Genomic DNA, 57,671 nt, shown 5'->3' with positions numbered 1-57,671 from the left:
TTGACCAACGCGCCATTGTAATGGTGGCTCACCCGAGATTCGAACTCGGGACACCCTGATTAAAAGTCAGGTGCTCTGCCAACTGAGCTAGTGAACCGTATTGCGTTGTTGTCGCTTGACAACGTAGATTATTATATAGAACTTTGAAACAAATGTCAACACTTTTTTTGAAAAAAATTAAAGTTTTTTTTATAAAGTATAAAAAAAGGGCTAAAACCCTTGTTAAATAAGGATTTTAGCCGTGCTACCTTTTTCATGATTTTTGGTGATTTGAATTTGTTTATCAATTTTTTCTTTTAATTCATCTACATGAGAGATGATACCAATTAATTTATTTCCTTGAGATAATTGAGAAAGAACTTTGATTGCTTGAGCAAGTGATTCACTATCTAAAGAGCCAAAGCCTTCATCAATAAACATAGTATCTAAATGAATGCCACCGGCAAAAGATTGAATTTCATCGGATAAACCGAGAGCTAAAGATAAGGAAGCTTTGAAGGACTCGCCACCAGATAGAGTTTTTACACTGCGAGTCGTACCGTTGTAGTGGTCGATTACATCTAATTCTAAACCAGTTTGTGAGCGAAGTTGTTCACTTGATTTAGAGCGTATTAATTCATATTGACCTTGTGTCATCATCATCAAGCGAGTATTAGCTCGAATTAAAATTCGATCGAAATAGTGCATTTGTACATAAGTTTCAAGCATAATGCGTTCTTTGCCTGCAACTGAACCTGTAGCCGTAGTGTAGAGTGCTTGTATATTGCTATAAAGAGAATGCTTAGTATCTAATAGTTCGATTTTTTTCATTAATTTTTGCTGAATTTGGTGATTAGTAGTAATTCTAGTATGCAGTTTTTGCATTTGAGACATTAAATTTTCTTTTGTTGCTAAATATTCTTGTTGAATTTTTTCTAATTCGTTTAAATCATAATTTTGAGGTGTTAGTTGCGTTTGTAATGAGGTGATTTTTGCTTTGATTTCTACAAGTGCTTGATTTAATTTATCAAATTCAGTTTGAGCAGTAGCGAGATTTTGTTGTAAATAATTTTGTGTTTGTTTATATTTTTGAAGTTGCTTTCTAGCTTCATTTTCATCAGTGAATAAAAGAGCTTTAGTTAAGGTATTGATTTCAGTCGTTAAGATTTCAATATCTGTATTTTCTTTGACGATAGAAGTATTTAATGTTAGAAGTTTTTGCTCTAAATTTTTTTGCAATAATAGATTTTTTTCTAATTGTGCATTTAAGTTTATTTGTTTTTGGCTTAATTTATTTAGCTGGATTAATCGTTTATCAAGCTGATTTTTTTCGTTTAGAAGTTCACATTGTTTTATTTCCACATCATGAAAGATAGTTTTTTGAGTGAATTTACCTAAAATATTTTCTGCTTGTGCTTTTATTTCTGTAAAGAGATTATGCAATTTACCATTTAATTCGCTGGCTAATTGGGTAATTTCATTCAATTTTTGAGCGAGAATATCACGTTTATTTTTTAATTGTTCAAGCTCTGCTTGAGTTGGTGCCAACGTAGATATTTTGGCTAATTGTGGGTGATTTGTAGAACCGCAAACAGGGCAAGGTGTGTATGGTTTTAAATCTTTGGCTAAAATACCTGCTTGTTCTGCCAAAAACAAGTGATTTTGTTGAGTATAAATTTGTTCTAATTCAGCAAGTTTTGCTTGTTGTTGTTGCCATTTTGTCTTATATTCTTTGTGTTTTAAAGACGTTTGTTTATATGCTTCAAGCAGTGTGGAGAGTTTTGTTAAATTTTGTAGTTGTTGATTATTTTCTTTTTGTGCAGAATTTGTTTGTTCAATCTGTACATTTACATCTGTTAGAGTTTTTAAATCTGTTTGTATATCATTTATAGTTTGTGTTAATTTCGCTAAAGCAGCTTCATCATTTGCCATTTGTTGCTGTTTGCTTTGCAATGCTTTTTTTGCTGTTTGTAAAAGATTTTGTTGTTTAGATATATATTGATATTTAGGCAATTCTTCTGTTAATTTGGCAATATTTATATTTAGTGAAGTGGATTTTGTTTCAAAATCTTTTTGTACTAGGGATAATTTTTCTTGAATGCTAGGGAGCATTTTTGTTTTAGCCGTTAATTCTGATTGATATTCATTGATTTTTTGCTGTATCTGCTGTTGATTAATAGCAGTATTTATAATTTTTTCATTTTCTTTGATATTTTGTTCTAAAAGAGTAAAATTTTTTTCTAATTGTTTTAAATCATTTTTATCTTGATTAATGATTTGTTCTAGATTTAAAAGACAATCTTTAGGCATCAATGGATTAAAGTCATAATTCGTATTTTCAGGAAGTATGATTGTTTCTATATATTGTTTAATACTGTTATTAATCAAGAGAAAATCTTTTTTGAGGGCATTGAAGCGTTCTTTTAATTTTTCTTGCAATTGTTGATAGGGTTTAGTATTGAAGATTTTGCGGAAAATATCACTGCGTTCTTTCGTCGAAGCATGGATTAATTTTAAAAACTCTCCTTGAGCAATCATGGCTATTTGTGTGAATTGATTTACATCAAGACCGATTAATTCATTTATGGCAGAGTTCACTTCTTTTATGCCTGTTATTGGCTGTTGATTGGGTGGATAAAATTCTGCTTGAGCTTTTTCTTTGACGAAGCCATTTCCTTTTTTTGCAGGGCGAAGATATTCAGGATTACGGCGAATAGTGTATGACTCATTGTTGTATAAAAAAGTCATTTCTACAAATGTAGGTGTGTTTTTATCGGCATATTTACTGCGAAGCATTTCATTCTCACGGATACCACCACTAGTATGACCATAGAGGGCAAAAGTAATAGCATCAAAAATTGTGGTTTTACCTGCCCCTGTATTGCCACTGATTAGATAAATACCTTTATTGCCTAATAGACTCATATCCAATTCACATTTATCAGCATAGGCCCCAAAAGCTGATATAGTTAATTTTAAAGGACGCATTATTTTCCCTCCCAGATATCTTGAATTAATTCTTGTAAAATATCTATTTGCTTATCATTTAAATTTTGATTATTTTGTTTGTAATATAATTCTTCAAAGAGATTTAATGGCGTTTTTAAATTGGCAATATCTGTAGTTTCGATATTTTGGACTGTTTTAGTGCGAAGGTTATCATAGGTCAGTTGCATGATATTAGGATAGATAGAACGCAGACGATTGATGGCATCAGGGATATCTTCTTCATCAGTGAGTGTTATGGCTAAATAATCATCTGTATGCGTTTTCTCATAATTGCTTTTTAGCGTTAATTCTGCATAAGAACCTTTTAATTTACGCATATCATGAAGAAATGAAAGTTTTTTTTCATAAATGGTCAATTTGTTTTTCTGTGGAAAATCAAGGATAGTAACAGTTTTTTCTTGATTAGCTTCGGAAAAAGAATATTTTAATAAAGTTCCACAATAACGAATTTTTTCAGTTAAAACATTTTGCGGTGTATGCAAATGACCAAGTGCTACATAATCAAAATCTTGAAATAATTGAGCATCGATATTATCTATACCGCCGACGATAATTTCTTCAGAGTCGCAAGTGTAAGCACCTGTTACGAATTGATGAGCGATTAAAATATTGCGTTCATCTGGATTTAAAGATATTTGCTTTAGAGCTATTTTTACTGCTTGATTGTAAGAGGTGATTTCTTCCTCAGGAAAATAACTTCTCACAATAGCTGGTTTGATAAATGGCAAAAGATAAAAATTGATATTGCCATGTTCATCTTTTAAAGTGATATGAGAGATTTTGCCATCATAGATTGGTGAGATAAAAATATTATTGTCTTTAAATAAATTCGCTCCAAAAGCTACACGTTGGGCACTATCATGATTACCGCTGATAATAAAAACGGGCAGATGTAACTCTGCCCAAGATGTTAAAAATTCGTCAAATAATTGTATAGCTTGATTGGTAGGAACGGATTTATCAAATACATCGCCAGCAATCATAACAGCATCAATAGATTCTTCTTTTGCTATTTGAAGTATTTGTTTATGGATATGCCTTTGGTCTTCATATAGAGAAAAACCATTGAGATTTTTACCGAGATGAAGGTCGGATAAGTGCATGATTTTCATAAAGTATCCCTTTCCTAAATTAAATATATTAAGATTTATTTTTCTAATTGTATAGTGGCAAAAGTACGACCACATTCACAAGTATGTTTATAATCAATAGAAGCTGTGAGTTTAGTTTGGAAGCGAATAATAGGCATTGCTTCAAATGTTAAAGGAGTAATGACTAATTTATTATCAACAACTTCTGGATAGAGATAATCATCTTGTACATGAACATGATTATGTTCACAAGTAAAGATAATACCTGCAAAGCCAAAATACTTAGACATATAGATCTTGGCTAATGGGTGATGGAAATGATGTTCTATTTCATCAAGTGTTGTGTCTTGAAAATTATCAATTAAAACAATGATTTTTGGCGGTAAATGATCGACATTTCGCTCAATTATAGCTTTTAAATTTTTAGCACTGATGATTAAAGAAGTAGCATTGAAAATGCCGATAACATCAATAGCAGCATCTACGCTATTACAAGGAAGTACAGTAGCACCTAATGCTTCAGCTGCATAATGTAAATCTAATAAATATTGAGAGCTATAATTACCACAGATAATCAAAGTTGATGTTTTATTGATATCATTACTAGCCAAAGGTCTGATAGCGATATCGATATTGCGTGCAATATCGTCTGCTGTAAAACCGCGATATAAACCGCTGATTGTTCGGTTGAAACGTAAAGTCTGACTAAGTGGGCCTGTTAATAAATCGAATGCAGAAGCATTAGCCAGTTCATCTCTAGTAGTCACAGGAAGTTTTCTTATATCAGATAAAGTTTTGATATCTTCAGCATGAATATCAAGACCGCTATATTTCTTTTTGTAGAAAGAGGATTTTTCTAATGCCCAACGAAGATTTTTGCGAAAGCGTTGTAAAATGAGTTCAATTTTTTCTTCAGTTGGCATCATTTCTACTTTAGGATTGATGACCATGATTTATTCTCCTTTTTGATAATGACTAAAATTACCAATGACGATATCAGGGAATTCTTCGTGTAGTTGGCGAATAAATTCTTTAGTACCGATAGCTTTAGTAAATGGTGGCATGATTTCGGCAAAAGCATCAGGATCGATATTTAAATTGCGGATTTGAATCATATTTACAGGATTTTCCTGTAAAAATTCTTTCCAGGCTTTAAATTCACTTTCACTATCATTGAAACCAGGAAAATAAAGCATATTTAAAGAAATATGCACGCCATGTTCATGAGCATAACGAATGGACTCTTTTACATTATCAAGTTCATAACTACCGCGATAATAAGCTTTGTAATTTTCAGGAATGGCACTGATAATACTTACACGCATACTATCAAGACCAGCATCAACAATGCGTTTGATACCTTCTGTATAGCCGGCATTAGTATTTATATTGATTTGACCTTTGTCTGTTTTTTTGCGGATTTTTTCAATGGCAGGCACGATATTGTCTACAGCAAGGGAAGGTTCACCTTCACAGCCTTGACCAAAACTGATGATGGCGTCCGGTGCAGTTTCTAAATGATAGATACCGATTTGAGCAATTTCTTTTGGTGTAGGACGGAATTTTATGCGACTTTGTGGAGATGGACAACATTCAGCAGGTTGAAGAGAGATACAGCCAAAACAATTAGCATTGCAAACTGGAGAAGATGGAATACCAGCTTCCCAACGGCGATAAAATAGATTTTGAGCTGTGCAACAATGCCATGTCAAAGAACAATTACCTAAATGTTCAACAAGGCGATTATCTGGTAAATCTTTTTGAACGCGTTTAACTAATTTATGCAAATTGCGAGTATTGTAATGCGCAGGGTCCCATTTATCATTTTCATCAGTGTACATAGCTGCTACATAAAGTTCATCTTTGTAGACAACGACAGCAGTATAGCCATATAGTGGAAGCATTTGAGCGTCATCTTCTTTTTTGAAAGCTGGCATATATAAACGAGTATAACCAGCAGGCAAGATGGCAGCTACGGCATTGCCCATGATAGGCATGATTTCATCACCGTATTTGGCAAGTGGTAAACGATCTGGTAAAAACATTAAATCAGCAGATTCTGGAAGTGGAATTAAATCATCTGGGGAAAGTTCGATGATATCTGTTCCAGTTCTAGCTAGAGCTTGGAAACCTTTTGGGGCATCTAGGATATTACCATCTTCATCAGCATATAATGCACGAATATCAGCCATTATTTTTATCCTCCTGTTTTACTTTATTTTTTTTTGCTTTTTTAGGATTGTATTTATTCATAGCCATATCGACAGAATCATTAACGATACATTCTACAGCAGGGATAAGATATTTGATCGCTTCATCTACAGCTGTTTTATCTTCTTGAGGAAATGGAGCAAGAACATGATTTACTACACTCCAACCAGGAAGAGGTCTACCAACACCAAGTCGTACACGTGGGAAATTTTCACTGCCTAAATGAGCGATTAAAGATTTTATACCATTGTGGCCGCCAGAACTACCTTTTTTGCGAATGCGAATAGTGCCAGCAGGGATATCCATATCATCATGAGCTACAATGATATCTTCTGGAGTTACTTTATACCAACGCATCAAAGGGCCAACGGCTTCACCGCTATTATTCATATAAGTTTGCGGTTTAACTAGTAAAATTTTTTCAGTGCCAATGCGACCTTCCGCAATTTGAGCATTGAATTTATCTTTCCAAAGATTTATATTAAGATGCTCAGCTAGTGCATCAACGAGCATAAAACCGACATTATGGCGGGTTTTGGCATATTCATTACCAGGATTGCCAAGACCTACAATTATTTTCATTAAATTACCTCCAAAATAATATATAGTAATTAATATTTTAGCATAAAAATAAAAATAAAAGCACTAGAGTTTTTCTAGTGCTTGTTTATTTATGATTTATATTGTTTTCTTTGTTGTATAAAGGTGTTTTTACAGCTGCTACGACATTATCTAATTCATCCATATTTAATTCATCGTTATCTAATATGTTTAAATTATATTTTCTATTTATTAATAATCTTTGTCGCAAACTTTCTTTCACTTTACTATGTTGGGAAAAATCTATATCTTGAAGCATTTTTTCAATATCCACTATTAAACACCTGTTTTCATTAAAAATATTTTTTATAAACTTTGTACAAATTTTTTAGTTTTCTTCATTAACCAATTAATAAAATCATCAATACCAGCAACACCACCAACTATATTATCTAATTGATAGTCATTTAATTCATTATTTTTCATATTAGACATTAAATTTGATAAATCTTTAGCAGTACATTGAATTATATTTTCTTGCTGAAGAATAAGTGCTAATTCATTATAATCTTTAGCAGAATTAAGTTTTAATCGTATATTTTCTTTGTTATAAGCAGTTTTTAGTGCGTTTAAAAGTAATTCATTGTTCATAATATCATCTCCTATTTTTTTATAGCTGCTGAAACACCTAAAGCAACGCCTCCAATAGCACCGCTAACGGCACCAGTTGCAGCAGCTGTACCAATGGCAGCACCAGTAATAGCGGCACCAACAGCACCGATAGCAGCTCCAGCAAGACCACCTGTAACAACACAAGCGGCTACTGCACCAACGCAAACTGCTACTCCTAAGGCAATTTTACCTACTTTTTTCCAAAAACTTTTCCAACTGCCGCCAACGACAATATCTAATTCATCATCATTTAGTTCTCTAGGACCGAATGTTTCTTCATAAATATTAGACATTTGGTCTGAAAGACGATTGTAAAGTTTATGAAATTCTTCAAATGTACAATTGACATATTTTTTACATGCACTGAAGAATTCTTCTAAAGATGAAGCATTGTCTAAGGCTTCTAAAGTAGAAGTATCTTCAGATAAAATTTTATTAAATGAATTAAATTTATCAGCTTGTTCTTGAGTTTCAAAATTAACGTTCCATACCATATTTTCTGTATTCATAAATGAAACCTTCTTTCTAGTATTTTAGATTATCACTTTCTATATCTTTTATACGTATGAGTTTAGAATTTATTACAGATTAAATAAAAATTTTTTTAACCTTTGTAATTCCAGTCAGGAGTGAAAGGTTTACCAGTTTTTTTATCAATTAAAGTTACTTGTGAACCATATTTTTGCATGAATAAATCCCATTTATCTTGACCAAATTGAGATGGTACATGGCAACCAGCAGCTTTGTCATCAGGAGATACTTCCATCTTTACATATGCTTGACCAGCTCGTGGTGTACCAGGTTCGGCAACAGCCATAGTGCAATAAACATTAAAACCACCAACAATAGAATCTAACATTTCATCTGATAATAAATTTTTTTCATCTAACATATTGATATCCTCCGTTAAGTTTAATTTATTAATCTTTATATCTTTTATACGTATGAGTTTGGAATTTATTACATATTTAATGAAAATTTTTATTTTTTATTTACATTTTACACAGATATATTATTAGTCATAATAAATTTCTCTTTTTAGTATTATGATTATTAACTATAGAGACTTTTTAATAAGCTTTAATAATGTCAATATCACGACTTTGTAATCTACTAATATAATCATCTAATTTACTTCCAGAAACAGTCATTTTAGAATAACTACCAGTAAATTCTATACTATCAACAGAGCCACCTTGTAATAATTGTTTCATTTTATCAATATCGCCGGTAGCTTTACATTGAATAACAGTATAAGTTCCATCGGTTTTACCTGGAAGAATAAAAGCTGTGCCATTGCCACCAGTAATCATATCAAGCTCTTGATCAGTCATCATATTTTTTGTATCAGTCATTTTTATCAATCCTCTCATAAATTTGGTTTATAAATTAAAATATTTTCTACTGTTTATACGTAATAAAAATAGATTTATTACAAAATTTATTAAAAATTTTTTATAGTTACTTAAGATAAATATTGTATAGATATAATAATTTAAGAAATATTTATAAAAATTATATTGAGTTTGTTATAAATATTTTAATATCTTTATGAGATTAAATCATATATTATAAAATAAGTTTATAAACAGGATACATTCATTTTTATGGTATAATATGTATTTATAAAGTTAATAAGTATTATCTAAAAATATAGTATACGAGGTAAATTTTTTATGAAAAAATATTTTTATATTGGGTTAGCTATTGTATTATTATTAGCTATTAGTATTATTTTTTATGGTGCATATCTTAATTCTCGTGGTGAAAATATTATAGCTAATAGAATGGATAATAGACATATTGCGTTGAAAGGACATGTAGCTACAACAAGAAATATACAACCTGTATTAAATATGGATACAATAAAATTATATTCAGACAAAATGGCAGATGCTGTAGCACTTATTGATGGTACAATTACCAATGCTTATGTAAAACGTAATAGTACAGTCCAAGCTGGAGATTTAATGTTTAGTTTAGTGAATGAAGAAATTCCTTTAAAAATTAGTCAAGCAGATAGTGATATTTCAAAAGCAAATGTTGAGTTAAAGAGAGCTAAAAATACATATGAACGTTATAATCAGTTAATGAGTATGAATGCTACCTCAGCAGAAAAGTTAGATGAAGTTGAAGCTGCATATAATGCTGCTATAGCTAACGTAGAAAATTTACAAATGCAAAAAGAACAATTATTAATTCAGCAATCAAGACAAAATATTCTTGCTCCTATTGATGGTGAAGTATTGTTATTATATCGTCAGCCTGGTTCTTATGTGACAATGGGAACACCAATTGCTTTAGTTGGTGATTTTAGTAAACTTTATTTTAGTCAAACAATTAATGATGCGGATATTAGTAGATTTTCTATTAATGATCAAATAGAACTTATTTTTCAGGAGAATGATTTACAAAAATCATACGATACTGATTATGCAGTAGGAAATTTAGGAAATCAACAAACATTTATTGCACATATTATAGATATTACACCTAGTTTAAATGAACCAGCTGCTATGAGAAAAATTTTATTTGAAATAAATAATACTGTGCATATATTAGAACCACAAAGTTATCGAAATGTAAAATTGCAAGTAAAACAAGATTTTACGTGTTTAACAATTCCTCTTACAGCTATGTTGAGTCAGGAACAAAATAGTGTATTTGTTTTAAATGCAGATAATACAATTCAACGTCGTGAAGTGGTCACTGGAGTTAATGATGGAAAATATATTGAAATAATAAGTGGGTTATCTGAAGGAGATATAGTTATTACTTCTGATACGAATGGCTTAAAAGATGGTATAAAAGTAGATATTACTATGGATAATGAGGAATAATGATGGATATTAATAAAATTTTTAGTCGTGAAGCTTTAAATAAGCTTCGTTCTCCAGAAAAATTAGATACCCTATTACCGATAACTACTCCTATAAATTGGATGGCATTAATAGCTATTGGTATATTGTTATTTTCAGTAGTTTTGTGGTCTATATTTGGAGCATTTACTGTTAAAGTAGATGGAAGAGGTATGATTATGGATTCTGCTGGTGTTGTAAATGTTTCACATATTTCTGATGGAAAAATTAAACAAATTTATGTACATTCAGGAAGTAAAATAAAAAAAGGTGATCTTATTGCTCGTATGGAACAGCCAGTACAAGACGCAGATACACGTATGTCTCAATATAATATAGCTCTTTCTCAAAGTGATCGTGATGCTATGAGTAGAGCTTCTGAGCATGATGCAAAAAAAACTCAAGAATTAGTTAATGAATATATTTATAGTGATTATGATGGTATTGTTGACGAAATTATGGTAGAAACAGGCAGCATAATTAATGTAGGTACACCTATTTGTTCAATTCGTCGTACACAAAATAGAGATGAATTGACAGGTGTACTATATATTCCAGTAGAACAGGGCAAACGAGTTGAACCAGGGATGTCTATACAATTATCTCCAAATGGAGTAGATACATCTCAATCTGGTTGGTTATTAGGTGTAGTTCGTTCAGTATCACAATATCCTATTTCAACAACGGCAATGAATAAAGTATTAGGTAACGAACAATTAGTACAATATATTTTAAATAATGAACAAGGTGCTGTTATGGAAGTGAAATTTGATTTGGTAAAAGATGAAAATTCTGAATCAGGTTATTTATGGACTTCTTTTGTAGGTAAGCATAAACCTATTACAGCAGGAAGTTTTTGTACAGGCTCAATTATTATTGATCGTGTACCACCAATAGAAAAAGTCTTTTATAAATTTAGTCAATGGTTAAGAAGTAGGTGAGCTAAATGATAAAAAAACTTTTTCAATGGAATTTAAAAAAAAGACATTTAAAAAATAAACGTGTTAAAGTTCCTACAATATTACAAATGGAAGCAACTGAATGTGGAGCTGCTTCGCTTGCTATGATATTAGCTTATTATGGGTTATGGATTCCATTAGAACAAATGAGACAAGAATGTGGTGTAGATCGTAATGGTAGTAAAGCTAGCTCTATTTTAAAGGCAGCTCGTAAACATAAATGTGATGCAAGAGGCTATCGTTGGTCTGCTGATTTATTATTAGAAAAAACTTTTCCGTTGATTATTCATTGGGAGTTTAATCATTTTGTAGTTTTAGAAGGAATAAAAAATAATATTGCATACATTAATGATCCAGCAATGGGAAGAAGAACTATTCCATGGGAAGAATTTATTACATCATATACAGGTGTATCATTACAAATTATACCAAATGAAGATTTTCAAAAAGCTGGACATCGTTATAATGTTTTTAAGGCTATTTCTGAAAAATTAATACAGGATAAATGGGCGACTATTTTTGTATTGATACTGGGTTTATTTATGATTATTCCAGGATTAGCTTCACCTGTATTTCAACAGATTTTTATAGATGATATTTTAACGCAAAAACATCCAGACTGGATGTTTAATCTTTGTTTAGCGATGACGGGAGCTTTCTTGATTGAAGGTATTATGTCTTGGCTTAGAGCACTAGTTTTGACTTATTGGCAACGCAAAATTACTCTAGCTGATTCAAGTAGCTTTTTTTGGCATGTATTAAAATTACCTATGCAATTTTTCCAACAACGATATGCAGCAGAAATTGCTTCTCGTATTTCTTTTAATGAATCTATAGCTAGTGTCTTATCTAGTTCAGCGGCTACTGTAGTTCTTGATTTATTTATTGCATTATTTTACTTATTGTTATTATTACAATATAGTATTTCATTAACCATTATAGGTATCGCTTTTAGCATGGTAAATCTTATAATGTTTTTAGTTATGAGACGTCATTTAACAGATTTATCTATGAGAATTCAGCAAGATGCTGGTAAAGAATATGGAACAGCTATGAATGGTTTGATGATGATAGAAACCATAAAAGCTAATGGAAATGAACAAGATTTTTTTGCTAAATGGGCTGGGTATAAAACAAAAGTTTTAGCAGGAACACAAGAAGCACAATTATGGTCAATGACAATATCATTATTGCCTACATTATTATCTGGAATAAATACAGCATTGATTATGACAATAGGTGGTTTTTCTATCATGGATGGATTGATGACTGCTGGTATGTTTACAGCATTTCAATCACTAATGAGTAGTTTTCAAGAACCATTTAATCGTATCATTGCATTAGGTAATACTTTGCAAACGACAGAAATGCAAATGCAAAGATTAGATGATGTTCGTCGATATAAAATAGATGATTTGAATTATCCTAAAGAAAATAACTTAGATTTTGCTAAAAAGCGACTTTCCGGAGAACTTACTTTAAAAAATATTTCTTTTGGCTATAGCCCTCTAGAGCCTGCGTTATTAAATGATTTTTCTTTGCATTTAAAACCAGGTCATTGGGTAGCTGTAATAGGTGCTTCAGGAAGTGGTAAATCGACAATAGCAAAAATAGTAACAGGTCTCTATGAAGAATGGTCCGGAGAAGTATTGTTTGACAATATGAAAAGAAGAGACATTCCACGTAATGTAATTACTAATTCATTATCTTCTGTTGACCAGGACATATTTCAATTAACAGGAACAATATATGAAAATATTACTTTATTTGATAACTCTATTCGTAGAAGTGATGTTATACAAGCGGCTAAAGATGCATGTATTCATGATGATATTATCAAATTAGAGGGTGGATATGATTATATGGTTGCTGAAGGTGGATTTAATTTTAGTGGAGGACAGCGTCAGCGTTTAGAAATTGCTAGAGCTTTAGTAAAAAATCCTTCATTATTAATCTTAGATGAAGCAACTAGTGCACTTGATCCTGTTACAGAACAGATTGTATTAAAAAATATTCGTCAACGTGGTTGTGCGTGTTTAATTGTAGCTCATAGATTATCAACAATTCGTGATTGTGATGAAATAATTGTTTTATCACATGGAAATGTTGTTGAACGTGGAACACATAAAGAAATGATGCAACATGATGGAGCCTATAAACGACTCATAAAAGAACGAGATAATGAAGGAGGTATTAATAATGAAACTTAATGCAGGGCAGAGATATTTATTAAAAGATGAGAATGTATTTGTTCAGCTAGTAGAAGGTTCATGTGAAATTTATGCTGTTACGCGTAAAAATACTGAAATTTCATATCGACAAACCTATCTTTTAGATTTATTACCTCAGCAAGCTGCATTTCCTTCATTTGATGAGTTTGAACAGATGGATGTTTTAATATATGCAGTAGAAGATTCCAAATTAGATATTATTAAATTTGATGAAGCAAAAACAGAGAAACTTTTGCCTTTAATGCAAATTTGGTTTAGAAAACTTGTGGAATTACCATGGCTTCGTTTATTAGCTGACAGAGGTGATGATGTCTTAATACATTGGCTAAGAGGCACTGTATTAAATTCATGCACAGATAAGCAAAGTTTATTAGATAATTTTTTAGAAAATGAACAAATATTTTCTATGTTATTAGGTACAAAATTTCAAGCAGAAGAAAAGAAATTATCTAATAGATTAGAAATTCAACAGCAGTATAAACGACAATTAATCGATGAAGCCATAGACAATTTATTAGGTACAAATAAATTAACATATACAGAAGTATCGCAAACAGATACTTTGGAGGAAGCCAATTTTATTGTGCATAAATTGGCAATAGCATTATCCATGTCTACAAAAAATATTCATTTATCACCAGATATTGTTCGTAAGCTTGACCAATTGCAAATAATTCGTCGCTTGATGCAAAAAGGAAATATGCAGATGCGATTGGTTAATTTTGTTGATGATTGGTATAAAAAAGATAGTGGTGTATTTTTAGGATATTATGGTGAAGATAAAGAATTAGCAGCGATTATTCCTATGAAATTAGGAAAATATTATATTTTTACTAAAAGTCATCCGGATGGAATTTTATTGAATGACGAAACAAATCAATTATTGGATAAAGATGGTTTTGCATGTTATGCGGGATTTCCTTCACGTAAATTAAAAGTTATAGATTTGATGAAATTTATGTTTAATCAATGTTGGAAAGTTGATTATAGGACGATAATTTTTAGCAGTTTTATAGCTGGCATTATACCACTAGTTACACCTATTATTACAGAAACTATTTTTCAGGATATATTACCAATTCAAGATAGACAAGGATTGGCGACAGTAACTCAAGTGATGATGGTAACGAGCTTTTCAATGGCGGCTATTAGTATAGTGCGTTCAGTAGCTGTTTTAAGAATAACTACTCATATTGATATGGCAACAGAAGCGGCTTTGTGGAATAGATTATTATCATTACCATCGACATTTTTTCGTAAGTATTCTAGTGGAGAATTAGCTCAACGTATGCAGGGAATAGATTCTATAAAATCTGTAGTCAGCGGAGAATTTGTAAGTACTGTCTTTAATTTTATATTCTCTTTTTGGAGTCTATTTTTAATGTGTTATTATAGCCTGAAATTAACAGCAGCTGCTTTATGTGTTTGGGTGATTTATTGTTTTATAAGTGCATTTATTTATCGTCGAGTAATTAATTTTCAACGTAATTTAGTATCTGCTAATAATAAAACTGCTAGTATAGTTCAACAGATATTTACAGGTTTATCTAAGTTTCGTGTTCAAGGAGCTGAAGAACAAGCTTTTTACCTTTGGAGCAAGGTTTTTGGTGAAGAATGGAAATGGAATTTAAAATTACGTTGGCAAAATAATTACAACATGATTATCAGTGCGATACAGCCGTTTATTCTTACAATGTTGTTATATTATATTACGATATATGGCATGCAAACGACAAATAGTGATGGAACGGCAACCTTAGGTATAAGTTATGCAGAGTTTATAGCTTTTTCAGCTGCTTATGCTAGTTTTAATGGAACATTAAATGCAGCTATTCCTCTTGTGGGTACTTTTTTTAGTATTCAACCACATATAGAGAATTTGCGTCCTATACTTAATGAAGAACCTGAGAGTACTGATGACAAAGTGGATGCAGAAATTTTATCAGGAGCAATAGAGGTAAATCATTTATCATTTGCTTATAATGAAGAGGGACCTAATATTTTAAATGATATTAGTTTTCGAGTTTCAGCAGGAGAAACATTAGCTATAGTTGGTAAATCTGGTTGTGGAAAATCAACTTTAATTCGTTTACTGTTAGGTTTTGAAAAGCCTAAATTGGGAGCGATATATTATGATGGGCAAGATTTAGCAGAATTAAGTCTTCCTTCTGTACGCAGTCAAATGGGTGTTGTTTTACAAAATGGGCAGTTAATGACAGGTGATATTTTTACAAATATAGTAGGAACATCATCTTTAACTCAAAAAGAAGCTTGGGCAGCAGCAGAAGCTGCAGGTATAGCAGATGATATTCGTGAAATGCCTATGGGAATGCAAACTGTCATTAGTGAAGGCAGTAGTAATATTTCAGGAGGACAACGTCAACGTTTATTGATTGCTCGTGCTTTAGCGGCACGTCCATCTATTATTATTTTTGATGAAGCAACGAGTGCTTTAGATAATCGTACACAAGCAATTGTTACAGAGAGTTTAAATAAATTGCGTGCTACACGTATTATCGTGGCACATCGTCTTTCAACAATTCGCAATGCAGATCGTATTCTTGTTTTGGATAATGGCACTATAGCAGAAGAAGGAGATTTTGAAAAATTAGTAGCACAAAATGGTATTTTCGCTAAATTAGTAAAACGTCAACTTGTTTAATTTGAAAAGGAGATAATTTTATAATATATGCAATTAACAATGGATAATAATTATTATAATGATTTAGCTATTAAGGCTGTAGACGATATAGAAGCTTTTAATGAATTATATGATTACTATTTTCCTCGTGTTTATAATTTTTTATTTGCACGTTTAAAAGACACGACAAGTACAGATGATGTCATAAGTGAAGTTTTTATTAAAGTGTTTAATAATTTATCAAAATATAATGGTCAACGAGGCTCATTCTCTACATGGCTTTTCCGAATATCTATTAATCAATCTACCGATTATTTAAGAAAAATACAAAATCGTAAAGAAAATACATGGGAAGATTTTTTTGATCCAGCTATACCGTATCATGAAGAGCCTGAAGCCAAATTATTAATAAACGAAAGAAAACAAGAATTATTAAAAGCTATGGAAAATTTAAAAGAAAGAGATAGATATATTTTAGAGTTAAAATATTGGTCTGATTTATCTAATAAAGAAATAGCCGATATTATGGATATTTCTCCTGCTAATGTAGGGATAATACTTTTTCGTGCTATTGGAAGCTTAAAAAAATTTATGAATGAAGCTTAGTTGGTGATTAAGTTGCATTTTAAATCAAAAATAAAAAAATCAATAAGTATACGTAAACGAATTCTCACTGTATTGTTATCTAGTTGTTTATTATCTATTATTTTGACTAGTTTAATTGCTTTTAAGGCTATTTATGATACAAGAGAATTGACTTTGTCTATTGGTAATGAAATTATTTTCCAAGCAGCAGAAAATAGCCAAGAGGCTTTAATACAACGAGCTAAATTAGCATTAGAACAAACAGCTTTTGATAAAGCAAATGAACTAGATGAGAATTTGGGAAAAGTAAAAAAAGATGTGATTATTTTATCAAATATGATGACAAATATAGCTTCAAATCCAGAAGAATATCATAGTCGAAATATTTTTGAGCCAAGTAAAAATGATATTGATAAAATTACAGCACAATTATTGTTTTCATCAGAGGTTGTAGATAAATCATCACCAATTTTACGACAAGAAATAGGCTTAACAGCTAATATACAAGATTTTTTAATACAAATAAATACAAATAGCAATGTAATAATTTCCTCTTATGTTGCATCTAAAAATGGTTTTACTATTATGGTTGATCGTTTTGCTGGGCGAAAATTTCAAAATTCTGATATAAAGCCAGATTTTTATAATGCAACATCAAGACCTTGGTATATACAAGCTAAAAAAGAAGATAAAACAATATTTACAGATATTGTAATTGATGCCTTGGGTGGTGGACCATGTATTATTTGTGCTACTCCTTATTATGCAAATGGACAGTTTGCTGGTGTAGTTGGTATGGGGACTTTTTTAGATAATATAAATGAGATTATTCTAAATACTAAAATAGGTGATAATGGATTTGGTTTTGTTATAAATAAACAAGGGCAAATAATAGCTTCTCCTCATACTACAGGAGATTTAATTACAGGCATAAATAATATAAAAGATTTAAGACAATCTACAAATACATCTTTAGCAGATGCTGTGCAAAAAATAATTAATGAGAAGGCTGGTCTTACAGAAGCTAATATTGATGGAAAAGACTATTATTTAGCATATGCTCCAATGAAAAATACAGATTGGTATTTTGTTACAGCTATGGAAGTAGATACGGTAATAGCTCCAGCTAAAGAAACTCATGAAAATATTATTAATATTGCTACAGAATATATGGATAATTTGTCAGAAAAAACGAAGATGACAGTAATAGGTATGATAATATCAATTAGCATATTATTATTCTTTATTACGTATATTGGATGGAGTCTAGCTGATTATTTGACAAAACCAATACGACAATTATCTAAAGGTGTACAACAAATTGCTATGGGCAATTTTAATGGAAAATTAAATATACACACTGGAGATGAAATTGAAAGTTTAGCTATTTCTTTTAATGCAATGACAACAGAATTGCAAACATATATAAAAAATTTAGAGCAAATTACAGCTGAAAAAGAGCGAATTGCTACTGAATTAAATGTTGCTACAAATATACAAAAAAATATGCTACCATGTATATTTCCACCATATCCAGATAGAAAAGACTTTGATATTTATGCTGTGATGTATCCTGCTAAAGAAGTGGGTGGAGATTTTTATGATTTTTATCTTTTAGATGAAAATCATCTTGTAATTACCATAGCAGATGTATCAGATAAAGGTATTCCAGCCGCAATGTTCATGGTTATTACTAAAACCATTCTGAAAAATTTTGCTATGAGTATGACATCACCAGATGATTTTTCGGCAGTAGTTCAATGTGCTAATAGACAATTATGCGAAAATAATGAAGAAATGATGTTTGTTACTGTTTTTATGGGAATGTTGGATTTAAAAACAGGTAAATTCATTTATGTTAATGCAGGTCATACACTACCGATGATACGTCATAAGCATAAAGATGACTCAACTTTTGAATATTTACCAGTAGAAAAAAATTGTGTATTAGGCATTAATGAAGAAGCACAATTTAAACAACAAGAAGTATATTTAAAACAAGGTGACGAATTATTTTTATATACTGATGGTGTAACAGAAGCTATAAATAAAGAAAAAAAATTGTATTCGATTGAACGCTTATATAGTAATTTAAATAAAATAAATCAAAAATCTTCTTGTCAAGATATATTGAGAGATGTAAAGCTTTCAATAGATGAGTTTGCTCAAGGTATGTATCAATCTGATGATATTACTATGTTAGCTATAAAATTAAATTATTTAGATTTAGGAGATAAACATAATGGAAAATGATAATATTCAATTTAAAGATAAAACATTTAATGACTGGCAAGTTTTAACTATTTGTGGACGTATAGATACAATAACGGCCAATATGGCGGAAAATAAGGCAAAGGAAATATTAGATAGTTGCATAAAATTAGCATTAGATTTGGAGGACTTAGAATATATTTCTAGTGCTGGGTTAAGAGTATTATTACGTTTAGCAAAAAAAGCCCAGAAAGAAAATAAAAAGTTTTGTTTAGTTAATATTAATGGTTTAGTTAAAGAAATATTGGAAGAGTCAGGCTTAGATGTTTTATTTACAATTTTAAGTAATGAAAAACAACTCATATAATAAATTTTTGATAAAATATTTTGTGAGAGTGTGATTTTAATTTGTTACAAATGCAAAAATATCCTGCCAATTTAACAAGTTTGCCTACAATGCTAAATGATATTCGTAATGAGATTAATTTATTTGTGCATGATGCTAAACAGCAACGACGGTTAGAATTATGTACAGAAGAAATTTTAGTTAATATTATTGAATATGCATATCCAAATACTACTGGCCTATTATATGTTTCTGTTGAGTATGTAATAGAAATCAAACAACTACGTTTTACTTTTTGTGATGAAGGAATACCATATAATCCTTTATTAGAATTAAATGAACATAATAAAGTAACATCATTAGAGGAACAGCCGATTGGTGGTCTAGGGATTTTTTTATATACTACAATTATGGATGGTGCGGAATATAAATATATAAATAATAAAAATCAATTAACTGTCTGGAAAAATTTGGATTAGTATATATTTTTTAGAAAATAAGAAAAGCCATTAGTTTTACTAGTGGCTTTAGTTTTTTAGTAAGGTGATGAATTTTGAAGTTACAGAAGGAAAAAAATCTTTTAACAAAAATAATATTGTTGTCAATATCCATAGGCAGTTTTATGAATTTTAATACATTAGAGGCTAAAGATATAGATGATTTTCGCACAAATGAATATAAAGCTATGGGAGAAAATGTATTAGATGTAATAAATGCTGCAAGAGCATATGCACAAGGTTATACAGGAAAGGGAGTAATATTAGGAATTTGTGATTTGCCAATAAATTTTAATAATCCAGAGTTTAAGGAAAAAAATAATTCAGGAATGTTAAATGAAGCGAATAATGGTATTTATAATTGGCAAGAATTAAGCCATGGAACAGCAGTAGCAGGTGTTGTAGCAGCGAATAAAAATAATCAAGGAATGCATGGTGTAGCTTTTGATGCGAATATACAAGGTGTAGCAAATGCTGATGAATATAAAGGTTCATATTTTTCGACTAGAAAAAATCTTTGGGATGAATTTTTAAATAAACAAGATATAAAAGTTATTAATAATTCATGGGGCACTGAAATTTATTTATCATATATAAATGATAAAGATGATTATGAGGAAATTCTTAATAATTATATTAATTTAACACCTTATAATCAAATGAAAAAAGCCATTGGTAAAGATAAATTATTAGTTTTTTCTGCTGATAATAGTGGACATACAATGCCAGGATTAGATAATGTATTATCTATATGGGATAATAGTTTAAGTAACAATATAATTAATGTAACAGCTAGTGATGCTAGTTTTTTTCAAAAAGAAAATGATATTTTTAAAGTAACATCAGGTGCTTTAGCAATATTTTCTGATTTAGCACAGTATGTTGAAGATAAGACATTAACAGCACCAGGAGTGTTTATAAATACGACTTATTCTGATGGTGGTTATATAAACGAAAATGGAACGTCTTTTTCAGCTCCAATGGTAACAGGTGTAGGTGGGTTAGTGCAAGAAGCTTTTCCATATTTAGGTGGTAAACAAATTGGTGATGTATTACTTAGTACAGCTAATAATAAGATTATAAATACAGATGGATTTTTTATAACATTTCAAGTAGACAATTTATATAATAAATATTCTTTTAATATTTTTTATACTAATGATGAATATGGAAAAAAAGCAAAAGAAAAAAGTCTAAAAGATTTAGCAGAGGTTTATTATGAACATAATACTAAAATGATAAATTATTATTTAAGTATAAGAAATAAAGATGAATTTTTGGATTTGATAATGGAATACGATAAAGAGGGACTTGTAAAAAAATTTGTAAATATGCCTATGGAAGCTTTATTTGGTCAAGGTATGGTTGATGCTGGAAAAGCAGTTAAGGGATTAGGTGCGATAAATGTACGTAGACTTACAAGTGAAGATATTAGTGATGATTATACAGTAGCAGGAAAAAAAGAAAAACAAGCATTATATAAAGTGGACACTCAAGGATATAATTCTATTTGGAGTAATGATATTAAAGAGATTAGAGCTGGATATATAGCAGAAAATCCCTTAGGTGAAAATAATAAAGATTTTAATGGTAAGGATAGTGATATTAAAGATTTGCATGATAGATATATTTATTATAAAGAAAATTGGATAGATGGAGATTTATATGATAAATATGTAGTTGAACGTTATATAGAAGATTTTAATAATAATATACAAAATTCAGGACTTTTAGGATTACATGCAGGATTAATAAAAGATGGTGAAGGAATTTTAAATCTTACAGGAAATAACACGTATCAAGGAAGTTCTATTGTTAAAGATGGAACATTGCAAATAGATGGTTCAATAAAAGGAGATGCTTATAGTATAGATAAAGGTATTCTAACAGGCAAAGGTTTAATAGAAGGCAATGTTTATAATAATAGCAAAATATTAGCAGGTAGTTATGGCAGTATAGATACATTAAAGATTAATGGAAATCTTTCAGGAGATGGGGAGATTTTAGTTAATACAGATGGAGAAAAATTTAATGTAATATCTGTAGGTAATACTGCAGATATTAGTAATATGAATGTTACAGCGGGACAAAAAGCTGCACCTAATATTACTAATAAATTTATTGATGCGAATAATTTAATCTTATCAACAGATTTAAATCAAGAACAGGAATTTTCTGGATTATTAAATGCAAAAATAGAATTGAATGGAAATGAAGGCATATTAACTACTATTACAAATAATAATACTAAAGTATATGATGAAACATTTAAAGCAGTTAATAATATGTATAATAGTTTAAATGATAATCAGCAGTCTAAAATGTATGATTTGTATGCATTAGATAGAAATCAGGCAACTACAGCATTAAAAGAAATTACAGGTGGATTTCATATGAATATGGCACATGATATAATAAAAAATCGTGATGTAGTAACTGCTGTAGAGAAACAAACAAATTTAGATAGAGCTGATAGTCTATGGATTTTAAATACTAAACATTGGCAAAATGTAGATAACGTAAATACACAAGGTTATAGTTTGACTATTGGTAAAGATTTTACTAATAATGATAAAAATTATAATGGTATTTTATTTAGTTATAGTGAAAATAGTTTAGGTGATAATTTAAATAGTGGAGAATATGATAATTATAGTTTAGGTTTATATGCAGGTACAAAAAATAGGGCAAATACATTAACTGGTTATTTAAGTTATGGAGTGCAAAATAATAATGTTACGCGAAATATTCCTATGTTAGATAAAGTAGCAAAATCCGATTATGATAGTAATGTATTAGGTTTAGGTATGAAATATGCTTATGATTTAGATTATGGTAAAGAACATCAGTGGCATATTGCACCATATGGAAAAATAGATATGGCTCATTATAAGCAGAATGATTTTCAAGAAAATAATGCAGATTTATATAATCAAAAAATAAATAATTATAGTGATAATTATTTAGCAGGAGAAGTTGGAGTAGCATTTAACCGCAAAGAAAAAAGTGGAAATTATGGAATAAAACTTGGATATAAAAAATTAGTTTCTGGAGCAAATCAAGATATGAAAGTTACATTTGTTCAAGATAAAACAAATACAGGTTATACTATTAATGGCGTGGAAGAAAGTAAAGATCATTTAGTATTAGCAGGTTATATAGATAAACAATTAAGTGATAAATGGTCAGTCGCAGGACAAATAGAACAAGATTGGTCATCAAATAGTAATGAATTAAGTACTAGTATTAATTTCAATTATCAATTTTAATAATTAAATTTGGCTAAGTTTTTAGCAACAAAAAATTATACCTCCTAGAATTGAATTTAAAACAATTTTAGGAGGTATAGTTTATTATTGAAAAAAATATTTATATTAATTAAAGTTTTTCTAGTGCTTGTTTATTTATGATTTTTACTTTTCCACGAGTGAGTTCAACATATCCTTCAGTAGAAAAATATTTGAGCATACGCGTTACTACTTCGCGAGCAGTGCCCATTAATTTGGCTATTTGTTCATGAGTCATCTTGATTTCATTTGAATTAGTAGCATTACTTTCATTAAGCAAAAATTCAGCAAGTCTTTTGTCAAAGCTAGTGAACATCATCTGTTGCATAGCCCATGTTACAGTGCATAAACGTTTAGTAGCTAGTTTATACGTAATAGCTTCAAGATAGATATTTTCATTCATGACTTTGGCAAAGGCACAAGGCAAGATTTGGATAAGTTCACAATCAGCTAATGCTTCAATGTAAATATCAAAGGTGATGTCTTTAATCACACAAGAAGCAGATAAAATACAAATATCACCTGTATTTAAACGATAAAGCGTTATTTCTTTGCCTTGCTCAGATAAGGTATAAACACGCAAAATACCTTTTTTGATTATTAAAACACCTGAACAACCAGCTTGTGTATTTTGAATTAAAGCGTTTTTATCGATAGAAATCAATGTAGCATTATCAATGATTAATTGTTGTTGTGTTTTAGTTAATTTGGTCCAAGCTGGGAAATGAGTGCTTAAAAGTTCATAGTAATTTTTATTTAGCATATGTTCACCTAGATTTCACGTCAAGATTAAATAATAAAGGTAAATTATCAGCCAATTGGCGTAATGGTAAACTATTTTTTTGTGTTACAGATAAAATAATGGCACCTTCAGTCATGATGACAGCATTCATAGCTAAAATATTAGCTGTTTCAGTATTGTAACCGTATTTAATAAAATTATCCGCATAAATTGATTGCATTTGAGAAAATATTTCTTTACAACGATTGCGAATGGGGTCATTAGAGAAAAAAGTTTCTAAAGCAATTAAACTAATGGATATATTATCTTTATCTTCGCGTGGATTGTCGATGTCTTGTTGTATTTTTTGTGCTAATTGTTGCAAATGCTGTTGTAGTCCCTGTATAGGATCATCATATTTGGCGAGAGTTTTTTTTATCTCTGCGTATATTTTTTGTGCAGTTAGTTCCAAAGATTCAATAGCTAATTGTTCTTTGCCATGAGGAAAATAATAATATAATGAACCTTTAGGAGCTTGGCTTTTTTTTAAAATTTCGTTGATACCAGTAGCATGATAACCTTTGATAGCAAATAATGTTGAGGCGGTGTGAAGAAACATTTCTTTGGTATTGTTTTTCATAGAAATAGCCTGCCTTTATTTTTAAATTAATTTAGATGCTTTTTAGTTATAAAAAGAAAGATACCGAGTGCAATTAATTCTGCTAAGGCTATGACGAGTGCAGTTGGGACAGCAGTAGTACCGCCACCGATACCCACGATTGGTGCGATTAAGCTACCAGAAATATTAGAGAAAAATCCTAATAGAGCAGAGGCACTACCAGCGACTTTCTTTTGCGATTGCATAGCGAGTGAAAAACTAGTAGAAGCTGTAATTGCAAGGGAAGTTTCAGACAATAATAACAAAGCTATTAAAAAATAGATGTTGAAGTCGAGTAAAACACCGATTAAAAATAAGATACCAAAAAATGAACCTTGACACAATCCAAAAAATAATAATTTACTATCAGGAATTCGTCCAGTTAAAATATTGGTTAATTTGCCAAAAAACATCATGCCAATGCCTACAAAGGCGAATACAAAAGAAAATTCTTGTGGGCTAAAGCCATATATTCCTTGTAAGATAAATGGCATACCAGAAATATATGCAAATAGAGAGCAAAAGATAAAAAATTGAATTGCACATAAACTAGCAAAATAAGGACGTGCACATAAACTGAAAAATATTTTTAGAACTTGTGAGAGATTACCACGGATACGTTTTTCAACAGGTAGACTTTCTTTGTATTTAAAGATGGACAAAGCAATAATTACTAAGCCGGCAAGCATTAATATAACAAATACGCTTGTCCATGGGAAAAATCTAAGTAATTGTCCGCCAGCAACAGGAGCGATGATTGGTGCAATACCTTGAATAATCATTACGGTAGATAAAAATTTAGTGAGCATAGTGCCACTATAGATATCACTGGCGATAGCACGGCTGATTACAAGAGCGGAAGAAGCGGCAAAACCACCGATAAGACGGGCAAAAATAAATAGTTCGATAGATGGAGAGAAAATGCAAGCAATGACAGAAATGGTAAAGACTACTAATCCAAGAATAAGAGGTTTTTGTCTGCCATAAATATCACTTAAAGGGCCTGCTAAAATTTGACCGACAGCAAGACCGATAAGCCAAGTAGTGATGGTCAATTGAACCATAGATGGTGTTGTAGAGAAGTATTGAGTTATTTCGGGAAAAGCAGGCAGATACATATCTGTTGCCAATGGGCCCAATGAACAAATTAAAGCTAATAACGTAATTAAAAAAACATTTTCATTGTTAGATTTTGCTGAACTATTTATAGCGTTAACCATAAAATACATCCTTTCTTTATTTAATCAATAAATTATAACAATCGGTCTATATAATATAGCAAAAAAAATAAGTAAAGTCAAAAGACTTTACTTAAAAATATTTTTAATCCATCTTCGATTATCAATTAAATGAATAATAACAAGAAGAATCATGAAATAGCCTAAATATATATGTAAGGGTTTAGTTAATGTTTTAGGTAATATTAAAATTTTAAAGTCCATACAAATACCAGTAAAAGCAATTAAAACAAAAGCAATAGTCAGAAAAATAAAAGTAAATCGCATACGTGTTTTCATAAAAATTCCCCCTTTATTATAAAATATACAGCAAAAACCTTAAAATTAGATTAAATTTAACTAAAAATTTTGATTAAAATATAGAGAGCATAACTATAAAATAAAAAATACATCTCTAAAAAATAGAGATGTATTTTTATATCTTATATTATAAATTATCTAAGAAGTTTTGAATACGAGCTAAAGCACCACTGATATTATCTACAGATGTAGCATAAGAAGCTCGAATAAATCCTTGACCACATTCACCAAATGCAGTGCCAGGTACTACAGCTACATGTTGACGGATGAGCAATTGTTCAGCGAATTCTTCGGAAGAAAGACCAGTACTAGAAATGTCAGGGAAAATATAAAAAGCTCCTTTAGGTTCAAAACATTTTAATCCCATACTAGTGAAGCCTTCATAAATTAAGCGACGACGGCGGTCATATTCAGCTACCATTTTTTTCATATGCTTTTGACCATTGCGAATTGCTTCTAGTCCTGCTATTTGAGCTGTTATTGGTGCACAAATCATAGTGTATTGATGAATTTTATTCATAGCATCAATTACAGGTTTTGGTGCTAAGGCATATCCAAGACGCCAGCCTGTCATAGCATAAGCTTTGGAAAAACCATTTAAAATGATACTGCATTCTTTCATGTCAGGTAAAGCTGAAAAACAGATATGTTTTTTATCGCCATAAGTTAAATCACCATAAATTTCATCAGAGATGACGATTAAATTATGTTTTTTGGCAAAATTTGCGATAGCGAGCAATTCGTCATATTCTAAGATTGTACCAGTTGGATTGTTAGGATAGCCGATTAATAATGCTTTTGTCTTTGGTGTAATGTGTTTTTCTAAATCTTCAGGTGTTACTTTAAATTCATTTTCTGATTTAGTAGGTACTGCAATAGCTTTTGCACCGACTAAAGTAGCACAGGCAGCATAAGATACATAGCATGGTTCTGGAATTAAGATTTCATCATTGGGATTTAAAATAGCACGCATAGCAAGGTCAACAGCTTCACTTACGCCAACAGTGATGAGAACTTCATCATTAGGATTGTATTTTACTTGGAAATCTCTTTCATACATATGTGTAATGGCATGACGTAATTCATAAAGGCCTTTATTGCTAGTATATGCTGTATATCCACGTTCTAAACCATAGATGCAGCTTTCGCGAATAGTCCAAGGTGTTACAAAATCAGGTTCACCGATACCAAGACTGATGACATCTTCCATAGTAGAGGCAATATCAAAGAAACGGCGGATACCGGATTGTTTAGTATGTTGTACAGTAGTTGCTAAACTTTTATTCCAATCAATCATGGTGATACCACCAATCTATGGTCTGTTTCTTTATCGTCAATGATAATACCATCTTTTTTATAAGGTTTGAGCATGAAATGGCTACGTGTAGAAGTTACACCTTCAATAGTAGAAAGACGACGAGCGACAAAGTCAGCTACATTATTTAGCGTTTTGCCTTCGATGATAACCAATAAATCAAAACTACCAGACATTAAATATACAGTTTTTACTTCATCAAAACGGTAAATTCTTTCGGCGATAGCATCAAAACCAAATTCACGTTGAGGAGTAACATTGACTTCAATCATAGCGGAAACTGTATTATTGCCGTATTTTTCCCAGTCAATCATTGTATTATAGCCAAGAATAATTTTTTCTTTTTCCAATTTTTTAATTTGTTCTTCTATTTCATATTCAGAGCGACCAAGCATAGTTGCAAGTTCCTTGATTGAGCGACGGCCATCATGTTCAAGTAGTTCTAATAATTCACGCATAAAATCACTTCCCTAATAGTTTTATAAATATTTTTATTCTAGCGAAAAAATAAAGACCCTCGTCCAATAAAGGACGAGGGTCTTCTCCCGTGGTACCACCTTAGTTAGCAAATTGCTCACTTAATGCCGATATCGCTGGCGTAGCGTCTAGTTTTGCTAGATGCTCACGGGTAGCTTTCTAATTTTATTGCTTGATAGCTTGCACCGACCGCTACTTCTCTGAAAGTCAACAAAATTATACTTTTCCGCTCATTGCATTTTATATATGTGTAATTATGTTAACATAAAATCAATATAAAAATCAAGTGTTAGAGAAATAAATGCAAAACAAAATATACTATTGCTGATAAAATTGCAGTGCAAGGAATAGTCATGATCCAAGCAACGAGCATTTGGCGTGCTACATCCCAATGAACAGCTTTAACGCGTTGGGCAGAGCCAACACCCATGATAGAACCAGAAACTACATGAGTTGTAGAGACAGGAAGATGTAAGAGTGTAGCACCAAATATTACTACAGCTGAGTTTAAGTCAGCTGCAAAACCATGTACAGGTTGCATGCGGAATATTTTACCACCGACAGTACGAATGATTTTCCAACCACCAAAAGATGTACCAAGAGCCATTGCTAAGGCACAGGAGATTTTTACAAAAGTAGGAACTTCTAAAGCTCCAATATAACCACCACTTAAAAGAGCAAGTGTGATAATACCCATGGATTTTTGAGCATCATTAGAGCCATGAGCAAATGCCATTAAAGCAGCAGATACAAGTTGAAGGCGATTGCAATTATCATTTACTGTGGCAGGTCGAAAAGAATGACAGATAGCGAAAATAATATGTAGTATAATCCAACCAATTGCCATGGCAGCAAGAGGAGAAAGTACTAAAGATAAAAATATTTTTAAAATACCATAGCCATTTAATCCCATAAAGCCAACGGAGATGATTACAGCACCAATGATACCACCAACTAGTGCATGAGAAGAACTACTTGGCATACCAAACCACCAAGTTATTAAATTCCAAATAATAGCACCAGCTAAAGCAGCGATAATGATGACTTCATTGACCATAGATGCGGATTGAACGATATCGCCACCGATGGTTTTAGCAACACCTGTACTGATCATGGCACCAGCAAAATTTAAAATAGCGGACATAATAATAGCAACAGCTGGAGATACTGCACGAGTGGATACACAAGTCGCAATGGCATTAGCAGTATCGTGGAAACCATTTACAAAATCGAAAATAAGAGCTAAAGCGATAACGATAAAAATTAAAATGGAAGCTTGCTCAAGCATACTTCATAACAACTCCTTTTAATGTGTCAGAAATATGTTTAGTCTGATCGATAGTATCTTCAAGGCATTGAAAAATGTCTTTCCATTTTACAAGAGCAATAGGGTCTTTTTCAGTTTTGAATAATGAAGACATTTCACTGCGATAGAGTGTATCTCCTTGGCTTTCATAGGTTAAGATGCGATTAGTACATTCAAGTATTTCATTATGATTTTTACGAATATCTTTTAATAAAGCTGTAGCTTTTACACATAAAATAATCCTCCTGAAGTTTTTTTATTGGAATTTTCGTACTGAAAATAAGTATAAAAGCCTAATAAGAAGAATAAATATATTTTGGTAAAATCTAAGTAAAATTGAAGGATTTATTATTTTAGTGAAAATTTATATATTAATGGATATGAAAATAAATATATAAACAATAGCTTTTCTTGTTCATAATAATAGACATCATAGGTTTTCTAATGTACAATAGAAGTGAGTTTTTTTCTTAATTTACAGGAGGAATAAAATTGTCAGTTAGAAGATTGTATGTTGAAAAACGCCAAGGTTTTGATATTCCAGCTCAGAAACTCTTTGCTGATTTAAAAGAGTTATTTGCAATTGAAGGAATAGAACAAGTAAGAGTTATCCGTAGATATGATATTGAAGGATTAACTGATGCAGAATATGCACAGACAAAACCAGTTGTATTTTATGAACCACCAGTAGATGTAATTTATGAAGAAGAATTACCAGAAATAGCAAATGCTCGTGTATTTGCAGTAGAAGCTCTTCCAGGTCAATTTGACCAGACTGCTGATTCAGCTGCACAGTGTGTACAGCTCGTTACACAGAAAGAACGTCCAGTTATCCGCAGTGCAAAAGTAATTGCTTTAATTGGTAATATTGATGATGAAACTTTTGCTAAAATAAAAAATTACTGCATTAATGCTGTAGAATCTAGAGAAGCTTCTTTTGAAAAACCTGAAACACTTGCAATGGTTATGGAAGAACCAGCTGATGTAAAAATACTTACAGGCTTTATTTCTATGAATGATAGCCAACTTATTGCTTTAAGAAATGAAATGGGCTTAGCAATGAGTGAAGAAGATTTGAAATTCTGTCAAGAATATTTTGCTAAAGAAGAAAAACGTGATCCTAGTATTACTGAAATTCGCGTTATTGATACTTATTGGTCTGACCATTGTCGTCATACTACATTTACAACAGCTATCGACAATGTTGATATTGAAGAAGGTAAATATAAAGAAACAATAAAAAATGCTTATCAGTTATATTTAAATGACCGTGAAGCATTAGGTAGAACTCATAAAGATGTTACTTTAATGGACATCGCTGTAATGGGTATGCGTAAACTTCGTGAAGAAGGCAAATTACAAGACCTAGATGTATCTGAAGAAATCAATGCTTGTAGTATTGTCGTAAAAGCCAATATTGATGGAAAACAAGAAGATTGGCTTGTAATGTTTAAAAACGAAACTCACAATCATCCTACTGAAATTGAACCATTTGGTGGTGCGGCAACTTGCCTTGGTGGTGCTATCCGTGATCCACTTTCTGGTCGTTCTTATGTATATCAAGCTATGCGTGTAACAGGTAGTGCTGATCCTCGTCGTAGTCTTGAAGAAACAATTAAAGGTAAATTACCACAGCGTAAAATTACTCGTGGTGCAGCACATGGTTATAGTTCTTATGGTAACCAGATTGGTTTGGCAACAGGACAGGTTCATGAAGTTTATCATGAAGGTTATGCAGCAAAACGTCTTGAAATCGGTGCAGTAGTAGCTGCAGCTCCAAAAGAAAATGTACTTCGTTTTGAACCACAACCAGGTGATGTAGTTATTTTAGTTGGTGGACGTACTGGCCGTGATGGTATCGGTGGTGCAACAGGTTCTTCTAAAGAACATACTATTGAATCTTTAACACATTGTGGTGCAGAAGTACAAAAAGGTAATCCTCCAACTGAACGTAAATTACAAAGATTATTTAGAAATCCAGAAGTTAGTCGTTTGATCAAACGTTGTAATGACTTTGGTGCAGGCGGTGTAGCCGTAGCTATTGGTGAATTAACTGATGGTCTTGTAATTGAACTTGATAAAGTTAAGAAAAAATATGATGGTCTTGATGGAACAGAACTTGCTATTTCTGAATCTCAGGAACGTATGGCAGTTGTTGTTGATGCTAAAGATGCAGATAAATTCATAGCTGAATCTGCAAAAGAAAATCTCGAAGCAACACTTGTAGCAACTGTAACAAAAGAACCTCGTCTTGTTATGAATTGGCGTGGTAAAGATATTGTTAGCATTAAACGTTCTTTCCTTCAGACAAACGGTGTAAAACAGCATACTGATGCTGTAGTAAAAATGCCAGAAGGCGAAACATATTTTGAACAAGCAAAACAAGTAGAAGGCTCAGTAAAAGATGCTTGGCTTAATACTTTAAAAGATTTAAATGTATGCAGTCAAAAAGGTTTAAGTGAACAATTCGACTCTACAATCGGTGCTAATACTGTGCTTATGCCATTTGGTGGTAAACGTCAAATGACACCAGCAGAAGGTATGGTAGCTACATTACCATTATTAGAAGGTTCTACAAATACAGCTACTGCTATGACATTTGGTTTCAATCCATATCTCATGAGCTGGAGTCCATTCCATGGTGCAGTATATTCTATCGTAGAAGCTATTACAAAAATCGTAGCTATCGGCGGTGATTATGCAAAAGTTCGTTTAACTCTCCAAGAATATTTTGAAAGCCTTGGTAAAGATAGCGAAAAATGGGGTAAACCATTTGCTGCACTTTTAGGTGCATTATGGGCACAGCATAAATTCGGTACAGCTGCTATTGGCGGTAAAGACTCCATGTCTGGTACATTCATGGATATGACAGTACCACCTTCTTTAATCGCTTTTGCTCTTGATATGGTAGAAGCAGATAAAGTTGTATCTCCTGAATTTAAACAAGCAGGACATAAAGTTATCGTAGTTAAAGCAACTCGTGATGAATTTGAAATGCCAGTTATTGATACATTGACTGCTAACTTCAATAAAGTTTATGAATTAATTCATGCAGGTAAAGTTGCAAGTGCAAAAACTGTAGGCGTTGGTGGTATTGCTAGTGCAATCAGTAAAATGACACTTGGTGAACAACTCGGTTTTGCTTTTGCTGATGGTTTTGATACAAAAGAATTATTCGCTTGCGATTACGGTACAATCATTCTTGAATTAAATGAAGATGTAGATTTAAATGAATTTGTAGGTGCATATGAACTTGGTAGTGTAATTGTAGATAAAGCAATTATCTGTGGTGATGTAAAAATTTCCCTTGATGAAATTGAAACAGCATATACTCAGCCACTTGAACAGATTTTCCCAACTCATGTACGTAAATCTACTGGTGAAACAAAACAAAGTGAACTTTATACAGCTACTAGCATTGCTAAAGCTCCAACTTCTTTTGCTAAACCAAGAATTTTCATTCCAGTATTCCCAGGTACAAACTGTGAATATGATACTGCTAAAGCATTTAATCGTGCAGGTGGTCAAGCTGAAACTCTCGTTATTAAAAACTTGACTCCTTCCATGGTTGAAGAATCTGTTGAAGCTATTGTAAAAGGCATTGAAAAATCTCAGATTATCATGCTTCCAGGTGGTTTCAGTGGTGGGGACGAACCAGACGGTTCTGGTAAATTCATTGCTGCTATGTTTAGAAATCCACGCATTACAGAAGCTGTTCGCGATTTACTCAAAAACCGTGATGGTTTAATGCTCGGTATCTGCAATGGTTTCCAAGCTCTCATCAAATTAGGTCTTGTACCATTTGGTGATATTCAAGAATTAACACCAGAAAATCCAACACTCACATACAATGAAATTGGTCGCCATGTATCTTGCATGGTAGAAACAAAAGTTGTATCCAATCTTTCTCCATGGTTTAACAACGTAAAAGTAGGAGATATTCATACTATTGCTGTTTCTCATGGTGAAGGTCGCTTCTGTGCAAGTCCAGAAGTATTAGCTCAATTAAAAGCTAATGGTCAGATTGCAACTCAATATGTAAATGCAAATGGTGATACTTCTATGGATATCGAAGTAAATCCAAATGGTTCTGTATGGGCTATCGAAGGTATCACAAGTCCAGATGGACGTATCTTAGGTAAAATGGGACACTCCGAACGTATTGGTAAATATGTAGCGAAAAATGTTCCAGGTGCAAAAGACCAAAAATTATTTGAAGCTGGCGTAGCTTACTTTAAATAAAAATAATAGATAAAAAAATAGACAGGGTATATATTACCTTGTCTATTTTTTTATAAATATTTAATTGTTAAATATAGAATAAATTAAAGTAGATAAAAATAAGAAAAAGACCTAGAATAAATTTTCTAGGTCTTTTATTTAACTTTTAGAGAATACTGGTATTTGGAATTTCGCTATCGTCTAATTTTCCTTTTAAATCATTATCTGTCATAGCACAAACGGCAGAGTCAGACCAAACATTTTCAGCTGTTTCAATCATATCGATGATGGTATAAATTGGTAAGATGATACCAAGTAAGCCGATTGGAGCACCGATAGAGGACATAAGAGATAAAGTCAAGAAATAGCAACCCATTGGTACGCCTGCATTACCAACAGCGGCGATAACAGCGATAAATAGCCAAGTAATCATGGTTGTTATGGATAATTCAAAACCAGCATTTTGCATTACGAATAAAGAAGTTACTAAGATAAATGCAGCACAACCATTCATATTGATAGTAGTGCAAATTGGTAAAACGAAACGGGATACTTTGGGATTAGCTTTTAAATTTTGTTCTGCACAAGCAAGTGTTACAGGTAAAGTTCCAGCGGAACTTTTTGTAAATAAAGCTACAGCAAGAGCAGGAGCCATTTTACGGAAAACTTTAAGCGGATTTAAACCACGAATAAGCATGATTAAAGGTAAGATGATAAAGAACTGAATAGCATTACCACCGATTACTACAGCTGTATATTTTCCTAAAGCACCAACGATGACACCAGCTTCAATTTGAGCTGATAATTGACCTGCAAAAGCGATGATACCAATTGGTAAAACATAAAGTAAAGCACGAATAAGAGTGAAAGATAATTCTTGTAAACCGTTGATTACTTTTAATAATTGTTCACGATTTTCTGTTTTAGGCATGAAAGCTAGTGCTAGACCTACAGCTGCAGCGATTAACATAACAGATAATACATTACCAGATAAAAATGGTTGTAAAACATTATTTGGAATTACAGATAAGAAGTGATCATAATAGGAAAGTTCACCTAATTTTTGCATAGGTACAGCTTCTTGACCAGCAGTGATTATATCTAAAGGTAAATTTCCGGGAGCAATCCATAGATAAAGACATAAACCAGTAGCAGCAGCACAAATTGTAGTAAATAAAGTATAGAATACAGCGTGAGCAAAGATACGACTTGTATCTTTATTATTGCCAAGTGCAGCTAATGTTGTAATAACTGCTAAAGCGATTGTAGGAACTGCTATAAATTGGAATAAACGAGTAAATACAGTGGCGATAAAATTAAAAAATTCATTTAAAGGTTGAATGCCGAGCCAACCTAAAATACCACCTAGAATAAGTGCACCAAACCATAATAAGAACTGACGTCCCTGAGTAGATTTAGCTTTGCTTTCTCGAATGGCAGTCTGTGCGGTTTCTTGCACGTCAACTGGCTTTTTCTTGTCAGTCATATGTAATCCCCTCATTTCTTTATAATATTTATTTTTTATTCATAATTATATCGTACGGATATCATTTCCTACGATATAATTATGGAATTGATTATACGGGTTTGCTGTAAATCTGTCAACTTTGATTATGATTAATAATGTTATTTTTTTACATTTAATGTAATATTATTACTACTTAAAAGATAATTATAATTATTTGTAGAAATTGTACCAGTATTAGGAAGGGAAAATTTGATTATTGTTTGATTTAATAATAAATGATGTAGCTATTTATATTCAATAACTTTTTTGTTTAAAGATAGAAGTGTATTTACGGTTTTTATGAAAAGTTGCGTAATGCTACTAGATTTATAATGAGTTATTCATAAAGAAGTGTTACATCTGGCATATTTAGCTAGATGAGAAATAGAATCTCCTTTTAAATTTGTTTTGATTGTTTTAATTTTAAATTCATTTGAGTATTTAGTTATAAAAAACTGCACACCCAAAGTTGTGTTTTTTACTTTTGGGGTGCAGTTCAATATTTTTCAAGTGTTTTTTACTTTTTAGAGAGTTTTATTTCAGTAAAAGAAAAGGTTTAGTTTAAATAATTAGAAATACCGGTAATTGTATGTCCTGTTGTTGACCAATTTACAGGCAACCCCATTATTTCACTGAGTGTACTTACTGGTATAAAAATTGTATCTTCTGAACTTAATGTTGGTGCAGAATTAGTGCAAGTAGATGTGCCATTCATTTCATATACATTGGAATTTATTTTAGTAGAGAATGTATTATTTTTAAATTTTAAAGTAGTTGTGTCTCCATTTGTAGTTAAAGAACCTTTTAGTGCGGAGCTAACGCTATCAATAGGAACATATAATACATTATTTATAATTTTTATTGGACATGCAGTGTTATTTATTGTTAATTTAAAGGATAAGTTATCTTTAAAGTCAATTTTAGGAATGAGTCCATGAATACCTTTTGTTTTATCTACAACTTGAGAAACTTCATAATCTGTTGCAGCACTTAAATAAGCATATGCTGTTTTTCTATCTACACCAAGTTGTTTAGAGATAAAGCTGATAGATTCACGTACGGACTGACGCATAGCTTCATCTAAATCTTCATTTAAACCAATAGGAATCCAGTATTTTTCAGTTTCAGCGAACGGCTGTACAAGAGAATCGCTATTCGTTTGAGGAATTGCAGGATTTCCTTTTTTTAATACTGTTAGGCGTACTGTGGCACGGAGTGGAGCCTCTAAAGCCGTTAGTGCGACTTCTCCGTCACCTTGTGCAAAGTGAGGATCGCCTGTGTAAAAACCTGCTCCAGGAATATCAACTGGTAAGTAAAGTGTTGCACCTACACTAAGTTCATTTATATCAATATTGCCACCAGTTTTTAAAGGGGGTATAGAACTACCATTTTCATCAGTATTAGGTGTTACACCCATAGTACCAAGGAAAGGATTTAATGGAAATTGTATTGTTTGTCCGTTATTTTGCATTATGCCAAACCATTCATTACTATCTCCTTTTTTCTGAATTGATGTAAATACGGATACATTACCGTAGGATTCAGGATGTTCTGAAGATGGATTTTCGAGACGAGGAGTTTCAGGCATTTCATCAGGAAGTGTTCCTTTAAAATGACGGTTAGTTACAACACCATAAGGAGCACGCGGTTCTAATGCAATAACTTCTACTTTCAATACATCACCCGGTTCAGCTCCATCTACATATATAGGACCAGTTATAACATGAGGACCGTTAGTATCAAAATCATGACCTTTTTTGTTAGCAGCGATATTTATAGCATCTTGCATTACGTGGTCAGGTGTTACACCGTATTGACCAAAATATTTAACAGGGTCTTTTCCTTGGTCTTCTAAGATACCTTCATGTGAAACGGTATCAATAGTTACTGTACTGCCACTCGGTATATGTATAATTGCTTTATCATTGCGACTTGGAATTTTGCCCCAAAAAACATTATCTAATGTGGAAGGCACATAATAATCACCAGGAACAGTTCCGTCATCTTTTGTTTGCAGATAATCAATAGATGGTGCCCTATAAGCAGCTTCAGCAGGGCTATATCCAGCAAGAAAACCGGTGGATAAAGAAGCCGATAATATAGCAGAAAGTATAAGACGTTTGTTAATTTTGATGTTACTCATGAAATCAATCCTTTTCTATTTTAGGTAAAAAAATAAGACAAAGATATCTATTACGACATCTTTGTCTTGTTTAGAGAATATCATATGATTTATAAAATGTCAACATGTAAACTTTATTTTATGATTTTAATGTAATATTATTACTACCTTTTTGATAACCTAGTAAATCTACAGTAATAAATTTAAAACCTAATTTTTGAAATTCATCATAAATGAATTGTTTAGTGGGATTTTTGAATAATTTATACACTTCATTGTCTTCAACTTCTATGCGAGCTAAATCTCCATGATGACGTACGCGAATTTGTCCTTGCATAAATTTACGAAGAATATCTTCTGCCTTAGCTACTTGATTTAATCTTTCTGGTGTTATTTCTAAACCATAAATTAGACGGGAAGCAAGACAAGCAGAGCTAGGTTTATTCCAAACAGGTAAATCCCATTCTTTCGCCATTTGACGGATTTCATCTTTAGTAATGTGTAATTCTAAAAATGGTGATTTTGTTAATTTAAATTCTTTTAAAGCGAGCATACCTGGACGATAATCGCCTTTATCATCTTCATTAGAGCCTTCTAATAGGTAGTTATAATTATTTTTTTGACAGAAATCTTCTAATATTTTAAAGCGATTGATATGGCAATGATAGCAACGCATTTTATCATTGCAGGTGAATTTTTTATCAGCTAAATCAGCTACAGTGAATAATTCATGTTTTATACCAATGAGATTAGCGACTTTTTGGGCATCAGATATTTCATTAGTGGTTATTAATTCAGATGTAGCAGTGATGGCAATAGCTTTATCACCTAGAGCAATTTGAGAGGCTTTAGCAAGTACAGAGCTGTCTACACCGCCAGAAAAAGCTACAGCTACAGATTGGTAAGATTTTAGTAATTCGATTAATTGTTGTTGTTTATTCATGTTTTAGTTCCTCGTTTGCTAGAAATAATGCTGTTTGCTGAATTGTTTTTAATGGTACATTGTGTTTTTGGGCTAATTGTTTACAATCTTCATATTCAGCAGATATATTCAAGATTTTATTGCCTTTTTTAGCTATTTTACATTTTACTTGACCATATGGAGTGGTGATGAATTTAAATTCTCTATTTAAACTATAACGAGAGATTATTTCTTCACGTATGCCAAGTGTTGTAGTCTCACTGAATATAATATCAAGGCAATTTTCTTTATCTTCAGGACGGATTAAAACAGATAAAGTATTAGCAGAGCGGGATTTTTTCATATAAATAGGAGTGAGCCAAACATCAAGAGCTTTATGTTCAAAGAGTTTTTGCGAGATATATTCATAATTTTGAGGATTAAAATCATCTATATTACAAGATAGTATAAGTAATTTTTCTATAATATAATCGTTCATTTTTTCACCTGTCATTTGTTGTAAATTTAATTATATATTAAATTAGAATTTTTATTTAGGCAAGAAAGCAGATTTTAGCTTAAATAAAAAGACTTAGCTCATTATATAATGAACTAAGTCTTTTCTGGGGGTTTAAATATATGATATTGATATTAAGATGGAGTTTTTTATAACATGATTGGTGCAAAAACGAAACCTAAAGCTACAGAAACAACGATTGTTAATACACCAGGGAAGAAAAACGGATGATTAAATACATATTTTCCTATGCGACTGGTACCAGTATCGTCCATTTGTACAGCACCTAATAATGTAGGATATGTTGGCAATACAAATAGAGCGGAAACAGCAGCAAATGAAGCTACGATAATTGGTACAGAAGCAGTATTTTCGGGAGTGATACCTAAAGCGACGATAACAGTTGGAATCAAAGCTTGAGTTGTAGCTGCTTGTGAATATAAAAGCATACTAGCAAAGAATAGAGCTACGGCTAATAAAAATGGATAAGCTACAACGAGGTTAGAAGCTAATAATTTAATTTCAGGAATATGACCTTTAACGAAAGTATCACCTAGCCATGCTACACCAAGTACACAGATACAAGCAGAAAGACCAGATTTGAAGGTACTAGTATTCACTAAATCGCCTGTTTTGATTTTACAGATGAAAGTAATAAGTGTAGCAATACATAACATAAAGCTGATAATAGCATCATTTCTAGGTAGAATAACAGGTTCGATCCAAGCTACGTTATTAGAAATTGCAGTTGCATATAATACGATAGCAATAACACCTATAAAGAAAATCCATACAGATAATTTGGCACCTTTTTTCAAAGGATGATCGTCACCTTTTTTGATTACAGGAGTAACTTGACCAAGTCGTAATCTTTCTTGATAAATAGGATCAGAAGATAAATCTGTATTTACGAATTTCGTCATAATAAAAGCTGTAATCATACAACCTAAAAAAGTAGTTGGAATACAGATAGCAAGTAACATAGGATAAGAGCAACCAAATGGTTCTAAAAATCCACTCATAGCGATGACAGCAGCCGATACAGGGCTAGCAGTGATTGCTATTTGACTAGCGACAACGGAGATGGAAAGAGGTACAGAAGGTTTAATATTTTCACCTTTAGCAACTTCAACGATTACAGGAATCATAGAAAAAGCAGTATGACCTGTACCAGCAAAAATTGTTAAGAAATAAGTGACTGCTGGAGCTAAATAATTGATGTGTTTGGGATTGCGACGAAGTATTTTTTCAGCTATTTTGACTAGATAATCTAGACCGCCAGCTAATTGCATGGCAGATATAGCACCGATAACAGACATGATGATGAGAATAACGTCCCAAGGTATCTGTCCAGGATTGAGTCCAAGTCCTAATGTCAGAGCAACTACACCAAGACCGCCAGCATAGCCAATACCCATACCGCCTAATTTTACACCTAAAAAAATAGCGGCAAATAATACGATTAATTGTAATAATAAAAATATATCCATAGGAAAAACCTCTTTTATAATTAATAGAAATTATTTTGTTCCCATATGTGGTGTTAACATTGTTTTAGGATTTAAAATATCAGTGAGTTGTTTTTCAGTTAAATATCCGCGTTCTAAACAAATTTCACTTACAGCTTTACCAGTTTGTAATGCTTCTTTAGCAATGCTAGAAGATTTTTCATAGCCGATATAAGGATTTAATGCAGTAACAATACTGATTGAATTCATGATAGAGTTATAGCAAATATCTGTATTAGCTGTTAAATCTTTAATAGCTTTTGTAGATAAAGTATTTATAGCATTTTCAAGTAGGCAGATAGAATTAAATAAAGCATAAGCAATGCCAGGTTCAAATGCATTGAGTTCTAATTCGCCACGTTCAGCACAAAGTGTGATGCTTACATCATTGCCCATAACTTCATAACAAGCTTCAGCAACTACTTCAGCAATGACAGGATTTACTTTTCCTGGCATGATGGAAGAACCTGGTTGCATTTTTGGTAAATTAATTTCACCTAAACCACAGCGAGGGCCAGAATTCATTAAGCGAAGGTCATTGGCAATTTTGCTTAAACGTACAGCAAGTGTTTTTAAAGCACCACTTACATAAACAAAATCAGCAGTATCTTGTGTAGCAGCAATGAGATTATCGGCAATTTGATAGTTTATACCAGTGATATTGTGTAGTTCTTTTTCAATAACATGTTTGTAGTCAGGGTGGCAATTTATACCAGTGCCAATAGCAGTTGCTCCCATATTTAAGAATTTCATAGTTTCACGAGCATGAGAAATTTGATGTATAGAAGTATCAATATAAGTGGCAAAAGCTTCAAACGTATTGCCTAAAGTAGTAGGAACGGCATCTTCAAGTTCAGTACGACCCATTTTTAAGATATCTTTAAATTCTACAGATTTTTTTAATGAATTAGCTTTTAAATCTTCCATAGCAGTGAGTAAATCTGTTAATTTTGTATATGCTGCTACTTTTATAGAACTAGGATAGCTATCATTTGTGGATTGGCTGAGATTTACATGGTCATTTGGATGTAAGAATTGATATTCGCCTTTTTGATGACCGAGAATTTCTAAACCAATATTAGCAATTACTTCATTAGCATTCATATTTGTGCTAGTACCAGCACCACCTTGAAGCATATCTACAGGAAATTGATTTACGAAATTGCCTTCAATAATTTTATCGCAAGCAGAAGCTATAGCATTAGCAAGTTCTGGTTTTAAAACACCTACTTCTTTATTAGCTAAAGCAGCAGCTTTTTTTATTTGAGCTAAAGCTTTGATGAAGAATGGATAATTTTCTAAAGTTCTAGTAGAAATATGAAAATTATTTATAGCTCTAGATGTTTGTACTCCATAATATAAATTATTTGGAATGTTTAATTCTCCGATAAAATCATGTTCAGTTCTTGTTGACATAAAAACGCACCTCTAATTAATTTTTGATAATTTTAGTTAATTGATATATAATGAAAAAATAAATCTTTAAATTTAAAATAAAGATATATAAATGATTTATATAATAATAAATAAAGCAAATAATGTGCCAACATAGTGTATACTTTTTTATTGCTGATAAAATATGGATAGAAAAATAACGTTATATTTATTTTGCTTAAAGGTGTATAATAGAGATGATAGTAGTGTATAATGAAGATTGTATTATGTATACAATATATTAAATAATTTTTTATAATATATTGAATTGAAAGAAAATAGAAGGACGAAAAATGAAACAGTTAGAATTAATAAATGAATATGTTAGAAATAATTCTAAAGCAGAAGATGTATTAAAATCTATGAAGAACGGAAAAATACCAGGAGTAAAAGCAACAGATATTCAAGAAAACTTCGGTATTTTGCGCAATAATGCAAGTAGTATACTCAATGGTCTATTTAAAGATAATCAAATTGTAAAAATTAATACAAGACCTGTAAAATTTTTGTCGATAGAAACTATACATTATTTGAATAAACAATACAGTTTGCCAGAGCAAAAAATTTATACTCTAAAAGAATTGCAAAAATATCTATTAGAAGATACTAGTCAGCAAAAAGATGCTTTTGCTGAACTTTGTGGCTGGAATGGTAGTTTGAAATATCAGGTGGAGTTGGCAAAGTCGGCTATATCATATCCGCCAAAAGGATTGCATACTCTGATATTGGGCGATAGTGGTGTAGGCAAGAGTGCTTTTGCTAAAGCTATGCATGAATATGGAAAAAATTATTATAAAGAAGATTATCCGTTAGTTACATTTAATTGTGCAGATTATGGCAGTAATCCTCAATTATTATTGTCACAGTTATTTGGTCATGTGAAAAATGCTTTTACAGGAGCAGATAAAGATAAAATCGGTTTAGTAGAAAAAGCTAATGGAGGAATTTTATTTTTGGATGAAGTTCATCGATTACCACCAGAAGGTCAAGAGATGTTATTTTATTTAATGGATAAAGGTGAATATAATCGATTAGGTGATACGACTTATAGAAAAAGTAAGGTTTTAATAATTGCAGCAACAACGAGTACACCAGATAAAGTCTTATTAAAAACTTTTACTAGACGTATACCAATCATTATAAATTTACCCTTATATAAGGATAGACCTATTTTAGAAAAAATAATGATTATCGAAAAATTTTTATATGATGAAGCTTTGGCAATTAATAAAATTTTATATGTAGAACCAATTATTTTTAAAGCATTAACAGAAGCAACTTATAGTGAAGGCAATGTAGGGCAATTGATATCGGATATAAAATTACTTTGTGCAAGGGCATATTATGCTTATATTCAAGGTGAAGATGTAATTAAATTAGATAAAAAATTATTAGTAGAGAATTTCAATGAAAAATATCAAGAAGAAATAAATAATAAAAATATTTTCTGGTACAATATCAAAAATTTATTTCCAAAAGAAATCGTATTTTTGCCACATCAGATAAAACAGGTTTTGACGCAAATCAGCAATGAAGTATTTTATGTAGCTATAATACAACATTTAGAAAAAATAACTAAAAATGAAATAGAAAAATTTCCATTAAAGAAACTTTTTCAGCGTGAGATAAATCTCTATTTTAAATTGAGCAATAGATATTTTTTAGAGCAAAATATAAATATATCTTCTATTATAAAGAGTTGTTCTTTAGAAGCATTGAGTTTTTCCATTCAATTTTTAAATTTTATCAAAAAGAAAATGAATGTAAATTTAAAACAAGAGATATATTTAATACTGACTTTAGCTATTTGGTTAACTGATATGGAAAAATCAAAATATGATGATTTTGATGGAATAGATAAAATCAAAAATAGAGAGATTTTTCAGCATAAAGTTATGCAGAATTTAGAAGAAGAATATGCTTTAAGTAAGGTTTGGTGGAAAAATATTTGTAAATCTAAACAGATAAAATATAATGATTTCGTGCCAGCACTTACAGCTTTTTGGCTTAGTATAACCATAATATAAAATAAAAAGCATAAAAGCTTTTAAACTTTTATGCTTCTTATTTTTAATATTAATGATTTAACGCATATGATTAATCATACTAGCTAATCGACCAGCTCCAAAACCGTTGTCAATATTCATTACAGCAACGCCAGCAGCACAACTATTTAACATAGAAAGCAATGCGGTTAATCCATGAAAAGAAGCACCATAACCTACACTTGTAGGTACAGCAATTACTGGCTTGTTAGCAAGACCACCAACTACACTAGCTAAAGCTCCTTCCATACCAGCTGCAACGATGATTACATTAGCCATATCAATCAAATCTTTTTTGCTAAGTAGGCGATGAATACCTGCGACGCCTACATCAAAGCAATATTGTACTTTATTTCCCATTAGTTGAGCAGTAAGACCTGCTTCTTTGGCTACAGGGATATCACTAGTACCTGCAGTCATGACAAGAATAAAACGTTTATCATCAATGGGAGAAGTATCTCTATCGACATAGATGATGCGTGCTTCTTTATCGTATATAGCATCTTTTATTTTAGCTGAAACAGCTTGATAATTTTCTAATGTAGCACGAGAGGCAATGATATTTTGTTCACTTTTTTGATATAAATGAACAAAAATATCAGCTATTTGTTCATTTGTTTTACCTGCACAATAAATTACTTCAGGAAATCCTTGCCTTTTTGCTCGGTCATGATCAATTTTGGCAAAACCAATATCTTCGAAACCTTGAGTATCTTGAAGTGAATGAAGCATAGTTTCATCGGAGATATTTCCTTGTTTATAATCATGAAGTAAATCTAATAATTGAGTAGTATCCATATTTATTGTTTAACTACCTTTTTTTTATTGCGTCTCCAACGAATGAAGTAAAAAGCACAAGTAAGTACAATGATAGCACTCACAATTAAACTTGCTTCATGACCTACAGCAAGCATAGTTTTCCAATTTTCGCCGAGAATCATTCCTACATAGAGAATGAACATAGTCCAAGGAAGAGAACCAATAAAAGTATAAATGATGAATTTCTTCATATTAACTTTAGCAAAACCAGCAGGTAGAGAAATAAATGTACGAACTACAGGAAGTAATCTGCTGAAAAATACAGCTTTTATACCATATTTATCAAACCAATTTTGAGCAGTATCTACATGTGATTTTTTCATGAAGAAATATTTTCCGTATTTGTCTACGAATGGTCTGCCACCATGTGCACCGATATAATAAGTGATGATAGAGCCAATCATACCACCGACCATACCAGCGACTGTAGCATGGAAAAATTCCATTTTGCCAGCAAAGATTAAATATCCAGCAAACCCTAAGATAAGTTCACTAGGAATTGGAATACAAGCATTTTCAAGCCCCATTAGTACAGCTACAGCAACATAGCCCCAAGTATCAATAAAACTCAAAAAGATTGTTGAAAATTGTTCCATCAAAGATTAGTCCTTTCTGCTGTTAAATTAAAATATAAACCTTATATATATTATAACTTATAAAGATAAAAATATCCTTAAATATTTATGATGCAATTAATATAAATTTATAATATTCATAGCATGAAGTATACCAATAACACCAAATAAAATAAAAATCAATGAAGCAAATTTTTTGATGACTCTATCAGGTACATATTTGTGGAGTGTAGCACCTAATAAAATACCAAGACCATCAGCGACTAACATACCTAGTGTTGTGCCTAATAAAATGGAAAATAAATCAGAACCGATTTGAGCAGATAATGCTACTGTAGCAAGCTGAGTTTTATCACCCATTTCAGCAAGGAAAAAGGCAATAGCTACAGTCCAAAAGACGCTAAAACGATTTTTTTCAGCTTCATTGCCAAGTTCATCATCTTTTAAAATCCAAAGACCAAAGACGATAAAAGCTATAGAAGCAACGAGTTCGATAATGTCTTTAGGAATAAAAGAATGCAAATAAATACCAGCAGCGATGGCTACAAAGTGATTTAAAATAGTAGCAACTAAAATACCAAACATGACTTTCTTCCATGGATATTTTGTGGCAAAAGCCATAGCTAATAATTGAGTTTTGTCACCCATTTCGGCAAGAACCACCATGATAAACGCTGTTGAAAATGCAAACATAAGATTAAATCTCTCCTTAGCATAAATTAAATTTATTTGATAAAAGGGAATAAAAAAAGAGACTTTTAGTATAGACTGATACACTTAGTGTAACTAATCTATACCAAAAGTCTCACTATTGATGTAAAACATCAACGAATAAGCCAGATGAATTTCGTCGTTCATCAGTATGTTGACTTATTCTAAAAAGCTACTCCCTTTTAGCCAATACATTTACCAATAATACCATATACACACAATGGATATAATACACAAAAATAAATATTTTGGCAAGAGTTTATTTATTTTTCATGGCAAAATATTCTCTGTCTAAAATTCCAAGAATGATTAGATTTTCATAAACACCATCAGTTAAGATTGTTTCACGGATAAGTCCTTCGCGAACAAGTCCAGCTTTTTCATATACATGTAAAGCTCGTTCGTTATAATCTTTGCAATCAAGCCATGCTCTATGGAATTTTAAATCATCAAATGCCCAGGATTTTAACATTTCTAATGTTTCTTGACCATAGCCTTTGCCTTTTACGTTTAAAATAATACGAGTCCATTCGATTTCTTTATAAGGATTATCAAGGCCTGCAATCATGAGAAACCCTACTTTTTCATGTGTATCTATTGTTTCAATGATTAAATGGGTAGCAGAAGGAGTATCTAAAGTTTGCATATGCACTTCGCGAGTGTAAGGAATGACATATTTAGCATTTTCAGGAATATATTCTACTTCCATGATATAGTCCATATCTTCAACAGTTGCTTGACGAAATCTTAATCTATTGCCTGTTTTTACGATTTTTTCCATATTAAAACCACCTTTGTTGTATTGCTATAGATTTTATAATAATTTTTAGAAACTTACAGGAATTTTTCCTGACAGTTTAAGAAAAGTATAGTATACTTTTCTTAATATAACAAATAAGAAATAAGGAGGATAATTTTGTTAACGACAATGTCTTTTGAACATTTATTAGATATTTTATTTGTACCAATTTGTATTCAAATAGGTGCGTTGATTGTTGGCTCATTTCTCAGTCGTTTGATTAATCGTTATTTGCAAAGTAATGTAAATAGAGATTCATGGCAATATATTTTTGTTAATGCTTTAAAAGGATTACCAATTTCTTGGTGTTCCGGTGTTGGTTTATATTGGACGATAAATAGTTTATCTATACCAGAAACAATAAGTAGATTATTATCTTATTTATTATTTGCAGTGATTATCTTTACTTTGACAAGAGTTATTGCAAGAACATTATCTGGCATGATAGATTTTTATACTTTGCGTTCAGACCAAAATATGCCAAAGACTTCATTATTAAATAATTTAATAAATATTTTAGTGTATTCTATGGGGGCACTTATTGTTTTACAATATTGTGGTATATCAGTAGCACCAATCCTCACAGCTTTAGGGGTCGGCGGTATGGCGGTAGCCCTCGGTCTTCAAGATACGCTTGCAAATATTTTTGCTGGACTGCATTTAATATTATCAAAACAACTTCGTTTAAATGATTATATTAAATTAAGTACGGGTGAAGAAGGTAGAGTATCAGATATTACATGGCGTTTTACAACTCTTCAGTCTGTTAGCAATAATGTAGTTGTTGTACCTAATCAAAATATATCTAAGGCGATCATCACAAATTATAGTATGCCACTTCAAGATATAACTGTAAGTGTAGCAATTGGCGTAAGTTATGATAGTGATTTAGATAAAGTAGAAGCTGTTTGTATAAGAACAGCAAAAGGTATCTTGAATAAATTAGATCCAGCTGTTAAAGCAGAACCAGTGGTTAGATTTAACTTGTTTGCTGATTCTAGTATTAATTTTAATGTAATAATGCATGTAAGCGAGTTTACTAATCAATATATTGTCAAACATGAATTTATAAAAGCGATTACAAAAGAATTTAGAAAAGAAAATATAGAAATACCATTCCCAATAAGGACAGTTATTAATACTAAAGAGTAAAATATATTAAGATAAATAGAAAATAACTATAAAAATATTTTATAGTAATGATGAATAAAATAATTAAATAATATTTAAGGAAAAGCTTTTTATTTTGTTGGAGATTTGGTAAGATATACTTGATTGAATACAAAATGCATGGTTTTGGAATAAAAATGGAGAAATTAATTTTAATGAAAGAATTTTTATCTGTTCAAGGTAAAAAATTATTGATACAAATATTGATTTGCACAATTGTTATTATAGGGGCATTTGTTGTTTATGATAAATTATATTTACTTACAGGTATTTTTACGGGATATTTATTAGCTGTTATTTGTGCTTGGGTTATGGTTTATCGTACATGGAAAGCTTCTAATTTGACAGTTGGCAAAGCTAAAGGTCAAATGTGGCTTGGATTGATAACGAGATTGCTGATGATTTTTATTATATTAAGGGCAGCAATAGTGCAATCAGTAGAGTTGTTTTATGCAGTAGTTGGTGGATTTTTTTTAGCCTTTATATTGTATATGATACATTTAATTATTTTTGTTTATCATAAGAATATGGAATAATATTTGCAGATGCAAATATTATCTACATAGAAACTGAAAGATATAAAGATGCAGGAGTATTTTTCAGCTAAATAAATATATAGTAAAGAGAGGTGAGGACACTGTTACTTATGGACTGTATAAGCGGCAGTGGGGAAAATGCATGAAATTGGTGTGCGTGAAGTTGTCACTTTCGCGGGTATGCAATTCAATATTGAAACCTTAGAGATGACTTGGCTAGCAATGGCGATTGTAATAATCATTGCATTTTTGGCGACACGAAGCTTGAAGCTTGTTCCTTCAGGTTGGCAAAATGTAATTGAAATGGTTATTGTTTGGCTTAATGAACAAATTGGTGCAACAATAGGTTCTCGTGGTCAATTAGTGGCACCATTTTTAATCACGCTATTTCTATTCTTATTGGTTTCAAACTGGATAGGACTTATTCCAACGCTTGCATCACCAACAAATGACTTAAATACAACTTTAGGTTTGGCTTTATTGGTGATTGTAATGTTACATGTACTTGGCTTGTATTATAAAGGTTTTAATTATATAAAACATTTTTTCCAGCCAGTAGCGCCATTTGTAATTATCAATTTGATTGAAGAAATAGCTAAGCCTATTACACTTGCTTTCCGTCTATTTGGTAATATTTTAGCAGGGGAAATTTTAATCATTATCTTGCTTTTATTAGTACCAATATGGATGCCAGTACCTAGTGTTGTTTGGCTTGCATTTAGTTTATTTATAGGTGCAGTTCAGGCATTTATATTTACTATGTTATCTATGTCTTACTTAGCAAATGCTATGAAAGACGATGATCATCATTAATAGTTATTAATAAAATTTTAATTAACAACTATTAATATAAGGTTGTCTAAATAAAGATAGGACAATCTTAAAAATTAAACTAATTTATATTTATCTTAAGGAGGATTTATTTTATGGAAAACGCAATTATGGTTATGGCAGCATTAATTGGTGCAGGTATTACAATGGGTCTCGCTTCTATCGGTGCAGGTATTGGTGATGGTCTTGTTACTTCTAAATTCATCGAAGGTATTGCTCGTCAACCAGAAGCAAAAAATACTTTATTCATGAATACTCTTATCTCCGTAGGTTTAATCGAAGCTATGCCTATCATTGCAACAGTTATTGCATTGATCATGCTTTATGCTAACCCACTTATTAAATAATTTGGGTAAACATTTAAGTTTTAGATGTTTAGGAACGCATAAGGGGGCAATAAATTGATTGATATCAATATGACGATTGTGGCTCAAATCCTTAACTTCCTTATTTTGGTACTTATTTTAAAATTTGTAGCATATAAGCCTGTTATGAAAATGCTTAAAGAACGCGAAGATAAAATCGCAAGAAGCATTGATGCCGCAGAAGCAGATGAACAAAAGGCTAAAGAACTGCTCGCTGAATATAATAAGCAATTAGCTGATGCCCGTATAAAAGCACAGGAAATTGTAGATAAAGCAATGAAACGTGCTCAAGAAGAACGTGATGCTAGTGTTGCTGAAACAAGACGTGAAATTGAGCAGATGAGAAAAGCCGCAAAAGAAGATATTGCTAGAGAACGTGAACGTGCAGCAATGCAGTTACGTGGTGAAATGGTAGCTTTATCCATGCAGGCAGCTGGTAAAATCATCGCTGCTAATATGGATAATAAGACAAATGAAAAATTGGTTAGTGACTTCATTGACCAATTGGATAAAGATAAAATGGGTGGATTGCCATGCTGAATTTACAGTTAGCAAAAAAATACGCTGTGGCAATGTTTGAATTAGCTCAGGAAGAAAATAAGCTTGTAAAGTATGGTGAACAGTTAGCAGAGATTGGCATGCTTTTTAAAACACATCCAGAGCTTAAGGCTTTTATGAGTAATCCTCAAATTCAGCCATCAGCAAAAAAAGAACTGCTAAATAAAGTTTTTGGTAGCGATATTGAAAAATCAGTGCATAATTTTATATTGTTATTGATTGACAAACGTCGCATAGCATTAATTGAAGAAATAGTCGGTGAATATGAAGCTCTGTCTAATGAAGCTCGTAATATTGTAGTAGCTCATGTTACTACTGCAGTAGCTATGGAGAGATCACAAGAAAAAGCTTTAACTGCGAAATTAGAAGCTATTACCGGCAAGCATATTCAGCTAAAAACACATATTGATAAATCCATCATTGGTGGTGTCGTTGTAAAAATGGGCGATAAATTAATCGATGGTAGTGTAACTAGCAAAATTAAATCTTTAGGAAAGCAGTTAATGGCAAATTAAGTTATTTAAGTGGGGTGACAGAGTCGTTATGAAAATGAATCCAGAAGAAATAACAGCCATTATCAAGGATCAAATTAAAAATTATAATGTTGATTTAAATGTTGATGATGTAGGTACTGTTATTGAAATCGGTGATGGTATTGCACATATTCATGGCTTAGACAAAGCGATGTCAGGGGAACTGCTCGACTTTGGTAATGATATATATGGTATGGTCCTAAACCTTGAACAGGACAATGTCGGTGCCGTTTTATTAGGTGGCGACACAAAAATTAAAGAAGGCGACATAGTAAAACGTACTGGTAAAATCATGCAGGTTCCAGTAGGTGAAGCTATGATTGGTCGTGTTGTTGATGCACTTGGTCGTCCAATCGATGGCAAAGGCCCTATTCATACAACACAAACTCGTCCAATTGAATATCCAGCTCCTGGTATTGCTGATAGAAAATCAGTTAAAGAACCTCTACAAACTGGTATTAAAGCAATCGATGCTTTAGTTCCTATTGGTCGTGGTCAGCGTGAACTTATCATCGGTGACCGTGGTACAGGTAAAACAGCTATTGCAGTAGATACAATCCTCAATCAGAAAGGACAAAATTGTATTTGTATTTATGTAGCTATTGGTCAGAAAGCTTCTACAGTTGCTCGTGTTGTAAAAACTTTTGAAGATCATGGTGCTATGGATTATACAATTGTAGTAGCAGCTACTGCTTCTGATAGTGCACCACTTCAATATATGGCACCATATTCTGGCGTTGCTATGGGTGAACACTTCATGTATCAAGGTAAACATGTACTTTGCGTATATGATGACCTTTCCAAACATGCTACAGCTTATCGTGCAATGAGCTTACTCCTTCGTAGACCACCAGGACGTGAAGCATATCCAGGGGACGTATTTTACTTACATTCTCGTTTATTGGAACGTGCTGCTAAATTGAGTGATGAACTCGGTGGAGGTTCTATTACAGCTCTTCCTATCATTGAAACATTAGCAGGCGACGTATCTGGTTATATTCCAACAAACGTTATTTCTATTACAGATGGTCAGATCATGCTCCAAACAGAAGCTTTCTATTCTGGTATTCGTCCAGCTATCGATGTAGGTCTTTCCGTATCCCGTGTAGGTGGTAGTGCTCAGATAAAAGCTATGAAACAGATTGCTGGTCGTATGCGTCTTGACCTTGCTCAGTATCGTGAACTTGCAGCATTTGCTCAGTTTGGTTCTGACCTCGATAAAACTACAAAAGAACAATTAGACCGTGGCGTGCGTATGGTTGAAACATTAAAACAAGCACAGTATTCACCATTGAAAGTAGATGAACAAATCCTTGTTATTTATACAGCTGTACGTGGTTTCTTAAGCGATATTCCTGTTAATCAGGTTGTTAATTTCCAACGTGATTTCTTGAAATTTATGAATTCTAATCATCCAGAAATTGGACAGACAATCATTGAAAAACAGAAATTAGATGATGCTTTAGAAACTTCTATCAATAACACTATTGAAGAATTTAAATCCACATATTCATATAATAAATAAGCAGTGAGGTGATTTAATTGGCTAGTTTACAGGACATACGCCGCAGAATAAAAAGCGTAAAAAGTACACAGCAGATCACTAAAGCAATGAAAATGGTTGCTGCTGCTCGTTTACGTCGTGCCCAAGAAGCGGCTGTATCCAACCAACCTTATGCTGAAAAAATGTATGAGGTTATTGCCGATGTAGCCTCTAATGCAGGAAGTTTTTCACATCCTCTGCTAGAAGTACGTGAAGAAGGTAAAACTTTATATGTTGTTTTAGCTTCCGATAAGGGTCTTGCAGGTGCTTATGCTAGTAATGTATTTAAAGAAACAATTTCTCATATCAAAGATGCAAAAAACACATCTATTATCACAGTAGGTCGTCGTGGTAAGGAATATTTCGTTCCACGTAAATACGATGTATTGCATTCTTATATGGGATTTACAGAACGTCCAGAGTATCAAAATGCTCGTCAAATAGCTATTGAAGTTATGGAGCATTTTAGTAAAGGTGACTATAAAGAAGTATATCTCGTATATACTAAATTTGTGTCAGCTATTTCTGCTATACCTCAGACAATTAAATTATTACCATTTACAGCACCAGAGTCCTCCGAACATAAACCTACTGCTGAATATATTTATGAACCATCAGCACAGTCAGTGCTTGGATACTTATTACCGCAATATATTATTACTACAATATATTCGTCATTATTACAATCAGCAGCAAGTGAACTAAGTTCACGTATGAATGCGATGAGCAATGCAACAGACAATGCTGAAGAACTCATCTCTAAACTTGATTTGCATTATAATAAAGTACGTCAGGCTGGTATTACTCGCGAAATCACAGAAATCGTGGGCGGTGCAGAAGCTCTGAAGTAAGGAGGTTTCACCTAAGTGGCAAAAGGTAAAATTGTACAGGTTATTGGACCTGTTGTTGATATAGAATTTCCGGCAGAATCTTTGCCAGAAATTTTAAATGCTGTAACTATTAAAGGTAAATCTGGTGACATTGATATCGATTTAGTTGTTGAAGTTATGCAACATTTGGGTGACAATGTTACTCGTTGTATCGCTATGAGTTCTACTGACGGTTTGACTCGTGGCATGGAAGCTGAAGATACTGGTGCTCCAATCAGAGTTCCAGTAGGGGAAGCAACTCTTGGTCGTGTATTTAACGTACTTGGAAAAACAGTTGACCATGATAATACTCCTGTAGGCAATAAAGAATTTTGGCCTATTCATCGTCCAGCTCCAAAATTTGATGAACAAGAAACATCTACACAGATTTTAGAAACTGGTATTAAAGTCGTTGACCTTATTGCTCCATATTCTCGTGGTGGTAAAATCGGTTTGTTCGGTGGTGCAGGTGTAGGTAAGACAGTTCTTATCATGGAACTTATTCATAATATCGCAACTCAACATGGTGGATATTCTGTATTCTCTGGTGTTGGTGAACGTACTCGTGAAGGTAATGACCTTTGGTCTGAAATGAAAGAATCTGGCGTTATCGATAAAACTGCTCTCGTTTATGGTCAGATGAATGAACCACCAGGAGCTCGTATGCGTGTAGCTTTAACGGGTCTTACAATGGCTGAATATTTCCGTGATGTTCAAAATCAGGACGTATTATTATTCATTGATAATATTTTCCGTTTCATTCAGGCTGGTTCTGAAGTATCTGCACTTTTAGGTCGTATGCCATCTGCCGTTGGTTATCAGCCAACACTTGCTACAGACGTAGGTGCTCTTCAAGAACGTATTACTTCTACTAAAAAAGGTTCTATCACATCTGTTCAGGCTGTATATGTTCCTGCCGATGACTTAACTGACCCTGCTCCAGCAGCAACATTTGCTCATTTGGATGCAACAACAGTATTATCTCGTCAAATTGCAGAACTTGGTATTTATCCAGCAGTGGATCCACTTGATTCTACTTCTCGTATTCTTGACCCACATGTAATCGGTGAAGAACATTATGAAGTAGCTCGTGGTGTACAGGCTATTTTACAGAAATATAATGAACTTCAAGATATTATCGCTATCTTAGGTATGGAAGAATTATCTGATGAAGATAAACTTACTGTAGCTAGAGCTCGTAAAATTCAAAGATTCTTATCTCAACCATTCTTCGTTGCTGAACAGTTCACAGGTACACCAGGTAAATATGTACCATTAAAAGAAACTATTCGTGGCTTTAAAGAAATCTTAGCAGGTAAATATGATGATTTACCTGAAAGTGCTTTCTACATGGTTGGTAGCATTGATGAAGTTGTTGAGGCAGCAAATAAAATGAAGAAGGAGGGATAATTTATGGCTAAAATAAAGCTAGAAATTATTTCTCCCAATAAAGTTGTTTATAGTGCTGATATTGATATGTTGATCGTGCGTTCTATCGCTGGGGATTTAGGTATTATGCCAAAACATGCTCCACTACTTGCAGGACTTGTTCCACATGCGATGAGAGCTATGATTGATGGTACTGAAAATCTTATAGCAGTAAGTGGTGGTTTTATTCAGGTTCAATCTGATAAAATCATTGTGCTTGCAAGTGCAGCAGAACTTCCTATTGAAATTGATATCAATAGAGCTAAAAAGGCTTATGAACGTGCACATAAACGTTTAGAAAGTTTTAAACAAAATCCTGAAGAAAAAAGTGATATTGATACGCTTCGTGCTAGAGCTGCACTTGAACGTGCTAAAGCCAGACTTAAAGCAACTAAAACAGATATTGGTTAATATTTAATTAGTTTTATGTAAAAACGGTTGTAACTTATTTAGCTACAACCGTTTTTATTTTAAAGGTGATAATATGATTTTTGGAAATATAAAAAATATGGATTTAACTAGTCTTGATGAGCGTGTTAAATTTTGTATAGATTATTTTAATGAGCATGATTTAATAAATTATAATGTAGGAATATATCAAACAGATAGAAATGATATTAGTTTTCGCATTGATGAATATGAAACACAAATTGGTCAGGAAAGATATTGGCAAGCACATAAAAAACATATCGATGTTTATATTTTGTTGAGAGGACAAGAACGCATTGATGTTAATATTTATGGTGGAAAAGTATATCATAATGATAAGATAGATGATATGTTAATGATAGAAGAAATGCCATATACAAATGTGAATTTATTGAGCCAATATGGGGACATTTTAGTTTGTAATCAAAATGAAGCCCATAAAACAGGTATTCATATGGATTTAAAAAATAAATTCAAAGTGGCTTTATTTAAAATTGAAATATAAATAAAAAAGAGCAATCAAATGATTGCTCTTTCTTGTTTTTTATTATTTTACAACAGTAACGTTTACTGCACGAAGTTTGCTAGCATCGCGGCTATCAGCTTCTGTATCGAAAGTAACTTTCTGACCTTCTTCTAAAGTTTTGAAACCTTCAGAATTGATAGCGGAGAAATGAACGAATAAATCGCCGGATCCGTCATCATTAGTGATGAAGCCATAACCTTTACCAGAATTAAACCATTTTACTGTACCTGTTCCCATTATAAAATCCTCCTTAGGATGAATAAAATATAATCAGTGCAGAGGTCAAACCAAACTAAAAAACACATAAGAATCTTCCACACTTAATTAAGAGGAGGACTAAGACGTGACTTTAATTGTGTACCAAAGCTGAATAAACTAATAGTAGCATGGGATATATAATTTGTCAATTTACAAGGTGACATAAATTATAATTATTTTTTATAGTTAATATTTAAAGAATATTTACATGTTTACATATAAATTTGACATTATAAATATATGATGATATATTTATAAGTCGATAATAATTTTTATAAGTTCTTATATTAGATTTTTTTTATAATATATATACATATATATTATACTAAGAGATTTAGTATTATAAATTAAGAAAGGATGATTTGATGAATGGCATAATGTTGGTAGGCTGTGCAATCATAATTTTTTTTATAGCCTATAGAGTTTATGGCCGTTGGTTATTACGTACTTGGGGAGTTGATGAAAATGCCAAAACTCCTGCATTTAAGTATAATGATGGTCAAGATTTTACACCAGCATCTAAATTTACGGTATTTTCACATCAATTTTCTTCAATAACGGGTGCTGGCCCAGTAACAGGTCCAATAATTGCAGCTATGTATGGCTGGCTTCCTGCCTTTTTATGGATTATTGTAGGTGGTATTTTCTTTGGAGCAGTACAGGATTTTACAGCTTTATATGCTTCTGTTAAAAATGAAGGTAAATCCATGGGTATGTTAATTGAACATTATATTGGCAAAACTGGTAGACGTTTGTTCTTATTATTCTGTTGGTTATTTACTTTATTGGTAATAGCTGCCTTTGCTGATATAGTGGCAAATACTTTTAATGGATTTAGTAAAGATGGTGCTTTAGTAACTCCAAATGCAGCAGCAGCTTCTATATCCATGTTATTTATATTTGTAGCTATTTTATTTGGTTTATTCATTAAGAAATTTAAACCGAATGAAAAAGTTCGTCTTGTTTTAGGTATTATTTTATTGATTGTTATGCTTGCTGTTGGTATTGCCTTCCCAATTTATTTGGACAGAATGATTTGGCTTTATGTAGTATTTGCTTATATTTTTGCAGCATCTGTTATGCCTATGTGGATTTTAAAACAGCCACGCGATTATTTAAGTACATTTTTACTTTTAGCGATGATTGCTGGTGGCGTTATCGGTGTATTAGCAGTAAATCCAACAATTAATATGCCAGCTTTTGTAGGCTTTAATGTAAATGGAAAAGATTTATTCCCAATTTTATTTATAACTATTGCTTGTGGTGCTGTTTCTGGTTTCCATAGTTTAGTATCTTCAGGTACTTCTTCTAAAACTATTTCTAATGAAAAAGATACTTTATTTGTAGGTTATGGTTCTATGCTTGTAGAATCTGTTTTAGGTGTAGTTTCCTTAGTAATTGTTTGTTCTGCTGCGACAAATGGTCAGTTACCAGATGGTACCCCATTCCAGATTTTCTCTACTGCTGTAGCAGGATTTTTCGCTATGTTTGGTATGCCACATGATATAGCAAATTGTATTTTGACTATGTGTGTATCAGCTTTAGCACTTACTTCATTAGATGCAGTAGCTCGTATTGGTCGTATGTCTTTTCAGGAATTATTCAGTGTAGATGAAGGTCAAGAAATGAGCTTCATTCAAAAATTATGTACAAATAAATATTTTGCTACACTTATAACTTTATTTATTGGTTATTTATTATGTCTTGGTGGATATATGAATATTTGGCCATTATTTGGTGCTGCTAATCAGTTATTATCTGCATTAGTGCTTATCTCTTTGGCTGTATTCTTAAAAACAACGGGAAGAAAAGGTTTCATGCTTTATATTCCAATGATAGTTATGTTCTGCGTTACATTAACAGCATTAGTAGAATCTATATATGCTATTGTTGTAAAATTATCCATGGGACAATTTGTTTTTGCTGTAGATGGTTTACAATTAATTATTGCACTTGCTTTGATGATACTTGCTATTTCTGTAGCTATTCATTGTGGTAAAGAATTAGTTGGTACTAAAGAAAATATGCAAGCTAATGTAAATAGATAAGTTTTTAATTTGATAAAAGAATACAAAAAAGCCCAATACTAATAAAATGTATTGGGCCTTTTTTTTAGATATCTCTTTCATCAATAGCTGTTTCAAGGGCTATTTTAATCATATCCTGAACCTCCCACGACTAAAGTCGCGGGGTTCTCGGTCAAGTATTCTAACGAATACAGTATCTCCGAGCTATCCCCATAGTTCCTATGGTTCTTGTATATGTTATTTAAGATTTATGCTATGTTTAATATTCTTAATCCTTCATTTCTAATATTTATAGCTGCATTTACAT

General features: G+C 31.9%; 52 protein-coding genes, 2 tRNA genes and 1 other annotated feature (1 of these 55 running past the window's edge). Of the genes, 23 read left to right on the top strand and 31 right to left on the bottom strand.

The genetic code is table 11. From position 1 onward, the window contains the following. From Q5I67_RS07620 to Q5I67_RS07565, 12 genes are all read right to left on the bottom strand, one after another. Positions 1-14 (bottom strand) — tRNA-Glu (locus Q5I67_RS07620) (it extends 61 nt beyond the left edge of the window). A 7-nt stretch (positions 15-21) separates the two neighbouring features. Then, positions 22-97 (bottom strand) — tRNA-Lys (locus Q5I67_RS07615). A 125-nt stretch (positions 98-222) separates the two neighbouring features. Then, positions 223-2,967, bottom strand: coding sequence for an SMC family ATPase (locus Q5I67_RS07610; protein ID WP_302486921.1), 2,745 nt, complete (start codon positions 2,965-2,967; stop codon positions 223-225). Continuing rightward, positions 2,967-4,100, bottom strand: coding sequence for an exonuclease SbcCD subunit D (locus tag Q5I67_RS07605; RefSeq protein WP_302486920.1), 1,134 nt, complete (start codon positions 4,098-4,100; stop codon positions 2,967-2,969). Before Q5I67_RS07605 ends, Q5I67_RS07610 begins: the two co-directional genes overlap by 1 nt. A gap of 35 nt (positions 4,101-4,135) precedes the next feature. Further along, positions 4,136-5,029: a phenylacetate--CoA ligase family protein gene (locus tag Q5I67_RS07600; protein WP_302486919.1), complete on the bottom strand. Its 894-nt coding sequence runs from the start codon at positions 5,027-5,029 to the stop codon at positions 4,136-4,138. Between the two features lie 3 nt (positions 5,030-5,032). Continuing rightward, on the bottom strand, positions 5,033-6,271 hold the full coding sequence (locus Q5I67_RS07595) for a radical SAM protein (RefSeq protein WP_193526298.1): 1,239 nt from the start codon (positions 6,269-6,271) through the stop codon (positions 5,033-5,035). After that, positions 6,264-6,872 (bottom strand): aminoacyl-tRNA hydrolase, encoded by a 609-nt coding sequence (pth, locus tag Q5I67_RS07590; RefSeq protein WP_008540127.1) that lies wholly within the window; start codon positions 6,870-6,872, stop codon positions 6,264-6,266. Before pth ends, Q5I67_RS07595 begins: the two co-directional genes overlap by 8 nt. Before the next feature lie 85 nt (positions 6,873-6,957). Continuing rightward, on the bottom strand, positions 6,958-7,164 hold the full coding sequence (locus Q5I67_RS07585) for a hypothetical protein (RefSeq protein ID WP_302486918.1): 207 nt from the start codon (positions 7,162-7,164) through the stop codon (positions 6,958-6,960). Between the two features lie 32 nt (positions 7,165-7,196). Next, a complete protein-coding gene (locus tag Q5I67_RS07580; protein WP_302486917.1) occupies positions 7,197-7,481 on the bottom strand; it encodes a hypothetical protein in 285 nt (94 codons plus the stop codon). A gap of 11 nt (positions 7,482-7,492) precedes the next feature. Beyond that, on the bottom strand, positions 7,493-8,011 hold the full coding sequence (locus Q5I67_RS07575; RefSeq protein ID WP_302486916.1) for a hypothetical protein: 519 nt from the start codon (positions 8,009-8,011) through the stop codon (positions 7,493-7,495). Between the two features lie 95 nt (positions 8,012-8,106). Continuing rightward, positions 8,107-8,394: a hypothetical protein gene (locus tag Q5I67_RS07570; RefSeq protein ID WP_302486915.1), complete on the bottom strand. Its 288-nt coding sequence runs from the start codon at positions 8,392-8,394 to the stop codon at positions 8,107-8,109. Between the two features lie 178 nt (positions 8,395-8,572). Next, complete coding sequence (locus Q5I67_RS07565) at positions 8,573-8,857, bottom strand: hypothetical protein (protein ID WP_302486914.1); 285 nt, start codon at positions 8,855-8,857, stop codon at positions 8,573-8,575. A gap of 321 nt (positions 8,858-9,178) precedes the next feature. On the opposite strand from Q5I67_RS07565, the gene Q5I67_RS07560 reads away from it, so the two are divergent. From Q5I67_RS07560 to Q5I67_RS07520, 9 genes are all read left to right on the top strand, one after another. Further along, complete coding sequence (locus tag Q5I67_RS07560; RefSeq protein WP_302486913.1) at positions 9,179-10,342, top strand: efflux RND transporter periplasmic adaptor subunit; 1,164 nt, start codon at positions 9,179-9,181, stop codon at positions 10,340-10,342. 2 nt (positions 10,343-10,344) lie between these two features. Continuing rightward, complete coding sequence (locus Q5I67_RS07555; RefSeq protein WP_302486912.1) at positions 10,345-11,301, top strand: NHLP bacteriocin system secretion protein; 957 nt, start codon at positions 10,345-10,347, stop codon at positions 11,299-11,301. Between the two features lie 5 nt (positions 11,302-11,306). Beyond that, a complete protein-coding gene (locus tag Q5I67_RS07550) occupies positions 11,307-13,529 on the top strand; it encodes an NHLP family bacteriocin export ABC transporter peptidase/permease/ATPase subunit (protein ID WP_296922953.1) in 2,223 nt (740 codons plus the stop codon). Then, entirely contained in the window at positions 13,519-16,212 is a 2,694-nt protein-coding gene (locus tag Q5I67_RS07545; protein WP_302486911.1) for an NHLP bacteriocin export ABC transporter permease/ATPase subunit, read from the top strand. The genes Q5I67_RS07550 and Q5I67_RS07545 overlap by 11 nt, the downstream gene beginning before the upstream one ends. Before the next feature lie 27 nt (positions 16,213-16,239). Continuing rightward, entirely contained in the window at positions 16,240-16,797 is a 558-nt protein-coding gene (locus Q5I67_RS07540) for an RNA polymerase sigma factor (protein ID WP_296897346.1), read from the top strand. A 3-nt stretch (positions 16,798-16,800) separates the two neighbouring features. Continuing rightward, positions 16,801-19,029, top strand: coding sequence for a SpoIIE family protein phosphatase (locus Q5I67_RS07535; RefSeq protein WP_296922956.1), 2,229 nt, complete (start codon positions 16,801-16,803; stop codon positions 19,027-19,029). After that, on the top strand, positions 19,019-19,354 hold the full coding sequence (locus Q5I67_RS07530; protein ID WP_296897350.1) for an STAS domain-containing protein: 336 nt from the start codon (positions 19,019-19,021) through the stop codon (positions 19,352-19,354). Before Q5I67_RS07535 ends, Q5I67_RS07530 begins: the two co-directional genes overlap by 11 nt. A 50-nt stretch (positions 19,355-19,404) precedes the next feature. Next, positions 19,405-19,812, top strand: coding sequence for an ATP-binding protein (locus Q5I67_RS07525; protein WP_302486933.1), 408 nt, complete (start codon positions 19,405-19,407; stop codon positions 19,810-19,812). A gap of 143 nt (positions 19,813-19,955) precedes the next feature. After that, complete coding sequence (locus Q5I67_RS07520; protein WP_302486910.1) at positions 19,956-23,099, top strand: S8 family serine peptidase; 3,144 nt, start codon at positions 19,956-19,958, stop codon at positions 23,097-23,099. Between the two features lie 109 nt (positions 23,100-23,208). Here Q5I67_RS07520 and Q5I67_RS07515 read toward each other — a convergent pair whose 3' ends face one another. From Q5I67_RS07515 to Q5I67_RS07480, 8 genes are all read right to left on the bottom strand, one after another. After that, positions 23,209-23,880 (bottom strand): Crp/Fnr family transcriptional regulator, encoded by a 672-nt coding sequence (locus tag Q5I67_RS07515; protein ID WP_302486909.1) that lies wholly within the window; start codon positions 23,878-23,880, stop codon positions 23,209-23,211. A 4-nt stretch (positions 23,881-23,884) separates the two neighbouring features. Next, complete coding sequence (locus Q5I67_RS07510; protein ID WP_302486908.1) at positions 23,885-24,478, bottom strand: TetR/AcrR family transcriptional regulator; 594 nt, start codon at positions 24,476-24,478, stop codon at positions 23,885-23,887. Between the two features lie 26 nt (positions 24,479-24,504). Beyond that, the gene (locus Q5I67_RS07505) at positions 24,505-25,716 is read right to left on the bottom strand and encodes a multidrug effflux MFS transporter (protein ID WP_296899680.1); all 1,212 of its coding nucleotides are present in this window, start codon (positions 25,714-25,716) and stop codon (positions 24,505-24,507) included. 87 nt (positions 25,717-25,803) lie between these two features. Further along, on the bottom strand, positions 25,804-26,013 hold the full coding sequence (locus Q5I67_RS07500; protein WP_296899682.1) for a DUF4405 domain-containing protein: 210 nt from the start codon (positions 26,011-26,013) through the stop codon (positions 25,804-25,806). A gap of 148 nt (positions 26,014-26,161) precedes the next feature. Then, positions 26,162-27,331 carry an aminotransferase class I/II-fold pyridoxal phosphate-dependent enzyme gene (locus tag Q5I67_RS07495; RefSeq protein WP_296899684.1) on the bottom strand — a complete coding sequence of 390 codons (1,170 nt, stop codon included), beginning with the start codon at positions 27,329-27,331 and terminating at the stop codon, positions 26,162-26,164. Continuing rightward, the gene (locus Q5I67_RS07490) at positions 27,328-27,807 is read right to left on the bottom strand and encodes an Lrp/AsnC family transcriptional regulator (RefSeq protein ID WP_296899686.1); all 480 of its coding nucleotides are present in this window, start codon (positions 27,805-27,807) and stop codon (positions 27,328-27,330) included. Before Q5I67_RS07490 ends, Q5I67_RS07495 begins: the two co-directional genes overlap by 4 nt. Positions 27,808-27,873: 66 nt before the next feature. Next, positions 27,874-28,069: a binding site (T-box leader), on the bottom strand. A gap of 46 nt (positions 28,070-28,115) precedes the next feature. Continuing rightward, entirely contained in the window at positions 28,116-29,114 is a 999-nt protein-coding gene (locus Q5I67_RS07485) for an inorganic phosphate transporter (protein WP_302486907.1), read from the bottom strand. Continuing rightward, positions 29,107-29,247 carry a hypothetical protein gene (locus tag Q5I67_RS07480; protein ID WP_302486906.1) on the bottom strand — a complete coding sequence of 47 codons (141 nt, stop codon included), beginning with the start codon at positions 29,245-29,247 and terminating at the stop codon, positions 29,107-29,109. Before Q5I67_RS07480 ends, Q5I67_RS07485 begins: the two co-directional genes overlap by 8 nt. Positions 29,248-29,624: 377 nt before the next feature. Between Q5I67_RS07480 and Q5I67_RS07475 the strand changes: the two genes are divergently transcribed. Then, a complete protein-coding gene (locus tag Q5I67_RS07475) occupies positions 29,625-33,374 on the top strand; it encodes a phosphoribosylformylglycinamidine synthase (RefSeq protein ID WP_302486905.1) in 3,750 nt (1,249 codons plus the stop codon). Positions 33,375-33,519: 145 nt separating this feature from the next. Here the strand turns inward: Q5I67_RS07475 and Q5I67_RS07470 are convergent, their stop codons facing one another. The 6 genes from Q5I67_RS07470 to Q5I67_RS07445 all read right to left on the bottom strand — a co-directional run bounded on the left by Q5I67_RS07470 (position 33,520) and on the right by Q5I67_RS07445 (position 41,324). Beyond that, entirely contained in the window at positions 33,520-34,839 is a 1,320-nt protein-coding gene (locus Q5I67_RS07470) for a dicarboxylate/amino acid:cation symporter (RefSeq protein WP_302486904.1), read from the bottom strand. Positions 34,840-35,416: 577 nt separating this feature from the next. Continuing rightward, positions 35,417-37,003: an acetamidase/formamidase family protein gene (locus tag Q5I67_RS07465; protein ID WP_302486903.1), complete on the bottom strand. Its 1,587-nt coding sequence runs from the start codon at positions 37,001-37,003 to the stop codon at positions 35,417-35,419. Positions 37,004-37,121: 118 nt separating this feature from the next. Then, on the bottom strand, positions 37,122-37,925 hold the full coding sequence (gene larE / locus Q5I67_RS07460; protein ID WP_302486902.1) for an ATP-dependent sacrificial sulfur transferase LarE: 804 nt from the start codon (positions 37,923-37,925) through the stop codon (positions 37,122-37,124). Continuing rightward, positions 37,918-38,382 carry a nickel insertion protein gene (larC, locus tag Q5I67_RS07455; protein ID WP_302486901.1) on the bottom strand — a complete coding sequence of 155 codons (465 nt, stop codon included), beginning with the start codon at positions 38,380-38,382 and terminating at the stop codon, positions 37,918-37,920. Before larC ends, larE begins: the two co-directional genes overlap by 8 nt. A gap of 167 nt (positions 38,383-38,549) precedes the next feature. Next, positions 38,550-39,890: an anaerobic C4-dicarboxylate transporter gene (locus Q5I67_RS07450; RefSeq protein WP_302486900.1), complete on the bottom strand. Its 1,341-nt coding sequence runs from the start codon at positions 39,888-39,890 to the stop codon at positions 38,550-38,552. A gap of 30 nt (positions 39,891-39,920) precedes the next feature. Further along, the gene (locus Q5I67_RS07445; protein WP_302486899.1) at positions 39,921-41,324 is read right to left on the bottom strand and encodes an aspartate ammonia-lyase; all 1,404 of its coding nucleotides are present in this window, start codon (positions 41,322-41,324) and stop codon (positions 39,921-39,923) included. A 311-nt stretch (positions 41,325-41,635) separates the two neighbouring features. On the opposite strand from Q5I67_RS07445, the gene Q5I67_RS07440 reads away from it, so the two are divergent. Further along, positions 41,636-43,369, top strand: coding sequence for a sigma 54-interacting transcriptional regulator (locus tag Q5I67_RS07440; RefSeq protein WP_302486898.1), 1,734 nt, complete (start codon positions 41,636-41,638; stop codon positions 43,367-43,369). A 57-nt stretch (positions 43,370-43,426) separates the two neighbouring features. On the opposite strand, the gene larB is transcribed toward Q5I67_RS07440, so the two are convergent. From larB to Q5I67_RS07420, 4 genes are all read right to left on the bottom strand, one after another. After that, positions 43,427-44,185 carry a nickel pincer cofactor biosynthesis protein LarB gene (gene larB, locus Q5I67_RS07435; RefSeq protein WP_296898726.1) on the bottom strand — a complete coding sequence of 253 codons (759 nt, stop codon included), beginning with the start codon at positions 44,183-44,185 and terminating at the stop codon, positions 43,427-43,429. Between the two features lie 2 nt (positions 44,186-44,187). Further along, positions 44,188-44,802: a DedA family protein gene (locus Q5I67_RS07430; RefSeq protein ID WP_296898728.1), complete on the bottom strand. Its 615-nt coding sequence runs from the start codon at positions 44,800-44,802 to the stop codon at positions 44,188-44,190. 96 nt (positions 44,803-44,898) lie between these two features. Continuing rightward, positions 44,899-45,474 (bottom strand): TMEM165/GDT1 family protein, encoded by a 576-nt coding sequence (locus Q5I67_RS07425; protein WP_296898730.1) that lies wholly within the window; start codon positions 45,472-45,474, stop codon positions 44,899-44,901. Positions 45,475-45,751: 277 nt separating this feature from the next. Next, a complete protein-coding gene (locus tag Q5I67_RS07420) occupies positions 45,752-46,273 on the bottom strand; it encodes a GNAT family N-acetyltransferase (protein ID WP_296898732.1) in 522 nt (173 codons plus the stop codon). Between the two features lie 147 nt (positions 46,274-46,420). Between Q5I67_RS07420 and Q5I67_RS07415 the strand changes: the two genes are divergently transcribed. From Q5I67_RS07415 to Q5I67_RS07365, 11 genes are all read left to right on the top strand, one after another. After that, the gene (locus tag Q5I67_RS07415; RefSeq protein WP_296898756.1) at positions 46,421-47,443 is read left to right on the top strand and encodes a mechanosensitive ion channel family protein; all 1,023 of its coding nucleotides are present in this window, start codon (positions 46,421-46,423) and stop codon (positions 47,441-47,443) included. Between the two features lie 155 nt (positions 47,444-47,598). Beyond that, positions 47,599-47,997, top strand: a complete 399-nt coding sequence (locus Q5I67_RS07410) for a hypothetical protein (protein ID WP_296922628.1) — start codon at positions 47,599-47,601, stop codon at positions 47,995-47,997. A gap of 138 nt (positions 47,998-48,135) precedes the next feature. Then, positions 48,136-48,810, top strand: coding sequence for a F0F1 ATP synthase subunit A (gene atpB / locus Q5I67_RS07405; RefSeq protein WP_296898736.1), 675 nt, complete (start codon positions 48,136-48,138; stop codon positions 48,808-48,810). Between the two features lie 113 nt (positions 48,811-48,923). Next, complete coding sequence (atpE, locus tag Q5I67_RS07400; RefSeq protein ID WP_008540075.1) at positions 48,924-49,175, top strand: F0F1 ATP synthase subunit C; 252 nt, start codon at positions 48,924-48,926, stop codon at positions 49,173-49,175. A 54-nt stretch (positions 49,176-49,229) separates the two neighbouring features. Next, positions 49,230-49,733: a F0F1 ATP synthase subunit B gene (gene atpF, locus Q5I67_RS07395; RefSeq protein ID WP_296898739.1), complete on the top strand. Its 504-nt coding sequence runs from the start codon at positions 49,230-49,232 to the stop codon at positions 49,731-49,733. Next, complete coding sequence (atpH, locus tag Q5I67_RS07390; RefSeq protein WP_296898741.1) at positions 49,727-50,266, top strand: ATP synthase F1 subunit delta; 540 nt, start codon at positions 49,727-49,729, stop codon at positions 50,264-50,266. The genes atpF and atpH overlap by 7 nt, the downstream gene beginning before the upstream one ends. 28 nt (positions 50,267-50,294) lie before the next feature. Beyond that, positions 50,295-51,809 carry a F0F1 ATP synthase subunit alpha gene (gene atpA, locus Q5I67_RS07385; protein ID WP_302486897.1) on the top strand — a complete coding sequence of 505 codons (1,515 nt, stop codon included), beginning with the start codon at positions 50,295-50,297 and terminating at the stop codon, positions 51,807-51,809. 17 nt (positions 51,810-51,826) lie between these two features. Then, on the top strand, positions 51,827-52,678 hold the full coding sequence (gene atpG / locus Q5I67_RS07380; protein WP_296898745.1) for an ATP synthase F1 subunit gamma: 852 nt from the start codon (positions 51,827-51,829) through the stop codon (positions 52,676-52,678). A gap of 15 nt (positions 52,679-52,693) precedes the next feature. Further along, positions 52,694-54,106, top strand: coding sequence for a F0F1 ATP synthase subunit beta (gene atpD / locus Q5I67_RS07375; RefSeq protein WP_302486896.1), 1,413 nt, complete (start codon positions 52,694-52,696; stop codon positions 54,104-54,106). A gap of 3 nt (positions 54,107-54,109) precedes the next feature. Further along, complete coding sequence (gene atpC, locus Q5I67_RS07370) at positions 54,110-54,535, top strand: ATP synthase F1 subunit epsilon (protein ID WP_296898749.1); 426 nt, start codon at positions 54,110-54,112, stop codon at positions 54,533-54,535. Positions 54,536-54,608: 73 nt separating this feature from the next. Further along, positions 54,609-55,058 (top strand): YhcH/YjgK/YiaL family protein, encoded by a 450-nt coding sequence (locus Q5I67_RS07365; RefSeq protein ID WP_302486895.1) that lies wholly within the window; start codon positions 54,609-54,611, stop codon positions 55,056-55,058. Between the two features lie 42 nt (positions 55,059-55,100). On the opposite strand, the gene Q5I67_RS07360 is transcribed toward Q5I67_RS07365, so the two are convergent. After that, a complete protein-coding gene (locus tag Q5I67_RS07360) occupies positions 55,101-55,316 on the bottom strand; it encodes a cold-shock protein (RefSeq protein ID WP_008540065.1) in 216 nt (71 codons plus the stop codon). A gap of 386 nt (positions 55,317-55,702) precedes the next feature. Between Q5I67_RS07360 and Q5I67_RS07355 the strand changes: the two genes are divergently transcribed. Beyond that, complete coding sequence (locus tag Q5I67_RS07355) at positions 55,703-57,385, top strand: carbon starvation protein A (protein WP_302486894.1); 1,683 nt, start codon at positions 55,703-55,705, stop codon at positions 57,383-57,385. The last annotated feature ends 286 nt before the right edge of the window (positions 57,386-57,671 follow it).

It is taken from the genome of uncultured Megamonas sp., from assembly GCF_958438645.1.
GTDB lineage: Bacteria > Bacillota > Negativicutes > Selenomonadales > Selenomonadaceae > Megamonas.
This window is presented reverse-complemented; position numbering and strand designations above follow the sequence as displayed.

Bases quoted from the DNA above. Each gene is read 5' to 3' on its own strand.
- Q5I67_RS07610 (WP_302486921.1), bottom strand. From the start codon at position 2,967: ATGCGTCCTTTAAAATTAACTATATCAGCTTTTGGGGCCTATGCTGAT.
- Q5I67_RS07605 (WP_302486920.1), bottom strand. From the start codon at position 4,100: ATGAAAATCATGCACTTATCCGACCTTCATCTCGGTAAAAATCTCAAT.
- Q5I67_RS07600 (WP_302486919.1), bottom strand. From the start codon at position 5,029: ATGGTCATCAATCCTAAAGTAGAAATGATGCCAACTGAAGAAAAAATT.
- Q5I67_RS07595 (WP_193526298.1), bottom strand. From the start codon at position 6,271: ATGGCTGATATTCGTGCATTATATGCTGATGAAGATGGTAATATCCTA.
- pth (WP_008540127.1), bottom strand. From the start codon at position 6,872: ATGAAAATAATTGTAGGTCTTGGCAATCCTGGTAATGAATATGCCAAA.
- Q5I67_RS07580 (WP_302486917.1), bottom strand. From the start codon at position 7,481: ATGAACAATGAATTACTTTTAAACGCACTAAAAACTGCTTATAACAAA.
- Q5I67_RS07575 (WP_302486916.1), bottom strand. From the start codon at position 8,011: ATGAATACAGAAAATATGGTATGGAACGTTAATTTTGAAACTCAAGAA.
- Q5I67_RS07570 (WP_302486915.1), bottom strand. From the start codon at position 8,394: ATGTTAGATGAAAAAAATTTATTATCAGATGAAATGTTAGATTCTATT.
- Q5I67_RS07565 (WP_302486914.1), bottom strand. From the start codon at position 8,857: ATGACTGATACAAAAAATATGATGACTGATCAAGAGCTTGATATGATT.
- Q5I67_RS07560 (WP_302486913.1), top strand. From the start codon at position 9,179: ATGAAAAAATATTTTTATATTGGGTTAGCTATTGTATTATTATTAGCT.
- Q5I67_RS07555 (WP_302486912.1), top strand. From the start codon at position 10,345: ATGGATATTAATAAAATTTTTAGTCGTGAAGCTTTAAATAAGCTTCGT.
- Q5I67_RS07550 (WP_296922953.1), top strand. From the start codon at position 11,307: ATGATAAAAAAACTTTTTCAATGGAATTTAAAAAAAAGACATTTAAAA.
- Q5I67_RS07545 (WP_302486911.1), top strand. From the start codon at position 13,519: ATGAAACTTAATGCAGGGCAGAGATATTTATTAAAAGATGAGAATGTA.
- Q5I67_RS07540 (WP_296897346.1), top strand. From the start codon at position 16,240: ATGCAATTAACAATGGATAATAATTATTATAATGATTTAGCTATTAAG.
- Q5I67_RS07530 (WP_296897350.1), top strand. From the start codon at position 19,019: ATGGAAAATGATAATATTCAATTTAAAGATAAAACATTTAATGACTGG.
- Q5I67_RS07525 (WP_302486933.1), top strand. From the start codon at position 19,405: ATGCAAAAATATCCTGCCAATTTAACAAGTTTGCCTACAATGCTAAAT.
- Q5I67_RS07520 (WP_302486910.1), top strand. From the start codon at position 19,956: ATGAATTTTAATACATTAGAGGCTAAAGATATAGATGATTTTCGCACA.
- Q5I67_RS07515 (WP_302486909.1), bottom strand. From the start codon at position 23,880: ATGCTAAATAAAAATTACTATGAACTTTTAAGCACTCATTTCCCAGCT.
- Q5I67_RS07510 (WP_302486908.1), bottom strand. From the start codon at position 24,478: ATGAAAAACAATACCAAAGAAATGTTTCTTCACACCGCCTCAACATTA.
- Q5I67_RS07505 (WP_296899680.1), bottom strand. From the start codon at position 25,716: ATGGTTAACGCTATAAATAGTTCAGCAAAATCTAACAATGAAAATGTT.
- Q5I67_RS07500 (WP_296899682.1), bottom strand. From the start codon at position 26,013: ATGAAAACACGTATGCGATTTACTTTTATTTTTCTGACTATTGCTTTT.
- Q5I67_RS07495 (WP_296899684.1), bottom strand. From the start codon at position 27,331: ATGATTGATTGGAATAAAAGTTTAGCAACTACTGTACAACATACTAAA.
- Q5I67_RS07490 (WP_296899686.1), bottom strand. From the start codon at position 27,807: ATGCGTGAATTATTAGAACTACTTGAACATGATGGCCGTCGCTCAATC.
- Q5I67_RS07485 (WP_302486907.1), bottom strand. From the start codon at position 29,114: ATGCTTGAGCAAGCTTCCATTTTAATTTTTATCGTTATCGCTTTAGCT.
- Q5I67_RS07480 (WP_302486906.1), bottom strand. From the start codon at position 29,247: ATGTCTTCATTATTCAAAACTGAAAAAGACCCTATTGCTCTTGTAAAA.
- Q5I67_RS07470 (WP_302486904.1), bottom strand. From the start codon at position 34,839: ATGACTGACAAGAAAAAGCCAGTTGACGTGCAAGAAACCGCACAGACT.
- Q5I67_RS07465 (WP_302486903.1), bottom strand. From the start codon at position 37,003: ATGAGTAACATCAAAATTAACAAACGTCTTATACTTTCTGCTATATTA.
- larE (WP_302486902.1), bottom strand. From the start codon at position 37,925: ATGAATAAACAACAACAATTAATCGAATTACTAAAATCTTACCAATCT.
- larC (WP_302486901.1), bottom strand. From the start codon at position 38,382: ATGAACGATTATATTATAGAAAAATTACTTATACTATCTTGTAATATA.
- Q5I67_RS07450 (WP_302486900.1), bottom strand. From the start codon at position 39,890: ATGGATATATTTTTATTATTACAATTAATCGTATTATTTGCCGCTATT.
- Q5I67_RS07445 (WP_302486899.1), bottom strand. From the start codon at position 41,324: ATGTCAACAAGAACTGAACATGATTTTATCGGAGAATTAAACATTCCA.
- Q5I67_RS07440 (WP_302486898.1), top strand. From the start codon at position 41,636: ATGAAACAGTTAGAATTAATAAATGAATATGTTAGAAATAATTCTAAA.
- larB (WP_296898726.1), bottom strand. From the start codon at position 44,185: ATGGATACTACTCAATTATTAGATTTACTTCATGATTATAAACAAGGA.
- Q5I67_RS07430 (WP_296898728.1), bottom strand. From the start codon at position 44,802: ATGGAACAATTTTCAACAATCTTTTTGAGTTTTATTGATACTTGGGGC.
- Q5I67_RS07425 (WP_296898730.1), bottom strand. From the start codon at position 45,474: ATGTTTGCATTTTCAACAGCGTTTATCATGGTGGTTCTTGCCGAAATG.
- Q5I67_RS07420 (WP_296898732.1), bottom strand. From the start codon at position 46,273: ATGGAAAAAATCGTAAAAACAGGCAATAGATTAAGATTTCGTCAAGCA.
- Q5I67_RS07415 (WP_296898756.1), top strand. From the start codon at position 46,421: ATGTCTTTTGAACATTTATTAGATATTTTATTTGTACCAATTTGTATT.
- Q5I67_RS07410 (WP_296922628.1), top strand. From the start codon at position 47,599: ATGGAGAAATTAATTTTAATGAAAGAATTTTTATCTGTTCAAGGTAAA.
- atpB (WP_296898736.1), top strand. From the start codon at position 48,136: ATGCATGAAATTGGTGTGCGTGAAGTTGTCACTTTCGCGGGTATGCAA.
- atpE (WP_008540075.1), top strand. From the start codon at position 48,924: ATGGAAAACGCAATTATGGTTATGGCAGCATTAATTGGTGCAGGTATT.
- atpH (WP_296898741.1), top strand. From the start codon at position 49,727: ATGCTGAATTTACAGTTAGCAAAAAAATACGCTGTGGCAATGTTTGAA.
- atpA (WP_302486897.1), top strand. From the start codon at position 50,295: ATGAAAATGAATCCAGAAGAAATAACAGCCATTATCAAGGATCAAATT.
- atpC (WP_296898749.1), top strand. From the start codon at position 54,110: ATGGCTAAAATAAAGCTAGAAATTATTTCTCCCAATAAAGTTGTTTAT.
- Q5I67_RS07365 (WP_302486895.1), top strand. From the start codon at position 54,609: ATGATTTTTGGAAATATAAAAAATATGGATTTAACTAGTCTTGATGAG.
- Q5I67_RS07360 (WP_008540065.1), bottom strand. From the start codon at position 55,316: ATGGGAACAGGTACAGTAAAATGGTTTAATTCTGGTAAAGGTTATGGC.
- Q5I67_RS07355 (WP_302486894.1), top strand. From the start codon at position 55,703: ATGAATGGCATAATGTTGGTAGGCTGTGCAATCATAATTTTTTTTATA.